Raw genomic sequence first — 42,589 nt, forward strand, 5'->3', positions numbered from 1 at the left:
GGGAGAGGGGCGGGGTGAGGGCACCAGCCCGCACCAGACTTAAGCCAGCTGTTTCCTGCTAATCAACGGCCCGTCAATCTTCTTCATCGAACGGTCCAGCACCTCTTCAATCACCGACGACAGCTCGTTCAGCTCAAACTTCGCCACGTAGCCGTCGGCCTTCACTTTACGAATATGATCTTCGTTGGCGTTGCCCGAAAGCGAAGAGTGGATCACAACAGGAATATCTTTCAGCAGCGGGTCGGTTTTGATTTTGCGCGTCAGCGTGAAACCGTCCATCTCTGGCATTTCGAGGTCGGTCAGCACCAGGGCAATTTTATCGGTGATCGGCACCCCTTCAGCCTGCGCCTGCGCGGCCAGCACGCCAATTTTCTCCCATGCGTCTTTACCGGTGATATGCAGTTGCGCCGGGATCTCCATAGCCTGTAATCCCTTCTCCAGCATGGAGCGCGCGACTTTGGAATCTTCCGCTACAATCGCCACAGCGCCAGGCTTGATGTGGAACTTAGTGGTCTGCAGATTCGTGGCGTGCAGATCGTGGTTGGCCGGCGTGATGTCATACAGGATCTGCTCAACGTCCAGCACCATCGCCAGTTCGTTGGTGTCGGTCTTTTCGTCCAGACAGGCAATACTGGTGATGTAACGTCCGCTGACGGCGGTTTCCGCCGCGTGAACCTGCTTCCAGTCAAGGCGCATGATGTTCTCAACCGATTCCACCGCAAACGCCTGCACGCTGCGGGCATATTCGGTGATCAGCAGGATGTTGAGCCCCGTCGACGGCTTACAGCCCGCCACGGCGGCCAGGTCGATCACCGGGATCACCTGATCGCGGATATTCACCATCCCCATCAGCGGGGACTTCATCCCTGCGGGTTTGGTGAACTCCGGCATCGGCACAATTTCACGCAGCTTAAAGACGTTAATGCCAAACAGTTCGGATTTATTTTCATTCAGAGACGTGCCCAGACGGAACAGCAACAGCTCAAAACGATTCGACAGGGTGAGATTTGCCCTGTCATCAATATCTTTCTGGAAATTATCCATTCTACCCTCAAGTGAAATGCTGCCCTTTTAATCGTTATCGGCATCCTGAGAGAAAAATGAAGGACTAAACGCTGACCTTAGTGAAATCGTTGGCCAGCTCACACGCCGGGAACACGTCGCGGCACTCTGCCAGCAGTTTTTCACAGCCGCGGGCGTCATAGCGCGAGCTGACATGGGTGACAATCAATCTTCCGACGTTCGCTTCACGGGCAAGCGCCGCCGCCTGACGTGTTGAGCTGTGACCCCGGCTGTTGGCTTTCTCTTCCATCGCCGTTTCAAGCGTGGCTTCGTGCACCATCACATCCACCTCTCGCGCCAGTTGCAGGGCCGCAGGGCAGGGCGAGGTATCGCCAAAAATCGCCAGTTTTTTCCCTGGCTGCGGTGGGGCGAGATAGTCCTGGCCATTAATCATGCGGCCGTCCTCAAGCGTGACGGTATCGCCCTGTTTCAGTCGCTGGAAAAGCGGTCCGGGCTTCACACCATCGGCAATCAGCGCAGCGGCGTCGAGCGCGCCGGGCTTATCATGCGCTTCGATGCGGTAGCCATAGCACTCAACCGGATGATTCAGCGGCCGGGCGGTGACGGTATAGTCCCCGTCATCCAAAACCAGCCCCTCGGTTATCTCAATCACCTCCAGCGGATAATCCGTCCATGACCCGCTCAGGCGCAGCGTGGTTTCAACAAACTCACCAGTACCCGCCGGCCCGTAAATCGTCAGCGGGTTGGCATTACCCGCCATCGAACGACTGCACAGCAGGCCCGGCAGGCCAAACAGGTGATCGCCATGCAGATGCGTGATAAAGATCTTATCCAGCTTACCGGGATGATAAGCGGTGTGTAACAGTTGATGCTGCGTTCCTTCGCCACAGTCAAACAGCCACAGTCCGCCACGGGTTGGGTGCTGCAGATCCAGCAGGATCGCGGTCACGTTTCGTGTGCGTGTTGGCACGCCAGCGGACGTACCCAGAAAAATCAGTTCCATAACGCAATCAGCCCTTTGCCGAATGGGGGAGGGTTTAGTATAACGTGATGAACCCAGGAAGGAGACCGACATGATCCAGTGGCAAGATTTACACCATAGTGAACTCACCGTTCAGACACTGTACGCCCTGCTCAAACTGCGCTGCGAAGTGTTTGTTGTGGAACAAACCTGCCCGTATCAGGACATCGATGGCGATGATCTGGTGGGCGAGAACCGTCATATTCTCGGCTGGAGGGATAACGAGCTGGTGGCGTATGCGAGGATTCTGAAAAGCGAGGACGATTTTGAGCCTGTCGTTATTGGTCGCGTCATTATTAGCGGCAAGGCGCGCGGTGAAAAACTGGGCTATCAGCTGATGGAAAAAACGCTGGAGGCATGCCAAAAACAGTGGCCAGACAAGGCGTTATACCTTGGTGCACAGGCGCACCTTCAGTCTTTCTACGGCCACTTTGGCTTTATGCCGGTCACGGACGTGTACGACGAAGACGGCATTCCTCATATCGGTATGGCGCGGGAAGTGAAACAGGCGTAATGGCAGGTCGTTGGCTATAGTTAGCGGACTGGTGTACTAACATGGAGAAAAATATGTCATTTCAATCCTGGGATACCCGTGTCGATGACGACCTGACGTTACTGAGCGAAACGCTGGAAGAGGTGTTACGTTCGTCCGGCGACCCTGCCGATCAGAAATATATCGAACTCAAGGCACGTGCCGAACAGGCGCTACATGATGTCAAAACCCGCGTCAGCCATGCGTCCGACAATTACTACTACCGCGCAAAAAAAGCGGTGTATCGCGCCGATGATTACGTCCATGAAAAACCGTGGCAAGGCATTGGTGTCGGTGCGGCGGTCGGTCTGGTGCTGGGGCTGCTTCTGGCCCGTCGTTAACCCCTGAATCGGACGCTTAACCCCTCCCTATACGTGGGTACTGATATTTCTGATGGTACCCCGTATACTAAGCGTTTTTACAGGGAGAGGTTCGCGTGCATTCGATTTCCAACGCGCTGGAACGTCTGCGTACTCAGCTTGCGCAAGCGTTACCCGCTACACCCGGCTTACGTCACGTTGACGTCTCTTTCCCGCTAAACGACGCTTTCGACCCTCTCGCCTGGCTTGGTGCTCAGTGCCTGTTTCCCCAGTTTTACTGGCAGCAGCGTAACGGTGATGAAGAACTGGCTGCGCTGGGCGCCGTCATCCATTTTCCCTCTCTGGCTCAGGCTTCGCAGTTTTTACAGCAACAGCCTGTAGCGAACGACACGCGGATCTGCGGCCTGAATGCCTTCACCCCGGAGCAGGGCAGTCTCTTTTTACCCCGCCTGCTGTGGCGACGTTCTGCCGGGACCGCCACGTTGCGTCTGCAGCTGTGGAGTGACCGTTCCCTTCAGGAGGATGCCGATGCGGCGCTGGCGTTCTTACAGCAGCTTCGCGATGCCCGCCCAATCCGCCCGCTCTCTGCCCAGGTAGTGCAGGAGAACCATCAGCCGCAAAAACCGGAATGGCTGCGCCTTATCCGTCAGGCGACAGAGACCATTGCGCGCGGCGAAGTCGAAAAGGTGGTGCTCGCCCGGGCAACCGATCTGCAGTTCAGTCAGCCGGTGAATGCCGTGGCGCTGATGGCGGCCAGCCGTGCCCTGAATCTGAACTGCTATCATTTCTGCATGGTTTTCGATGCCAGCAACGCGTTTCTTGGCTCCACACCTGAACGCCTGTGGCGGCGGCGCGGCAACCTGCTGCGTACCGAAGCGCTGGCCGGTACCGTCGCCAGCCATCCCGACGACAAGCAGGCCCGCCTTCTGGGCGACTGGCTGATGAACGATGATAAAAACCAGCGTGAAAACATGCTGGTGGTAGAGGATATCTGCCAGCGGCTGCAGCACCATACCCGGACGCTGGAGGTCCTTCCAGCACAGGTTATGCGGTTGCGCAAAGTACAGCATCTTCGCCGCTGCATCTGGACCGAGCTCAAGCATGCGGATGATGAGCAATGTCTGCATGTGCTGCAGCCGACGGCTGCGGTTGCCGGGTTACCGCGCCAGCCAGCACGCGAATTCATACACCGCGTTGAACCTTTCGACCGGGAGTGGTATGCCGGATCCGCCGGATATCTGTCGCCAGAACAAAGCGAGTTCTGCGTGGCCCTGCGCTCGGCGCGCGTCCATGACGCCACCGTCCGTCTTTACGCCGGGGCGGGGATCGTCAGCGGTTCCGATGCGGAACAGGAGTGGCAGGAGATCGAAAATAAAGCCGCAGGCTTGCGCTCTCTGCTCCTGAAGGATTAGTACTGATTCGCGCAATCCCGATTCATATCAAAATTCTATTTTTTTCTATTATTTATACTGTGTCGCATTCTTGATACCGGACAATCTCATGTCAGTAAGTTCTTTTAACCGACGCTGGGCGACGGTGATCCTTGAAGCCCTGACTCGCCATGGCGTCAGGCATGTGTGTATTGCGCCGGGCTCACGCTCCACACCGCTGACGCTGGCGGCAGCAGAGAACCGGGCATTTATTCACCACACCCATTTTGACGAGCGCGGCCTGGGCCACCTGGCTCTGGGGCTGGCAAAGGTCAGCAAGGAACCGGTGGCGGTGATCGTCACCTCCGGTACTGCCGTGGCAAACCTCTATCCGGCCCTTATTGAAGCCGGGCTGACCGGTGAGAAACTGGTTCTGCTGACGGCCGATCGCCCGCCGGAGCTTATTGACTGCGGAGCGAACCAGGCTATTCGTCAGCCGGGCCTCTTTGCCTCGCATCCTTCGCAGACGGTTTCGTTACCCCGACCCACGCAGGACATTCCCGCAAGCTGGCTGGTCTCGACCGTCGATCATGCCATGGAGACATTGCGCAGCGGGGCGTTACATATTAACTGTCCGTTTGCCGAGCCGTTGTATGGCGAAATGGACGACACCGGTCTTGCCTGGCAGCAGCAGCTTGGCGACTGGTGGGAGAGCGAAAAGCCGTGGCTGCGCGAGCAGACACACCTTGAGAGCGCAAAGCAACGTGACTGGTTCTTCTGGCGACAAAAACGCGGCGTGGTTATTGCCGGGCGCATGAGCGCTGCCGAAGGCAGGCAGGTGGCCGAATGGGCACACACCCTTGGCTGGCCGCTGATTGGCGACGTGCTGTCCCAGACCGGACAGCCGCTGCCGTGTGCCGATCTCTGGCTCGGGAATGCGAAAGCGGTGACTGAGCTGGCGCAGGCGCAGATTGTAGTTCAGCTGGGCGCAAGCCTGACCGGCAAACGGTTACTGCAGTGGCAGGCAACCTGTAGCCCGGAAGAGTACTGGCTGGTGGATCCGCTGGAAGGGCGGCTCGATCCGGCGCACCATCGCGGTCGTCGTCTGGTGAGCGACATTGACACCTGGCTGGCGCTCCACCCAGCGGAAAAGCGCGCCCCGTGGGCCGTTGAGATCCCGGCGCTGTCGCGTCAGGCGTGGGAGTTGACCCGTGCACAATGCGAAGAAATTGGTGAAGCGGAGCTGGCGCACCGTATTTACCAGTATCTGCCGGAGCAGGGGCAACTGTTTGTCGGCAACAGCCTGGTGGTGCGTCTGATTGATGCGTTCTCAAAACTGCCTGCGGGCTATCCGGTCTACAGTAACCGGGGAGCCAGCGGCATTGACGGGCTGATCTCTACGGCGGCGGGTGTGCAGCGAGCCAGCGCGAAATCCACGCTGGCGATCGTGGGCGATCTTTCGGCGCTGTACGATCTCAATGCGCTGGCGCTGCTGCGGCAGGTGTCGGCGCCGTTTGTGCTGATTGTGGTCAACAATAACGGCGGGCAGATCTTCTCCCTGCTGCCGACACCGCAGAGCGAACGCGAGCGCTTCTATCTGATGCCGCAGAACGTGCAGTTTGGACATGCCGCAGCGATGTTTAACCTGAAATACCACCGCCCGGAAAACTGGGAAGCGCTGGATGCAGTCCTGAGCAGCGCCTGGCGACAGCCCGGTGCAACGCTGATTGAACTGGTCGTCAACGAGGCTGACGGTGCGCAGAAGCTGCAAAGTCTGCTGGCGCAGGTGAGCCACCTGTGATCCTCGCAGGCGCGCAACAGGCCGGTAAGCCAGGTTACCCCTGGCTGGTCTTTTTGCATGGATTTTCTGGCGATTGCCGCGAGTGGCAGACGGTCGGCGAGGCGCTCAGCAATTATCCCCGGCTTTATCTCGACCTGCCGGGGCATGGCCGGTCCGCCAGTATGGCCGTCACGGGGTTCAAAGAAATGAGTGACGTGCTTACCCGAACCCTTGTTAGTTACAACATACTTAACTACTGGCTGGTGGGGTACTCCCTTGGCGGCCGCATTGCGATGTTTCATGCCTGCCAGGATCCTGCGGGGCTTTGCGGCATCATCGTGGAAGGTGGGCATCCGGGCCTGAAGGGTGTCGCAGCACGAGAGGCAAGAGCAGCATCCGACCATCTGTGGGCGCAGCGTTTTCGCACGCAGCCCCTCTCAAACGTCTTTGCCGACTGGTATCAACAGCCTGTCTTTGCCTCCCTGACGGACAGCCAGCGCAGGGAGCTCATCGCCCTGCGCTGTCGCAACGCGGGCACAAACCTGGCGATGATGCTCGAGGCAACCTCGCTCGCCGTGCAACCAGACCTGCGTGCCGCACTCAGCGCGCGACATTTCCCTTTTGATTATCTCTATGGCGAACGTGACGAGAAGTTCGCGGCCCTGGCCGCTGAACTGAACGCTGTTCGCCATGTCATTCCAAACGCCGGACACAACGCCCACCGGGAAAATCCCGGGGCGGTTAGCGCGAGTCTGGCTCAGATACTGCGTCGTCGAATAAAGGACACTCTATGATCTATCCTGATGAAAACATGCTCTATGCACCGGTTGAATGGCAAGACTGCTCCGAAGGTTACACCGACATTCGTTACCACAAATCGGCTGACGGTATCGCCAAAATCACCATTAATCGTCCGCAGGTACGTAACGCCTTCCGTCCCCTGACCGTAAAAGAGATGATTCAGGCCCTGGCGGATGCGCGCTATGACGACAACATCGGCGTTATCGTCCTGACCGGGGAAGGCGAAAAAGCGTTCTGCTCCGGTGGCGATCAGAAAGTACGCGGTGACTACGGCGGATACCAGGACGATGCGGGTACCCATCACCTGAACGTGCTTGATTTCCAGCGTCAAATCCGTACCTGCCCAAAACCCGTGGTGGCCATGGTGGCAGGCTACTCCATCGGCGGCGGCCACGTGCTGCACATGATGTGCGATCTGACCATTGCCGCAGAGAACGCCATCTTCGGTCAGACGGGCCCGAAAGTCGGCTCCTTTGACGGCGGCTGGGGAGCTTCTTACATGGCGCGCATTGTCGGTCAGAAAAAAGCCCGCGAAATCTGGTTCCTGTGCCGTCAGTACAACGCCCAGGAAGCGCTGGATATGGGCCTGGTTAACACCGTGGTGCCGATTGCCGATCTCGAAAAAGAGACCGTTCGCTGGTGTCGCGAAATGCTGCAGAACAGCCCAATGGCGCTGCGCTGCCTGAAAGCGGCCCTGAATGCTGACTGTGACGGTCAGGCGGGTCTGCAGGAGCTGGCGGGTAACGCCACCATGCTGTTCTACATGACCGAAGAGGGTCAGGAAGGGCGCAATGCGTTTAACGAAAAACGCCAGCCAGACTTCAGTAAATACAAACGGAACCCGTAATGCGTCGCGCGCAGGTTTACCGCTGGCAGATACCGATGGACGCGGGCGTGGTGCTGCGTGAACGGCGGTTAAAAACCCGTGATGGCTTCTTCGTGCAATTGCAGCAGGGCGAAGGGCAGGGCTGGGGCGAGATTTCGCCTCTGCCGGGCTTTAGCCTGGAGTCGCTGGAGGAGGCGCAGGCTGCGCTGATGGCATGGGTAGAGGAATGGCGCACAGGCCTGAATCCGCCGCTGCCCGATCTCCCTTCCGCCGCGTTTGGCATCAGCTGCGCGCTCGCGGAGCTCGACGGCAGCCTCCCTGATGAGGCCGATTACCGTGCCGCGCCGCTCTGCACGGGCGATCCGGACGAGCTGTTTGCCTTGCTCAGCGCAATGCCCGGCGAGAAAGTGGCGAAAATCAAAGTCGGTCTTTACGAAGCGGTACGCGACGGCATGGTCGCTAACCTCTTGCTGGAGGCGATCCCCGATCTGCGCCTGCGTCTGGATGCCAACCGCGCCTGGACGCCGCTTAAGGCGCAGCAGTTCGCGAAGTACGTCAACCCGGCGTACCGCAGCCGCATCGCTTTTCTGGAAGAGCCGTGCAAAACCCGTGAGGATTCACGCGCTTTTGCCCGAGAAACCGGCATTGCCATCGCCTGGGATGAAAGCCTGCGCGAGGCGGACTTTGCCTTTAGCGCCGAGCCTGGCGTCAGCGCCGTGGTCATAAAACCGACGCTAACGGGCAGTCTGGCGAAGGTGCGCGAACAGGTGGCGGCAGCGCATGAGGCAGGGCTGACGGCGGTGATCAGCTCCTCCATCGAATCCAGCCTTGGGCTGACGCAGCTGGCGCGCATTGCCGCCTGGTTAACGCCCGACACCATCCCGGGGCTGGATACGTTAAACCTGATGCAAACCCAGCTCATTCGCCCGTGGCCGGGGAGCGCGCTGCCGTGCGCGGGCGTTGAGGCGCTGGAGCCGTTGCAATGAGTTTTAGCGACTGGCCGTGGCGGCACTGGCGCGAGCAGCGTGCCGATAAACCGGCTCTGCGTCTCAACGACGAGGTGCTGAGCTGGCAACAGCTCTGCACCCGCATCGACAATCTGGCCGCAGGGTTTCATCAGCAGGGTGTGGAGGCGGGTGACGGCGTGCTGCTGCTCGCCCATAATCACCCGCAGACCCTGCTGGCATGGCTGGCGCTGCTCCAGTGCGGCGCGCGTATTCTTCCCGTTAATCCCCAGCTCCCGCATCCGCTGCTGGAGGTGTTGCTTCCGCAGATGACGCTGCGTTTTGCGCTGGTGCTGGACGGTCACTATGACGGGCTCGCCGCGCTTAGCGTACATGCTCCGTCCGGCGAATACCGCGTGGCATGGCAGCCTGAGCGGCTGGCCTCAATGACGCTCACCTCCGGCTCCACCGGGCTGCCGAAAGCGGCTGTTCATACCTGCGGGGCGCATCTTGCCAGCGCTGAGGGCGTCCTCGCGCTGATGCCCTACGGCGACGATGACGACTGGCTGCTTTCGCTGCCGCTGTTTCATGTCTCCGGGCAGGGGATCTTATGGCGCTGGCTGCAGGCTGGCGCGCGCTTAACCGTACGCGAGAAGCAGCCGCTGGAGCAGGCCTTGCAGGGGTGTACGCATGCCTCGCTGGTGCCAACTCAGCTCTGGCGTCTGCTCAATACCCACCAGCGGATCGCGCTGAAAGCGGTACTGCTGGGCGGGGCCGCCATCCCCGTTGAGTTGACGCAACAGGCGCGCGCGCAGGGTATTTCTACGTTTTGTGGCTATGGCCTGACGGAGTTTGCCTCTACCGTCTGCGCGAAAGAGGCTGACGGTGAGCCGGACGTGGGCAGCGCATTGCCGGGCAGGGAGGTTCAGGTCGTTAACGGTGAAGTGTGGATCAAGGCGCAAAGCATGGCCTCAGGCTACTGGCGCGACGGCGCGTTGCTGCCGCTCACGAATTCAGAGGGCTGGTTTGCCACCCGCGATCGCGGCGAACTGCATGACGGTCGCCTGACGATCCTCGGTCGGATGGACAACCTCTTTTTCAGCGGAGGCGAGGGCATTCAGCCGGAGAGTCTTGAGCGGATTATCGCGACCCATCCGCACATCAGCCAGGTTTTCATTGTTCCGCTGAATGACGCCGAATTTGGTCAGCGTCCGGTAGCGGTGGTGGAGTGTGAACCGGGAACGGATATTACCCGCTTGCCGGAATGGGTACAGGGCAAACTGGCACGATTTGAGCAGCCCGTACACTGGCTGGTACTGCCTGCGGAGTTAAAAAATGGCGGGATTAAGATCTCCCGCCAGGCGTTAAAACAGTGGGTGAATGCCCAGCTGTCTGGTTAATTAGCCGACATCGGGCTGCGGCTTACGCTGACGACGCAGCAGGCGCAGCACCGGCGGCACGACCACCACCACAACAGCCAGCACCAGCAGGATCTTCGCCACATTGCTGTCCCACAGAATGGCGACATCGCCATTGCTGATGGACAGGGCGCGGCGCAGGTTCTGCTCCAGCATCTCACCCAGCACAAAGCCCAGAATCAACGGCGACATCGGGAAGTGCATTTTACGCAAGATGTAGCCGAACACCCCCAGCACCACCATCAGAATCAGGTCGAAGGTGGTGCTGTGTACCGCATACACCCCCACCGCCGAGACGGCTGCGATTGCGGGTACCAGGAACCACAGCGGAATGGTCAGCATACGGGTGAACAGGCCAATCAGCGGAATGTTCATGACCAGCAACATCACGTTGGCAATCAGCAGTGCCGCAATCAGCCCCCAGACGATATCCGGCTGTTCGGTGAACATCGCCGGTCCTGGCGTGATGTTATAGAGCGTCAGCGCCCCCATCATCACCGCCGTGGTACCGGAGCCGGGCACGCCGAGCGTCAGCATGGGAATAAACGAGCCACAGGCCGAGGCATTGTTGGCCGCTTCGGGTGCGGCGACGCCGCGAATATCACCTTTACCAAAGCTGTCGCTGTTGCCGCTGAGTTTTTTCTCCGTCATGTAGGTGATGGCGCTGGCGATGGTCGCCCCGGCGCCCGGCAGAATGCCGACAAAGAAGCCAATGACCGCTGAACGCAGCGTGGTACCGATACACTGCACCCCCTCTTTGGCGTTAAAGAGCATCCGGCCGGTTTTACGCACCAGCGTCTGCCCGCTGCTGGTATGTTCCAGCATCAGTAAGATCTCAGAGACAGAGAACAGACCAATCACGACCACGATAAACTGCACGCCGTCGGACAGGTGAACGCTGTCGAAGGTAAAGCGATAGACCCCGGTGTTGGCATCCACGCCGACGGTGGCTAACCCTAAGCCAATCAGCGCAGACAAAAACGATTTCAGTGGGTTTTGCGCCATCATGCTGCCGAGACAGGCAATGGCGAAGACCATCAGGGCAAAATATTCTGCCGGACCAAACGCCAGCGACCATTGGGCCAGCGCAGGCGCAAACAGAATGATGCCGCCAATGGCAATCAGCGAGCCAAAGAACGAACTGACGGCGGAAATAGACAGCGCCACGCCGCCGCGCCCCTGCCGCGCCATTGGGTAACCATCCAGCGCGGTCATAATGGCCGCCGCATCCCCGGGCACGTTGAGCAGTATTGACGAGATTCGGCCGCCATATTCACAGCCGATGTAGACCGTCGCCAGCAGGATGAGCGCTGATTCCGCAGGCAGATGCAGGGCAAACGCCAGCGGGAGCAAAATAGCGACCCCGTTGATGGGCCCAAGCCCAGGCAACAGACCGACGATCGTCCCGACGAAGCAGCCGATCAGGGCGATCACCAGGTTTTCCGGGGTCATCGCCACAGCGAACCCCTGTGAGAGGTAAATCCAGGTATCCATAGCGTGCTCCGTTAATTAAGCCAGGCGCCAAGCGGCAACGTCACATCCAGCAGGCGGTCAAAGGCGTACCACAGGAAAATGCCCATCACCACGCCTGAGATCCCCGCCGCAGGCAGGCTGGCGTTAAACAGCGTGCCGATGACCATCGTCAGGATGGCGGTCGCTACCGGGAAGCCGAGCCATTCAAAGCCCCAGGCATACATCAGCAGCACAATGACCATCACCAGCAGCCGCTGCAAAATGCGCTTAGGCGGCCACTCTACGGTATCCGGGTGGCGTAACAGCATGGCCACCGAGCAAAGCAGCATCAGGCCGACAATGCCCATTGGAAAGGGGCGGGGCCCCACGGGTTCATAGCTGTATTCGCTGTGGATCTGCCAGGCGACGAACATCCCGCCAATACAGAGCAACAACCAGATCCCGGCAAAAATGCGATCGCTCATAGCGCCTCCGGTTATTTGGCCAGGCCAAACGCTTTTGCTTTCTCGCGGTAGTCATTCACCTGTTTTTTGACATACTCGTCCAGCTGCTTACCGTTCAGGTTGAACTCAAACAGCCCGCGCAGATCGCGTTGCTTTTTAAATTCGTCTGTCTGCTGCAGTTTGTTAAAGGTGTCGACCCACCACTGGTATTCGGCATCGGTCACTTTTGGCCCGACAAAGAAGCCGCGGATAATCGGCCAGACGAGGTCATAACCCTGCTCTTTTGCAGTCGGCACATTTGCCAGCTGTCCCGGCAGACGGTTTTCGGAGAAGACCGCCAGCACGCGGATTTTATCGCCGCTCAGGTAAGGCACCATTTCACTGAGATCACCGGAAACTGCCTGCACGTGGTTGCCCATCAGCGCCGTCACCGGTTCACCGCCGCCCTCAAACGCCACGTAACGCATTTTGTGCGGATCCACTTTCGCCTGCTGCGCCAGCAGGGCGGCTTTCATCCAGTCCTGGCTGCCGATGGAGGCGCCTGCGCCAATCACCACGCTGTTGGGGTCTTTTTCCATGGCGGTGAGCAAATCCTTCAGGGATTTCCACGGGGAATCTGCTCGCACGGCAATCATGCCGTAGTCGGTACCGACGGTGGCCAGCCAGCGCACGTCATCCACGCCGTAGCGGCCAAACTTGCCCTGGGAGAGGTTAAGCAGCGAGCCGCCGGAGAAGGCCACCACTGTGCCGGCTTCCGCCGGACGTTGCGCGACAATCGCGTTATAGGCCACCGCGCCCACGCCGCCTGGCATGTAGGTCACGCGCATCGGTTTTTCAATGGCCTTCGTCTCCAGCAGGCTGACCTGAATCAGCTTGCAGGTGAGATCGAAACCGCCGCCCGGTTTGGCCGGAGCGATACATTCGGTGCGGGACGGGGCGTCCTGCGCCTGGACAACAGAGGCACTCAACATTAATACGCTTGCAGCAATCGTTGAAAGTAATTGTTTTTTCATCGTTTATCCTCACGCCGGCGATCCGGGGGTACGGGTACGGGTTTTTTTCTGATTATGTGAACCACCTTGTAGCGGTTCCGTTGCGTGATTGTTAAAACAATAACCTTTCATTTCCCTTTCAACGCGACACCAACTTTACAGGATGTGATATGCGTCTCTTACTGGCGGAAGATAATCGTGAGCTGGCTCACTGGCTGGAGAAAGCGCTGGTGCAGGAGGGCTTTGCCGTAGACTGCGTTTCTGACGGGCGCGCGGCCGATCATCTGCTGCAGGGGGAAAATTACGCGGTGGCGATACTGGACATCGGTATGCCCGGTTTTGACGGCCTGGAGGTGGTGCACCGTTTACGTAAACGCGGCCAGACCTTGCCGGTGCTGTTTCTCACCGCACGCAGCAACGTGGCGGATCGGGTGAAAGGCCTGAACGCCGGGGCGGATGATTATCTGCCAAAACCGTTTGAGCTGGAGGAGCTGGACGCCAGGCTTCGCGCCCTGCTGCGCAGAAGCGAGGGGAGAACCCAGGAACGCCAGCGCCTTGGGGAGCTGGAGTATGACGACGACGGTTTTTTCCTGCTGCGCGACGAGCCGCTCTCGCTCACCCCGCGCGAACTGTCGCTGCTGAAGGTGCTGATGCATCGTCGCACCCGCCCCGTTTCCCGGCAGCAGTTGTTCGATCAGGTGTTTAGCCTGAACGACGACGTCAGCCCGGAGAGTCTCGATCTTTACATTCATCGCCTGCGCAAAAAGCTGAGCGGCAGCGGCGTGCGGATCACCACCCTGCGCGGACTGGGCTATGTGCTGGAGTGCGGCGATGAAGTGGGTTAAGCCTCAGTCGCTTTATCTGCAACTGCTGCTTTTTCTCGGCCTGCCGCTGCTGTTGCTGTGGGGATTATCGGCTTTTAACAGTTACGTCAGCGCCCTGCAGGCGGCGACCCAGGCGTACGACCGCACGCTGTTATCTTCGGCGCGTACCGTCTCTGAGCGGCTGGAGGTGCACAACGGCAAGCTGCTGGTTGATGTTCCCTGGGTGGTGCTCGACAGCTTTGAGCTGAACATGAACGATCGTCTCTATTACAAGGTGGTTGACCCGGAGGGGCGGGTGATCTCCGGCTATGACGATCTGCCGAACATGCCCCCCTCCACGTCGCGCACCACGCACTATCCCGCGCTGGCCTGGTTTTATCATACCGAGTATCGCGGCCAGGCGATCCGCGTGGCGAAGCTTCTCCAGCCGATTAACGAAGACAATGTTTCCGGTATGGCGGAAATCTACGTCGCCGAAACCTTGCAGTCGCGGCGCTATCTGGCCACTCAGCTTCTGTTTTCTTCGCTTGTTTCGCAGGGGCTGCTGGTGCTGCTGACGTTGGTCTTAACCGCCTGGCTGCTGCGCCGCGTGCTGCGCCCGATGCGTCAGCTCTCCTCGCTGATGGTGCGCCGTGAGCCTGGGCTGCTGGCCCCGCTGCCGGAATTGCTGCCCTGGTCGGAAACGCGGCTACTGATCGTGGCTTTTAACCGTTATATCGACAGATTACGCGGCGTGCTTTCCCGCCAGGAGCGCTTCAACGCCGATGCGTCTCATCAGCTCAAAACGCCGCTGGCGGTGCTCAAAACCCAGGTTTCCGTTGCCCTGACGCGAAACGATCCGGCCCTGTGGCAGGAGAGTTTACGCGCCATGAACGTGACGCTGGATAACACCATCGTCCTCACCGAACGGCTGCTGCAACTCTCCACGGTGAGGCGCAAAGAGCAGGGGGATCGCCAGTTTGCGCCGGTGGACCTGGTTGAGGTGGTGCAGAACTGCTGTTTCTCCAGACTGACGCAGGCGCGCAGCAAGGCGATCGATTTGGGTTATGACGGCATTCAGCAACCCGTCTTGATAGACGGTGATGAGGTGCTGCTGGGGGAGCTGTGCGCCAACCTGCTTGAGAACGCGATCAAGTACACCCCGGCAGGAGGCATCGTCACCGTGTTCCTGCACACCGACGCGGGCGGCGTTGAGCTCAGCGTGGAGGATAGCGGGCCCGGCATCGAAGACAGCCAGATTTATCAGGCAATACTGCCTTTCCATCGGCTCGACAACGTCGGGGACGCCAGCGGATCGGGTATCGGGCTGGCGCTGGCGAGCGATATCGCCCGGCTTCACCGAAGCCACCTGCAGCTTTCCCGCAGTGAGGCACTGGGAGGGCTGAGCGTAAAAATGCGCTTTCTGTTGCTGACGTAAAAAAACCGCGCGTTTCAAATCGTTACAATCTACTTGCCCGCCGCACGCAGAGTGCTTGATCGCCAGGCGTCTCAGGTTAAAATCTCGCGGTTTTTTTGGGACTTTTCTATAAATTGCGCGGGAACACGATAATGAAAAAAGTGGCATTGATGGGCTTAGGCCTGATATTCGTTTCGGCGGCGGCTAACGCCATCAGTTTTAACGGCTCTGCGGGTCAGGATTACACCCACCTGGGCTTTGGCCTGGGTACCGAGACCGCCGGTCTGGCGATGACCGGCGGCTGGACGCATAACGACGACGATGGCGATGCGGCAAGCCTCGGCCTGGGTCTGAATATTCCTCTTGGCCCGTTCCTGGCCACCGTCGGCGGTAAAGGCATCTACACCAACCCGAACGACGGCGACGAAGGGTATGCGGCAGCGGTGGGCGGCGGTCTGCAGTGGAAAATTGGCGACAGCTTCGGCCTGTTTGGTGAGTACTACTACTCTCCGGACTCCCTCTCCAGCGGTATCGACAGCTATGAAGAAGCCAACGCGGGTGCGCGCTGGACCATCATGCGCCCAATTACCATTGAAGCGGGTTATCGTTATCTGAACCTGGCGGGCAAAGACGGCAACCGCGACAACGCGCTGGCTGACGGCCCGTACGTGGGCGTCAGCGCAGGCTTCTAACTCCTCCGGCGCGGCGTTCGTCGCGCCAGTTTCTCTCCTCTCCATGCCGGTGATTGCGCTATAGTGTTTTCACCATATAAGCGGGAGAACACAATGATTAACGTGGAGATGTTATCCACCGGCGACGAAGTGCTGCATGGGCAGATTATTGATACCAATGCTGCCTGGCTTGCCGATCTTTTCTTTGAGCAAGGATTACCGTTAACGCGCCGCAATACCGTAGGCGACAGTCTTGAGTCGCTGGTGACCGTTCTGCGCGAGCGTAGCGAACACTGCGACGTGCTGATTGTGAACGGTGGGCTCGGCCCCACCAGCGACGATCTCAGTGCACTGGCTGCCGCGACCGCCAAAGGCGAAGGGCTGGTGTTGCACGAGGAGTGGCTGGCCCACATGGAGCGTTTCTTCTCCGAACGTGGCCGCGTGATGGCACCCAGCAACCGCAAACAGGCTGAAATCCCGGCCAGCGCCGAACTGGTCGATAACCCGGTGGGTACTGCCTGCGGTTTCGCCGTTCAACTGAACCGCTGCCTGATGTTCTTCACGCCGGGTGTCCCGTCTGAATTTAAGGTGATGGTCGAACAGCAGATCCTGCCGCGCCTTCGCCAACGTTTTACCCTGCCTGAACCGCCAGTCTGCCTGCGCCTGACCACCTTTGTCCGTTCGGAAAGCGATCTGGCGCAGAGCCTCGATCACCTGCCGCTGCCGCCGGGGGTATCCATGGGCTATCGCTCTTCCATGCCGATCATTGAACTCAAGCTCACCGGGCCTGCCACGCAGAAAGCGGCGATGCTGGCGCTCTGGCCGGAAGTGCAGCGCGTGGCGGGCGAAAGTCTGATTTTCGAGGGTACGGAAGGGCTACCGGCGCAGATTGCGAAGCATCTGCAGTCGCGCCAGCTGAGCGTCACCCTCAGCGAGCAGTTCACCGGCGGCCTGCTGACGCTGCAACTGTCGCGCGTTAATGCTCCGCTGCTGGCCAGCGAGGTGGTGCCGTTCCAGCAGGAGACGCTGGCGCAGACGGCGCGCTGGGCGTCAGAACGCCGGGTCAACCATTTTGCCGGGCTGGCGCTGTTTGTCGGGGGTATGGATGAGGAATATCTCAACTTTGCGCTGGCTACGCCGGAAGGGACGCATGCCTTAAGAGTCAAAATGAGTATCACCCGCCACAGCCTGGCGGTGCGTCAGGACGTCTGCGCCATGATGGCGCTGAACATGCTGCGTCGCTGGCTGGCAGGTAAAGAGGTGGCCAGCGAGCACGGCTGGATCAACGTGGTGGAATCGCTGTTCGTTGAGTGACCGGTTTGCCGGGGCGGCGGCCCCGGCGATACCTAACCCAGGGCCTTCGCCAGCAACGTGATCGGATGCTCGCAGCGCTTGCTGGTGGACATCTCTATCTGCCACTTGCAGGTTTCGCAGTCGGTCACCACGATATCCGCGCCGCTCTCCTCAATCTGGCGGAACAGCGGCGCGCCAATTGCCTGTGATGTTTCGTAATTTTCACGCTTAAAGCCGTAGGTCCCCGCAATGCCGCAGCAGCGCGAATCCAGCACCGTCAGCTCCAGCCCCGGAATTAACCGCAACAGTTCCAGCGTGTAAAGCGCCCAGCCCATTTTTTCCATATGGCACGGCGTGTGGTAGACCACTTTCAGGGGTAAATTTTTCAGCGGTAGCGTCTGCCCGCTGTCCAGCTTGCGCCACAGGAAACGGGTTGCCAGCTCGATATGTTCGCGCAGGCCGGTATTGTCCACGTCCAGCAGGTGCGGATACTCATCGCGCAGCGTGAAGGTACAGGTCGAGGAAGTGGCCAGCACCGGAATGCCTTGATCGACGATGGCCTCGCGCAGCGACGAGACGTTGCTTCTGGCCTGTTTGCGCGCTTTATCGGTAAACCCGTTGGCGATCAGCGGCACGCCGCAGCATTTCTCCTTGTTCAGTAACTGCACGCCTGTACCCATGGCGTTCAGCACTTTCAGCAGATCTTTACCCAGTTGCGGATGGTTGTAATTCACGTAGCAGCCATGGAAGAACGCGACCTGGTCGGCATACCGCGCCTGGTCTGCCGCTACGGATTTGTACCAGCGGCGGAAAGTGCCGTGGGAATATTTGGGCAAACTGCGGTGATGGTCGATCTTAAGCGTGGCATCCAGCAGCTGGCGCACCGGTTTCAGCGAGGTCGCGGCGTTCACCAGCGGGGCAAACGGCGTGGAGACGCTGCCCATCAGATCGGTATGGCTAAGAATGGCATCGCGCAGCGACGGTTTTTGCGTGCTATAGCGTGCCCGGGCGCGCTGAATAATGTCGCCGATTTTCACGTCCGACGGACAGGCGACTTCACAACGTTTGCAGTTGATGCAGTATTTCAGCGCGTCATCGTACAGCGCGCCGTCCTTCAGACGCAGGCGCTCGCCGTCCGGCCCGGCCTGTTTCGGCCCAGGATAGCGCGGGTTAACGCCGCTGACCGGGCAGACGGTGGTGCAGACCGTGCATTTGATGCAGCTTTCAAAGCGGGTATCGTTCATTGTTCAGCCTCCGTGCGCTGGCAAATCTGCTCTGCCACATAGAGCGCCGTTATGGCGCAGACGCCGCCGCCGCAGCCCTGGGCGATAGGATCGTATCCGCCCAAAAGCGAGCCGATGGCGTAGAGATTCGGTACTGACTTTCCTGAAAGTTGCGGATGCAGCTGGTTATCCACGATTACGCCGAACTGCTGCCACGGCTGCGGGGTAAAGAAATCGCTCTGATACCAGTCCGCGCGAGAGGCGCTCTGGCGGACGTCCAGCCCCATAATCGCCTCGCGAATGCCGTCCCGGCTGCTCAGCAGACCGTTGCTGAAGAAACTGCCGCTTGCCAGCACCGCGTAACGCGTACGAAGCGGAATATCGTCGTGGTTGCGGGTCCAGATTTCGCTCACCGAGCCGTCAGTCAGGGTGATTTTTTTCACTTCATCACCCGCCATCCACACGCCTCCCTGGGCCACAAACTGGCGCTGAAGCTGGGTATGCAGGCGAATGCCGGGCACCGACGGAGGAAGCGTTGGCAGCAGGCCGAGCGAGCAGGGCAGGCGGTCGGACAGCCAGCGCCACAGCCGGTTGTCCTGCAAGCCAAAGCAGGCGGGCATAAACAGCGCATCGCATCCCTCTGCAAGCGGTTTGAGCGCCTCATACAGCAGCGGCCATTTCTCTTCGTTATCGAGCAAACGGGCAATATTCACGGCGCGGAACTCGCTGGGGTTGTCGCGCAGGACATCCAGCTCAGGAAGGTCAATCTCTGCCGTTTCAGCGTTGACCCCCTGGCGACTGAGCGAGGCCGCTGCCAGATGGGGCTGAAAATCCAGAAAACCGCTAATGCCCACCACCCGCACGCGCGTGGCCTTGAACGGGGCAACGGGCACCTCCTCCGGGCTGAGCCAGGCGGAACGCAGGGTGCCAAGCGGCGTGACGCGCGCGTGATTTTGCCTGGCACTCCCCTGCATACGTGCGCCGCAATCAGCCAGCAGCGCTTCGGTTTCCAGGGCAAAGCGGTCAATGTGCTGCGCGCCAGTCAGGTGATAAGGATGCTCTGCCGGCAGTTTTTCGCGGTACGTTTCGTCCACCAGATCCAGCGAGCCCGACGAGAAGTGCAGGGCGCTCTGGCCCCGGGTGATAATGGCGCAGCGCAGTCCCTGCTTCGTGAGTTTGATGCCACAGAGCAGACCCGCCAGCCCGCCGCCGACGATCACCGTATCAAATTTCATCGCGTTGCTCCTTCTCAAGACCGCAAAGCCCCTGGTACACCCAGCGGGTAAATTCGCTTTCACGCAGGGCATCGCCCCAGGCGACAGGCTGAATGCCTTTCCAGCGCTCGTTCAGAAAATCGCTGAGCTGATCGAGCGACTGGGTGGCGGTGGTGGTATGAAAACGCTGCAGCAGCCCGGCGGCACGGCAGGCACACAGCTCCCCCTGACAGGTGCCCATCCCGACGCGGGTGCGGCGGCGGAGATCGAGCAGGCTATTCACCGTCAGATTCTCCACCGCGTATTGCACTTCCCCGGCGGTAACGGCCTCGCACTCGCATACCAGACTGCGGCTCAGCCGCCCTTCACCCAGCCAGACCGGTGTTCTGTCGCCATGGCGATAGACAGCCGAACCACGCAGGGGGGCAGGCAGGGAGATAATTTTTTGCAGTGTTTTCTCGGTGGACTGGCGCGAGCCGGGCAGGGGCTGTTCTGCGGTCACGCACGGTTCGTTATTGCCCAGTTTGCGGCAGACAGCATCCGTCGCCCATTCGGCCATCAGGCGGTAGGTCATCAATTTACCGCCGGTGATGGTGATGAAGCCGTCCAGCCCGTCGCGCGCGGCATGGTCAAGCAGCACAATGCCGCGGCTGACATTGCGTCCGCTTGGGTCGTTATCGCTGGCAACAAGCGGACGCACACCCGCGTAGGCCCGCAGGATGCGAGTCTGGGCCATCACCGGCGCCAGTTTTTCCCCTTCGCGCAGCAGGATGTCGACCTCTTCTGAGGTGACCCGATTGTAGTCAATCTCGCTGTAGTCAACGTGGGTGGAGGTGGTCCCGATTAACGAAATGGTATCGCCGGGTACAAGGATGTCTGCGTCAGACGGTTTACGGCAGCGGTTGATGACATGGTTATTAATGCGGTGGTCGAGGATCAGCAGCGAGCCTTTGGCCGGGAACATGCGCACAGATAAATCGGCGTATCCTGCGATGTGTTGCCCCCAGATCCCCGCCGCGTTGACCACCACGGCGGCATACAGCTCGCTGTGTTCGTTGTACTGCGTATCCAGGACCCGCACGCCCACGATGCGATGCCCCTCACGGATAAGCCCGGTGACCTGATTGCCGGTCAGGATCCGCGCGCTGTGCTCGCGGGCGTCCAGCATGTTGGCCGCCGTCAGACGAAACGGATCCACGGTACCATCCGGGACTTTTACTGCACCCGTCAGTGCCGGATTAACCGAAGGTTCGATGCGGCGTGCAAGGGCCGGGTCAATGGCTTGTGCCTGAATTCCCGCGGCCTGGCAGGCGGTAATGAAAGTTGACTGAAAGGCGAGATCGTCTTCGGGAAGCGTAATAAACAGGCCGTCGGTCGGTTCAATGCAGTGGCGGGCGATACGTCGCAGGATCTGATTTTCGGCGATACATTCGCGTGCCGATTCGCCGTCGGTAACGGCGTAGCGGGCGCCGCTGTGCAGCAGGCCATGATTGCGTCCGGTAGCGCCGGTCGCAATATCATGGCGCTCCAGGAGCGTGACGCTCAGCCCTCTGAGCGCACAGTCGCGTGCGATGCCAGCGCCGGTCGCGCCCCCGCCAATGATAATCACATCGCTGTAGCGTGGATCGTGAATTGTCATTGTCATCCCTCTGTGTTCGTTTTTTATCATTTAGCCACATGAAAACTGTGGTTTGTTTGATTTCGAACACAAACGAGCGAAATTCGAAAGTGAAACGTGATTCCATGCGCTTTTTTGCGCATGTTGTCATATTTCTGTAACAATCTGTGCGTTGATTCACAGTAACAATCACCGTGATTTCTTAACATCCCCGCCTTGCTGGAGTTTGGGGCAGTTAAACCCCTGTAAATTCAATACATGGCCACGGAGGCTGTCATGCTCAGTATCTTTAAACCTGCGCCGCACCGGGCGCGTCTGCCTGAGGCAGAAATAGATCCGCTTTACCGCCGCCTGCGCTGGCAAATCTTCCTGGGGATCTTCTTCGGGTATGCGGCGTATTACCTTGTGCGTAAAAACTTTGCCCTCGCCATGCCTTATCTGGTTGAGCAGGGCTTTTCGCGTGGCGATCTCGGGTTCGCGCTGTCGGGGATCTCCATCGCCTACGGTTTTTCGAAATTCATCATGGGATCGGTGTCGGATCGCTCGAATCCGCGCGTGTTCCTGCCAGCCGGTCTGATCCTGGCGGCGGCGGTGATGCTGTTTATGGGCTTTGTGCCATGGGCAACGTCCAGCATCGCCATTATGTTTGTGCTGCTGTTCCTGTGCGGCTGGTTCCAGGGGATGGGATGGCCGCCATGCGGGCGTACCATGGTGCACTGGTGGTCGCAAAAGGAGCGTGGCGGCATCGTGTCGGTGTGGAACTGCGCGCATAACGTGGGTGGCGGCATTCCGCCTCTGCTGTTCCTGCTGGGGATGGCCTGGTTCAACGACTGGCACGCTGCGCTCTATATGCCTGCCTTTGGCGCCATTCTGGTAGCGATTATCGCCTTTGCGCTGATGCGTGATACACCGCAGTCCTGCGGCCTGCCGCCGATTGAGGAGTACAAAAACGACTATCCGGATGATTACAGCGAGAAGCACGAAGAAGAGCTGACGGCAAAGCAGATCTTCATGAAGTACGTGTTGCCGAACAAACTGCTGTGGTACATCGCGGTTGCGAACGTGTTTGTTTACCTGCTGCGTTACGGCATCCTCGACTGGTCACCGACCTACCTGAAAGAGGTGAAGCATTTCGCGCTGGATAAATCCTCCTGGGCCTACTTCCTGTACGAATACGCGGGGATCCCGGGGACGCTGATTTGCGGCTGGATGTCGGACAAAGTATTTAAGGGCAACCGTGGCGCAACGGGCGTCTTCTTTATGACGCTCGTGACCATTGCCACCGTCGTCTACTGGCTCAACCCGCCGGGTAACCCGGGCGTGGATATGACCTGTATGATCGTCATCGGCTTCCTGATTTATGGTCCTGTTATGTTGATCGGTCTGCATGCGCTGGAACTGGCACCGAAAAAAGCAGCCGGTACGGCGGCAGGCTTTACCGGTCTGTTCGGCTACCTGGGCGGTTCGGTCGCGGCGAGCGCCATCGTGGGCTATACCGTTGACTTCTTCGGCTGGGACGGCGGCTTTATGGTGATGATCGGCGGCAGCGTGCTGGCGGTACTGCTGCTGATTGTTGTGATGATCGGTGAAAAACGTCACCACGCGGACGTGCTGGCGCGTCGTCAATAAGGAGCATTGCCATGAAATTAACTCAATTAGCGACCGGTCTGCTGCTGGCGGGCCTGATGACCGGCTCCGCACTGGCGGCGGATAAAATCGTTATTGCCCATCGCGGCGCAAGCGGCTATCTGCCGGAGCATACGCTGCCGGCGAAAGCGATGGCCTACGCGCAGGGGGCCGATTATCTTGAGCAGGATCTGGTGATGACAAAGGACGACCAGCTGGTCGTCCTGCATGACCACTATCTTGATCGCGTGACCGATGTGGCGGAGCGTTTCCCGGACCGCGCCCGTAAAGATGGTCGTTTTTACGCCATCGATTTTACTCTGGATGAAATCCGTTCTCTGAAGTTTACCGAAGGCTTCGAGATTGAAAACGGCAAGAAGGTGCAGGTTTATCCGGGACGTTTCCCGATGGGTAAATCTGACTTCCGTATCCATACCTTCCAGGAAGAGATTGAGTTTGTTCAGGGGCTGAACCACTCAACGGGCAAAAATATCGGTATCTATCCGGAAATTAAAGCCCCGTGGTTCCATCACCAGGAAGGGAAGGATATTGCCGCGAAGACGCTGGAGGTGCTGAAGCAGTACGGCTACACCAGCAAGAAGGACAAAGTTTATCTCCAGTGTTTTGACGCCGCGGAACTGAAGCGCATCAAAAGCGAGCTGGAGCCAAAGATGGGGATGGATCTCAATCTGGTCCAGCTGATTGCCTATACCGACTGGAACGAAACCCAGGAGAAGCAGGCAGACGGCAAGTGGGTAAACTACAACTACGACTGGATGTTCAAACCGGGTGCCATGAAGCAGATCGCGCAGTACGCCGACGGGATCGGGCCGGATTACCACATGCTGGTGGCGGAAGGTTCAACCCCGGGCCACGTGAAGCTGACGGCGATGGTAAAAGAGGCACACGCCAGCAAGATGCAGGTGCATCCGTATACGGTGCGCTCAGACCAGTTACCGCCGTACGCCACGGACGTGAATCAGCTTTACGAGGTGTTGTATAAGCAGGCGGACGTAGACGGGTTGTTTACGGATTTCCCGGATAAAGCAGTTTCATTCCTGCATAACAAGTAATACAAGGGGCCGTAAGGCCCTTTTTTATTCGGGCAGTAGGCCGGCCAGCCTTAGCTTTTTTTCCCATTCTGGCTCTGGCCCTAGCTGTTCTGCGACCAGGTTGACCAGCGCCTGGATCACTGGCGAGGCGCGACGCGTCTGGCGATACAGGGCCACAATGTTGCCACCATCCGGTTGCCAGCCGGGTAAAATAATATTCAGTTCTCCGCGCAATATCGCATCAGCACCTAAAAATAACGGCATGACCACAATCCCAAGCCCTACTTTGGCGGCTTCCAGCAGGCTGAAAGCATTATCCGAACGCAGACGATTTCTGACGCGCCAGTTCTGGCGCTGCCCGTTATGCAGTAGCTGCCAGCAACCGCCTGGCGCACGGTGGGTATATAACAGTCCGTCATGCTGCTCCAGCTCAACGGGGTGCATAGGCGTGCCCCGTTGCACCAGATAGTCCGGGCTCGCGCACAGCCAGGTCAGATTGCGCGCCAGCGTGCGGGCGATGAGCGTAGAGTCCGGGACGAGACCGAGGCGGATGGCGATATCAAAGTCGGGCTGATGCATATTAATCTGCCGATCTTCTGTCGAGATATCGAGAGACAGTCCCGGATGAGCGCCAATAAATCCGGCCAGGATCGTCGACAGATGGGTGGTCATAAAGGTATGCGAGGTGGCGATACGCAGCTCGCCATGAAGCTCGCTGCGTGAGGGTGCCACGGCTTCTTCCGCCTGTGTGACTTCGTCAAGGATACGCACGCACTCCTGATAAAAAAGCAGACCCGCTTCCGTCAGGCTAAGGCGGGGCCCACGCTCCAGCAAGCTTGCGCCAAGCCGTTTCTCCAGCATCTTCACGCGCTGGCTGACCACCGATTTTGATGTTCCCAGCTTTGCCGCCGCGCCAACAAAGCTTTGCGACTCAACAACCGAAACAAACGTGCTCATCTCCACGAACTTGTTCACACAGGCGCTCCTTTATGGCTTATTCGGTTTACTATGCGCCGTTCAGGGAGCCGGAAAAACGGCTGGCGAGATATTCTGCCGCCATGATCACATCCGGGTTAGTCGCCTGAGAGGGAACGTCCGGGAACAGCGAGGCATCGACGACAAACAGCCCGTTAATGCCGAAGACGTTGCCGCATGCGTCCACGACTGCTGCCGGATCGCTTTCTTTACCCATCGGTGCTGTCGCGCTGAGGTGTAGATTACTTTTCACCGTCGCACGCTGCTCCTCTGTTATCTGCTGGTCTGTTTTGGCGAGTTTACCGCCTTTAACTGCCGGGACTTCGCCAGTAACCAGTGCCTGCAATGGACCTTCCTGCACCAGTGCCCGGGACAACTTCACCGCTTCGACCATCCGTATGACGTCGCGCTCGTCGCCCAGCAGATTGAGATCGATAGTGGGGGCGAGCAGCGGATTGCGGCTCGTCAGTGTCAGACGCCCACGGGCACAGGGGCGAGCCACGGTGAAAAAGAGCTGGAAACCCGCCCCGTGTGGAAACAGTCCCGGATCGACGAAGTGATTATTGCTGATATACAGATCCAGTTCGTCGGCTGCGGCCAGCGAAGATTGCGTCCAGAGCGTTGCACCTATTGGGGGATAGCTGGCATGTTCTGCAGAGGTCGCCAGCATGATCCCGTTCACGGGTTGTTCCTGCAAATTGCGGCCAACGGGGAGATCCTGTTTTAGCGGGATTTCCAGACGTCGTAAATCGTCAGCAGGACCAATGCCGGAGCGTAACAGAATGGCTGGCGTACCGGCCGCACCGGCACAAAGGAACACGCAGTCGGCAGCGATCCGTGTCCCATCCGCAAGCTGTATGCCGTTAACCCGCGAATTGTCTATCAGCGCTTTATCCACAACCGTCATGCCGACAATTGACAGATTCTTGCGCGCCCGAACCTCCTCCGTCAGGTAGACCATGCCAGTGTTTTGCCGGATGCCGTTGACAACATTCAGTGGATAGATGGCGACGCCGTGTTGTTGTTCGCCGTTAATATCGTCAATGGCGGCAAAGCCGTGAGCGCGACAGGCGTGATAAAACGCCTGACTTGCCGGACTGAGTGTCTCCAGCGCAGGTAATCGCACCGGAACGGGGCCGTGGCGGCCATGCCAGCGATCGTCGCCATAGTCGGCATTTTCAAGCCGTTTGAACCACGGTAAGACCTTATCAAACGACCAGTCGCTCAGGCCGCGCTTTACCCAGCGGTCAAAATCGGATTTAGGGGCGCGAACAAACGCGCCTGCGTTGATCGTGGAGCCGCCACCGAGCACTTTGGCCCGCAGATGACCAGAGGTATGATCGGTTCCCGTTGCCGCGCCGTGTTCCCAGACGTAATCACCGCCGCCAACAGAGTGGCTTTGCGCCAGTTCGTCCGGCCAGCCATCGGGGGCAAAGACGGGGCCGCCCTCCAGCAGCAATACCTGGCAGTCAGGGTTCTCGCTAAGACGTGCGGCGAGAACCGCACCCGCTGAACCACCGCCTGCGACTATGACGTCGTACGATTGTTTCATTATCCGGGCACTGTTTTCCGGCTTGATGGATACCATTTTTCCTCTCCTCATGAATATCGTTACGCAGCGCATCAGCCAGTTTTTCTGCCATCATGATGATGGTCGGATTGAGGTTGATGAGCGGGATTTCGGGCAGGATCGATGCGTCGATGACCCGTAAGTCATGCAGACCATAGAGGCACCCGTTTTCATCCACCACGGCATAGGGGTCATCAGGGGGCCCCATCGGTGCGGTGGAGCAGGGGTGCTGGAGGGTGCTAACCCCCTGCGCCAGAGCCTGGCGAATGTCAGATTCATCATCCCCGACCGAGGCTCCGGGGCTGATTTCGTACTCAATGAGCTGGCGCAGCGGCGGCATATCCGCCAGCAGGCGTGCCAGCCGAAAACACTCGACCATCCGGCGCATGTCATCTTCTGTCGTCAGGTGATTAAGCGCTATTTCCGGTGCATCGTGAGGGTCACGGCTCTTCAGGCGGATGTAGCCTGTGGAGCTGCAATGCATGAGTTCCAGCCCGAGGGAGAAGGCGACGCCGGTTGGGCTGAGGTCTGCAGGTAACAGATGCGAAGGGGAAATGGCAATGTCCATTTCGCGGGCTGATTTGGCAAAGCTTGAATTCGTCCAGATCTGGGCGGCGACAACCGGATGCTCGTGGCCCTTAAGTTCGGCTTTTCCGGCGAAGTTGATCCAGTAGAAGGCGTGATCCCGCAGACGCTCACCCACCGGGGCCTCTTTCACGACGGGGATCGACAGCGATTCCAGATGGTGGCGTGGGCCGATGCCAGAGCGCAGCAATATCGCGGCGGAACCATAGGCGCCGGCGCTGAGGATCGTCTGGCGGGCAAAGCACTGTTCCCCGTCGGCAAGCTGCACGCCTTTGACCCGGTTCTCCTCAACGATCAGCTTGTCCGTGAGCGCCCCATACACGATGGTCAGGTTCGGGCGCTGGCGCACCTTGCGGGTAAGCCATGCCATTCCGGTATTCACCCGAACGCCGTTAATGATATTCATCGGATTGGGCCCGGCGCCGTTGTTGGCTTCTGGGTGGTTAAAGTCTTCAACCCGCGCAAAACCCAGCTGCCACGCCGCTTCCAGGGTGGCCCGCTGAACTGGGGTGATCTCCTCTAACGTCATCTGATGGATCGGAAGTGGACCTTCACGACCGTGATATTTATCCTCACCCAAAGGGTAGGTTTCCATCTTTTTGTAGTAGGGCAGCACATCCTCATATTTCCAGCCCTTAAGCCCTTTTGCCGTGATGCGTTCGAAATCCCAGGGGAGCGCCCGGCAGGCGACGGCAGCGTTAATGGCTGAACTTCCGCCGAGGGTTTTGCCGCGCGGAGTATAGACAGGATCGGGCTGGCTGACCGGGCTGGCGTAATAGCCCCATTCATATCGCTGATCGCCATTCGCCGCGATAATATTGCCGCTGTAAAGCAGTTCCGGATAGCCATCGGGATCAAAAGACGGACCATATTCCAGCAGCAGAACACGTGTCTGCTCATCTTCGCTAAGACGTGCTGCCAGCACTGCCCCGGCAGAGCCCGCGCCAACGATAATAATATCGTAGGGCATCTGCTCAGGGGATGTGGTCATGAACTGTTCTAAGGATAAAACGGACATTGCTGATGGCCTCCTCAGGTGGATATACCGTTAGAGTAAGCGGCATGAGGAGGGGTGAACAGCTGAGGAAAGGCGAATCACGGGTTCGTAAATCACGAACCCGAAAGGAGGGGTTGGCGCTATATTTCTATTTCAATATCACCTTTTGCCCGGCAGCAGCAGGGCAAAATTTCCCCTTCATTGATAAAGGCCAGCGGTTCGGTCAGCCAGTCCACCTGGCCGGTGACCAGGCGGCAGCGGCAGGAGCCGCAATAGCCTTCACGACACTGATACTCTACCGTCACCTGATTCGCCTCAAGGGCTGCCAGCAGGGAAGTGTGCTCTTCCTGGCACAGCACTTCTGTGCCCGAAAGACTCAGCGTTACGCGCGTCATCAGAGCTGGAAATTGCTCAGGTCGTCAGTGTTGACTTCAGAATCAATCTGACCGACCAGGTAAGAACTGACTTCCACTTCTTGTGGCGCCACCTGCACGTTATCGGACACCAGCCAGGTGTTGATCCACGGGATCGGGTTGGAGCGCGTCTGGAATGGCAGATCGAGACCGACCGCCTGCATACGGATGTTGGTGATGTACTCAACGTACTGGCACAGAATGTCTTTGTTCAGGCCAATCATGGAGCCGTCGCGGAACAGGTAGTCTGCCCACTCTTTCTCCTGCTGTGCGGCCAGCACGAACAGGTCGTAGCACTCCTGCTTGCACTCTTCAGCGATTTCCGCCATCTCCGGGTCGTCTGCACCGCTGCGCAACAGGTTCAGCATGTGCTGGGTGCCGGTCAGGTGCAGGGCTTCGTCACGGGCGATCAGACGGATGATTTTGGCGTTACCTTCCATCAGCTTGCGCTCGGCAAACGCAAAGGAGCAGGCAAAGCTCACGTAGAAGCGGATGGCTTCCAGGGCGTTAACGCTCATCAGGCACAGGTACAGCTGCTTTTTCAGCGCGCGCAGATTCACGGTGGCGGTTTTGCCGTTCACGTTGTGGGTCCCTTCGCCCAGCAGGTGCCAGTAGCTGGTCATCTCGATCAGCTCGTCGTAGTAGTGGGCAATCCCTTCCGCGCGTTTCTGAATCTGCTCGTTGGTGACGATATCGTCAAACACCACCGCCGGATCGTTAACGATGTTGCGGATAATGTGGGTGTAAGAGCGGGAGTGGATCGTCTCCGAGAACGCCCAGGTTTCCACCCAGGTTTCCAGTTCCGGAATGGAGATCAGCGGCAGCAGGGCAACGTTCGGGCTGCGGCCCTGAATGGAGTCCAGCAGCGTCTGGTACTTCAGGTTGCTGATGAAAATGTGTTTTTCATGCTCCGGCAACGCCTGGAAATCGATACGATCGCGGGAAACGTCAACTTCCTCCGGACGCCAGAAGAAGGAGAGTTGCTTTTCAATCAGCTTTTCGAAAATGTCATATTTTTGCTGATCGTAGCGTGCCACATTGACCGGCTGGCCGAAGAACATCGGCTCTTTGAGCTGGTCGTTTTTCGTCTGTGAAAAGGTGGTATATGCCATGAGTGTGTCCTGTGGTGTTATTTTCCCCTCATCCCGGCCCTCTCCCACAGGGAGAGGGGGAAAGAGTTCCCTCTCCCTGTGGGAGAGGGTTAGGGTGAGGGGATTTATTAGATCTTACATGCGCCGCTTTCGCAGCCATCATCCTGAATTGACGGTGCCAGATCGTCCTGCGCGTCTTCTGCACCATCACGGGTGTTGTGATAATACAGGGTTTTCACGCCAAATTTGTACGCGGTGAGCAGGTCTTTCAGCAGTTGCTGCATTGGCACTTTACCAGACGGGAAACGCGTCGGGTCGTAGTTGGTATTGGCAGAGATCGACTGATCGATGAATTTCTGCATGATACCCACCAGCTGCAGATAGCCGTCATTGTTTGGCATTTCCCACAGCAGCTCGTAGTTGTCTTTCAGCAGTTCGTAATCCGGCACCACCTGGCGCAGGATACCGTCTTTCGACGCTTTAATGCTGACGTGACCGCGCGGCGGCTCGATACCGTTGGTGGCGTTAGAGATCTGCGAAGAGGTCTCAGACGGCATCAGGGCAGAGAGCGTGGAGTTGCGCAGGCCGTGAGTCTTAATGGACTCGCGCAGTGCTTCCCAGTCCAGATGCAGCGGCGCGTTTGCAATCGCATCCAGGTCTTTCTTGTAGGTGTCGATTGGCAGAATGCCTTTCGCATAGGTGGTTTCGTTAAACCACGGGCATGCGCCTTGCTCTTTCGCCAGCTCGTTAGACGCTTTCAGCAGGTAATACTGGATCGCTTCGAACGTTTCGTGGGTCAGGTTGTTCGCACTGCCGTCTGAGTAACGCTTACCGTGTTTCGCCAGCCAGTAGGCGAAGTTGATGACGCCGATACCCAGCGTACGACGGCCCATAGCGCCGCGTTTCGCCGCCGGGATTGGATAATCCTGGTAGTCCAGCAGGGCGTCGAGCGCACGGACGGCCAGCACTGCCAGCTCTTCCAGCTCGTCCAGGCTCTTAATCGCGCCCAGGTTGAACGCAGACAGCGTACACAGCGCAATTTCGCCGTTTTCGTCGTTCACGTCTTCCAGCGGTTTGGTCGGCAGGGCGATCTCCAGGCACAGGTTAGACTGGCGCACTGGCGCAACAACCGGATCAAACGGGCTGTGGGTGTTGCAGTGGTCAACGTTCTGGATGTAGATACGGCCGGTAGAGGCACGTTCCTGCATCATCAGAGAGAACAGATCGACCGCCTTCACGCGCTGTTTACGGATGCTGTCGTCTTGTTCGTATTTGGTGTACAGACGTTCGAATTCGTCCTGATCGGCGAAGAACGCGTCATACAGGCCCGGGACATCGGACGGGCTGAACAGGGTAATGTCTTCACCTTTCAGCAGACGGGTGTACATCAGTTTGTTGATCTGGACGCCGTAGTCCATGTGACGCACGCGGTTACCTTCAACACCACGGTTGTTTTTCAGTACCAGCAGGCTTTCGACTTCCAGGTGCCACATTGGATAGAACAGGGTTGCCGCACCACCGCGCACGCCGCCCTGAGAGCAAGATTTTACTGCGGTCTGGAAGTGCTTGTAGAACGGGATACAACCGGTATGGAACGCTTCACCGCCGCGAATTGGGCTGCCCAGGGCACGAATGCGACCGGCGTTGATACCGATACCGGCACGCTGGGAGACGTATTTGACAATCGCGCTGGAGGTCGCGTTGATGGAATCCAGGCTGTCACCGCACTCGATCAGTACGCAGGAGCTGAACTGACGGGTTGGGGTACGCACGCCAGACATAATCGGCGTCGGCAGAGAAATCTTGAACGTAGAGACCGCATCATAGAAACGCTTAACGTATTCCAGACGGGTATCACGCGGGTAGTTTGAGAACAGGCAGGCGGCTACCAGAATATAGAGGAACTGGGCGCTCTCGTAGATTTCGCCCGTGACACGGTTCTGGACCAGGTATTTGCCTTCGAGCTGTTTCACCGCTGCGTAGGAGAAGTTCATATCACGCCAGTGATCGATAAACCCGTTCATCTGCTCGAACTCTTCTTCCGTATAGTCTTCCAGCAGATGCGTGTCGTATTTACCCAGCTCAACCATTTTCACCACGTGGTCGTAAAGCGCAGGCGGCTCGAACTGGCCGTAGGCTTTTTTACGCAGATGGAAAATCGCCAGACGTGCAGCGAGGTACTGATAATCCGGCGCTTCGCGGGAGATCAGATCCGCCGCCGCTTTGATGATGGTTTCGTGGATATCAGACGTTTTGATGCCGTCGTAGAACTGAATATGGGAACGCAGTTCAACCTGGGAGATAGATACGTTGTTCAGGCCTTCTGCTGCCCAGTCGAGAACTCGATGGATTTTGTCCAGATTGATACGCTCGGTAGTACCGTCGCGCTTTGTCACCAGCAGACTCTGATTCATGTGGGTTTTACCTGTCCGTGAAATAAAAAAATATCCCCCGTTTATCCACAGATCCGCCTTGTGACTAACTCTGTGGATAAATACTACATATAGGGGGTTTGCGATAAGAGAAACGCTATATGGTGAGTATTCTAGTAAGGATTCTTTTCAGTACAAGGGTTGATTTTGACGTTAAATTGAGGTTGTGAAAGGGTAAAAAAGGCTAAGTCCTCATGCTGTAAGGCCTGGAAGAGATGTCAATAATTAAGAAAAAAAATTCAAAATTTGATCGAGTGCTGATTTCTTCAACGGGAGGTCAGAATTGCGCAACATGATGTCGCGCAATCTTTATAAGAATAATGGATGACGTTAGTCGCTTTTGGCGGTGGTGTGCAACATATAGTTAACATCTACGCCCGGGGCGAGTTTGAATTTATCGGTCAGCGGATTGTAGTGCAGACCGGTGATGTGCTGCTCCTTGAGCCACGTCTGGTCAACCCAGCCCAGTAACTCGGCAGGCTTGATGAATTTCTTCACGTCGTGTGTACCTTTGGGCACCATGCGCAGTACATACTCTGCGCCGACGACGGCCATCAGCCAGGCTTTGCCGTTACGGTTGATGGTCGAGAAGAAGACCTGGCCGCCCGGTTTCACCAGTTTTGCGCAGGCGTTGACGACGGACTGCGGGTCGGGAACGTGCTCCAGCATCTCCATGCAGGTGACCACGTCGTACTGGTGCGCATGTTTTGCCGCGTGTTCCTCAACGGTTTCCTGTACGTACTCCACCTGAATCCCGGACTCCAGGGCATGCAGACGGGCAACCTGCAACGGTTCAAAACCCATATCCAGGCCGGTGACGGTGGCCCCTTCGCGCGCCATGCTCTCTGCCAGGATGCCGCCGCCGCAGCCGACATCGAGCACTTTTTTACCGAACAGACCGCCGGAACGCTCCGCGATATAGCCCAGACGCAGCGGGTTGATGCGATGCAGAGGTTTGAACTCACCTTCGAGATCCCACCAGCGGGACGCCACCGCTTCAAATTTGGCAATCTCTTCGTGGTCTACGTTGTGAGCCACCGGGGATTTTTCGGCATTCATGGGCGCTTTTACTCCTTATTTAGCAAGACGAATGAGTATATCAGGCAATCCCTGTGAATAAAGCGTATAGGTTTACCTGTATCACCGCGGCTGTGTTATAATTTGCGACCTTTGAATCCGGGATACAGTAGAGGGATAGCGGTTAGATGAGCGACCTTGCGAGAGAAATTACACCGGTTAACATCGAGGAAGAGCTGAAGAGCTCCTATCTGGACTATGCGATGTCGGTCATTGTTGGCCGTGCGCTGCCGGACGTCCGCGATGGCCTGAAGCCGGTACACCGTCGCGTACTATACGCCATGAACGTATTGGGCAATGACTGGAATAAAGCCTACAAAAAATCTGCCCGTGTCGTTGGTGACGTAATCGGTAAATACCATCCCCATGGTGATTCCGCGGTGTACGACACCATCGTTCGTATGGCGCAGCCTTTCTCGCTGCGTTACATGCTGGTAGATGGTCAGGGTAACTTTGGTTCTATCGACGGCGACTCCGCCGCGGCAATGCGTTATACGGAAATCCGTCTGGCGAAAATTGCCCATGAGCTGATGGCCGACCTGGAAAAAGAGACGGTTGATTTCGTTGATAACTACGATGGCACGGAAAAAATTCCTGACGTCATGCCAACGAAGATCCCTAACCTGCTGGTGAACGGTTCGTCCGGTATCGCCGTAGGGATGGCGACCAACATTCCGCCGCACAACATCACCGAAGTGATCAACGGCTGCCTGGCCTATATCGACGATGAAGACATCAGCATTGAAGGGCTGATGGAACACATCCCGGGCCCGGACTTCCCGACGGCGGCCATCATCAACGGTCGTCGTGGTATTGAAGAAGCGTACCGCACCGGTCGCGGCAAGATTTACATCCGTGCCCGCGCCGAAGTGGAAGCAGATGCCAAAACCGGCCGTGAAACCATCATTGTTCACGAGATCCCGTATCAGGTGAACAAAGCGCGACTGATTGAAAAAATCGCCGAGCTGGTAAAAGAAAAACGTGTTGAAGGCATCAGCGCGCTGCGCGACGAGTCTGATAAAGACGGTATGCGCATAGTGATTGAAATCAAACGTGACGCGGTGGGCGAGGTTGTGCTGAACAACCTGTACTCCCAGACTCAGCTGCAGGTCTCCTTCGGTATCAACATGGTTGCACTGCACCATGGTCAGCCGAAGATCATGAACCTGAAAGAGATCCTGAGCGCGTTTGTCCGTCACCGCCGCGAAGTGGTGACCCGTCGTACCATTTTCGAACTGCGTAAAGCGCGTGACCGTGCCCACATCCTTGAGGCACTGGCTGTGGCGCTGGCCAACATCGACCCGATCATCGAGCTGATCCGTCGCGCGCCAACCCCGGCGGAAGCGAAAACCGCGCTGATTTCCCGTCCGTGGGATCTGGGCAACGTTGCGGCAATGCTGGAGCGTGCCGGTGATGACGCCGCGCGTCCTGAGTGGCTGGAACCTGAATTCGGCGTGCGTGATGGTCAGTACTACCTGACTGAACAGCAGGCCCAGGCGATTCTGGATCTGCGTCTGCAGAAACTGACCGGCCTTGAGCATGAAAAACTGCTCGACGAATATAAAGAGCTGCTGGAGCAGATCGCTGAACTGCTGCACATTCTGGGCAGCGCAGAGCGCCTGATGGAAGTGATCCGCGAAGAGCTGGAGCTGATCCGCGATCAGTTCGGCGATGAGCGTCGCACCGAAATCACCGCCAACTCCGCAGATATCAACATCGAAGACCTGATCAACCAGGAAGACGTTGTTGTGACCCTGTCTCACCAGGGCTACGTGAAGTATCAGCCGTTAACTGACTACGAAGCACAGCGTCGTGGTGGTAAAGGCAAATCTGCGGCACGTATTAAAGAAGAAGACTTTATCGACCGTCTGCTGGTGGCGAACACCCATGACACCATCCTCTGCTTCTCCAGCCGGGGTCGTCTGTACTGGATGAAGGTCTACCAGTTGCCGGAAGCGAGCCGTGGTGCACGTGGTCGTCCGATCGTTAACCTGCTGCCCCTGGAAGCGAACGAACGTATCACTGCCATTCTGCCGGTACGCGAGTACGAAGAGGGCGTGAACGTCTTTATGGCGACCGCCAGCGGTACCGTGAAGAAAACCGCGCTGACCGAGTTCAGCCGTCCACGTTCTGCCGGTATCATCGCGGTGAACCTGAACGAAGGCGATGAGCTGATTGGCGTCGATCTGACTTCAGGCAAAGATGAAGTCATGCTCTTCTCCGCAGCCGGTAAAGTGGTGCGCTTCAAAGAAGACGCCGTCCGCGCAATGGGTCGTACCGCAACGGGCGTTCGCGGTATCAAACTGGCGGGCGAAGACAGCGTCGTTTCTCTGATTATTCCGCGCGGGGAAGGGGCTATCCTGACCGTGACGCAGAATGGTTACGGTAAACGTACCGCGGAAGGGGAATACCCAACCAAGTCGCGTGGCACGCAGGGCGTTATCTCTATCAAGGTGACCGAGCGCAACGGTTCCGTTGTGGGCGCGGTGCAGGTAGACGATGCCGACCAGATCATGATGATCACCGATGCCGGTACGCTGGTGCGTACCCGCGTGTCGGAGATTAGCGTGGTGGGTCGTAATACCCAGGGCGTTATCCTCATCCGTACGGCGGAAGATGAAAACGTGGTGGGTCTGCAACGTGTTGCTGAGCCAGTGGACGACGAAGAGCTCGACTCCATCGACGGTAGCGTCGCGGAAGGTGATGATGATATCGCACCGGAAGTGGACACCGACGATGATGCAGCGGATGATGCTGACGAGTAATGTCTCCTGACGCATAAAGGGCCGGATTCCGGCCCTTTTCTTTTGCAGATGCAGACAAGTCAACGTTGCGACAAGCCGCGTTTACCGCTACCTTAACCACATTCTTTTTGACCCCGACGGCGGAGCCTCGCCCCTTTGAAATACCTCGTCTCCTTTCGAACCACGCTGAAAGTCTCTCGCTATCTGTTTCGGGCGCTGGCGCTCTTGCTTTGGTTACTGGTGGCCTTGTCCTCGGTGTTTTACATCGTCAACGCGCTGCACCAGAAAGAAGCGGAGATCCGTCAGGAATTTAACCTAAGTTCCGATCAGGCCCAGCGCTATATTCAGCGCACCTCCGACGTGATGAAGGAGCTGAAGTACATTGCCGAAAATCGCCTGACGGCGGAAAACGGTATTCTTGCCATCCGCGGGCGTAATGACAAAACCGAAGTACCGGATTTCGAGCCGCTGTTCCCGGATTCCGACTGCTCCGCCATGAGCAACACCTGGCGCGGTTCCCTGGAATCGCTCTCCTGGTTTATGCGCTACTGGCGCGACAACTTCTCCGCCGCCTATGACCTGAACCGCGTGTTCCTGATTGGCAGCGAAAACCTCTGCATGGCCGACTTTGGCCTGCGCGATGTGCCCGTCGAACGTGATGATGCGCTGAAAAGCCTGCATGAACGCATTTTGAAATACCGCAATGCGCCGCAGGACGAGCGCGGGAATAACATCTTCTGGATAAGCCAGGGGCCGCGCATGGGCGTGGGCTATTTCTATGCGCTGACGCCAGTTTATCTGGGCAATCGCCTGCAGGCGCTACTGGGCATTGAACAGACCATCCGCATGGAAAACTTCTTCACGCCGGGCAGCCTGCCGATGGGAGTGACCATTCTGGATGAGAACGGCCATCCCCTGATTTCACTCACCGGGCCGGATAATCGCCTGAACGTCGATCCGCACTGGATGCAGGAGCGTTCGTGGTTTGGCTATACCTCAGGATTCCGTGAGCTGGTGCTGAAGAAAAGCTTACCGCCATCGTCGCTGAGTATTGTCTATTCCCTGCCGGTGGATATGGTGCTTGAGCGGATCCGTATTCTTATCATGAATGCCATCCTGCTGAACGTGCTGGCCGGTGGCGCGCTGTTTACCCTGGCGCGGATGTATGAGCGGAAGATTTTTATCCCCGCTGAAAGCGATGCCCAGCGTCTGGAGGAACACGAGCAGTTTAACCGTAAGATTGTTGCCTCCGCACCGGTGGGGATCTGTATCCTGCGCACCCAGGACGGCACCAATATCCTCAGTAATGAACTGGCGCATAACTACCTGAACATGCTGACGCACGAGGACCGGCAAAGGCTGACGCAAATTATCTGTGGTCAGCAGGTGAATTTTGTCGACGTGCTGACCAGCACCCACACCAACTTACAAATTAGCTTCGTGCATTCGCGCTATCGCAATGAAAACGTGGCGATTTGCGTGCTGGTGGATGTCTCAGCACGTGTGAAGATGGAAGAGTCTTTGCAGGAGATGGCCCAGGCGGCAGAGCAGGCCAGCCAGTCGAAATCCATGTTCCTTGCCACCGTCAGTCACGAACTGCGTACGCCGCTGTACGGGATTATCGGCAACCTCGATCTGCTGCAAACCAAAGAGCTGCCGAAAGGCGTTGATCGCCTGGTGACGGCGATGAACAACTCTTCAAGCCTGCTGCTGAAAATCATCAGCGACATTCTCGACTTCTCGAAAATTGAGTCCGAGCAGCTGAAAATTGAACCGCGCGAGTTCTCTCCGCGCGAGGTGATGAACCACATCAGCGCCAACTATCTGCCGCTGGTGGTACGTAAACAGCTGGGTCTCTATTGCTTTATTGAGCCAGACGTACCGCTGACGCTGCATGGCGATCCTATGCGTCTGCAGCAGGTCATTTCGAACCTGCTCAGTAACGCCATCAAGTTCACCGACATCGGCTGTATCGTGTTGCATGTGTGCCGGGCAGGGGACTACCTGAGCATTCGTGTGCGAGATACTGGCGTTGGGATCCCGGCGAAGGAAGTGGTTCGTCTGTTTGACCCGTTCTTCCAGGTTGGTACCGGCGTGCAGCGTAACTTCCAGGGGACCGGACTGGGGCTGGCAATTTGTGAGAAGCTCGTCAGCATGATGGACGGCGATATCTCGGTGGATACCGAACCCGGTATGGGTAGCCAGTTCACCATTCGTATTCCGCTCTATTCTGCGCAGTATCCGGCGAAAACGACGGTTGACGGCCTGAGCGATAAGCGCTGCTGGCTGGCGGTGCACAACGCCTCGCTGAATGATTATCTGACGGCACTGCTGAACCACAGCGGCGTGCGGGTTTCCCGTTATGAAGGCCAGACGCCGGACGTGGACGATGTATTGATCACCGATGACACGCTGGCGCAACCGTGGCAGGGAAGGGGCGTGGTGATGTTCTGTCGTCGTCACATCGGTATTCCGGTTGAGCGTGCGCCGGGCGAGTGGGTTCACAGTGTGGCGACGCCACATGAGCTGTTGGGGCTGCTGGCGCGCATCTACAGCGTGCAGCTCGAAGAGAACGATGGCGCGGCGACCCTGCCGTCACCGGAATCGCTGGCGTCGGTGAACGACGATATGATGATTCTGGTCGTGGATGACCATCCGATTAACCGTCGCCTGCTGGCTGACCAGCTGGGCTCGCTGGGTTATCAATGTAAAACCGCTAATGACGGCGTGGATGCGCTGAATGTGCTCAGTAAAAACCATATTGATATCGTTCTCAGCGACGTGAATATGCCCAATATGGACGGCTATCGTCTGACGCAGCGTATCCGCCAGCTTGGTCTGACGTTGCCGGTGGTTGGCGTCACGGCGAATGCGCTGGCGGAAGAGAAACAGCGCTGCCTGGAGTCAGGAATGGACAGCTGTCTGTCGAAACCGGTTACGCTGGACGTACTGAAGCAGACATTGTCGATTTACGCGGATCGGGTGAGAAAAACGCGGACATAAAAAAGGCCCGTAAGGGCCTTTTGCTTTTCACCCTCTCCCCGTGGGAGAGGGACGGGGTGAGGGCATCAGGACGCACACCCGTCCTGGATCAATCCTTATCCGTCGCGCTCAGCGTCACGGAGGAGAGATAGTTCAGCAGCGCGATATCGTTGTCCACGCCCAGTTTCATCATGGCTGATTTCTTCTGGCTACTGATGGTTTTAATACTGCGGTTCAGCTTCTTGGCAATCTCGGTCACGAGGAAACCTTCAGCGAAAAGACGCAGAACTTCGCTCTCTTTTGGCGACAGGGGTTTGTCACCGTAGCCACCTGCACTGATTTTTTCCAGCAGACGAGAGACGCTCTCAGGGGTGAACTTTTTGCCTTTCTGCAGCGCAGCCAGCGCTTTAGGCAGGTCAGTTGGTGCGCCCTGTTTCAGTACAATCCCTTCGATATCCAGATCCAGCACGGCGCTCAGAATCGCCGGGTTGTTATTCATGGTCAGAACAATGATCGAGATGTCCGGGAAGTGACGTTTAATATATTTGATGAGCGTGATCCCATCACCGTATTTGTCTCCAGGCATGGAGAGATCGGTAATGAGCACGTGTGCATCAAGTTTTGGGAGGTTATTGATCAGTGCTGTAGAGTCTTCAAATTCACCGACTACATTCACCCACTCGATCTGTTCAAGTGATTTGCGAATACCGAACAGTACAATCGGATGGTCATCGGCAATAATTACGTTCATATTGTTCATGTATTAGGCTACCTTGCTACAGCAAGCTTTTGACGTAGGCGTCAATGTCGCTGATGTATTTTTCAATGCCAGAGGCATCTTTCTCACGAATTAGATGTTCCAGCGTTTCACATAACTGCTTGCCGGGAACCAGATTAAGCATGGCAAACACCCCTTTAAGCCGGTGTGCTGTCTGCGCCAGCGCTGCAAAATCATTCGCAGCGGACTCAGTATACAACCGCTTAACATCATCTGGTACTGTATCAACAAAGAGTGAATAATATCCGCTGGCGTGAAGCTCGGCATTTTCATTGCCGCCTAACGGGGATTCCGCTGTCTCTTCCTGCGCCAGTTGCTCTTCTATTAGTTGTAGTACAGCTTCCTGCATCGCATTGCTTATATTAAAGTTGACGCGCAGCTGGCCTGGGCCGATTTTTCGCACGCCTGGCTCATCATCGCTTAAAAGCAAGCCGGAGGCAGTAAGATTAGACGGATTATCAGTTAAAAACAGATCAAATTCTTGACTTGAGAGTCTTTCATCCGGCGTGATGCAGGCCGCACCCCAGTTTTCCAGCAGGCGTACCACGATATTGCGGATCTCGTTCGAAGTCACATCCACCATCACAACCACATCGTCCAGCAGGCGTTCTTCATCTTCTTCCTGAGGATTGGCGGCCATTTTTACGTGCAGCGAATAACGGGTGCCAAGTGATTCACGGGCTTTAATGTTCAGATGGCCGCCAAGCTTGCGCGCCAGCTGATCGCACAGCCAGAAGGTCAGGGCATTGGCCTTACCGTAGCGATCGCTTTGGGTATCGTTCAGGAACGGGAAGTGCAGATTATCAATCTCACTGGTTGTAACGCCTTCACCGGTATCGAGGATACGGAACGTCAGACGATCCTCCGCGGACTCGTCGGTATTGACCTCAAGCGTGATTTTGCCAATTTGCGTGGTGGTGACGGCGTACTGAATAATCATCAGCAGAATTCGACGCAGCGCCTCACGATCGCCGTGACGTTCGTCGTTGGCCGGCAGATGGTTGTTGATCAGCAGCTGCAGACCTTTGCGCTTAATCACCGGCAGAACTTCCGGCACCACTTCGTCAATCAGATCCTGAATCGAGAAGAGGGTCGGCGTGCCTTTCCAGAAGTCGTTCTCAAGCATGTTCGCAAGCTGGATCTCATCCACCATCCGCACCAGCGAATCCGCCTGGCTTGCCAGCTGTTGGCTTTCAGGCGTGCTCAACGCCGCCGCCTGCGTCGCCAGCGTTCTTAATGGCTGTTTGAAGGCATCACCAATATTTTGCATAAACGCGGCGCGACCCTGCTGATTTTTCTCATACAGTCTTTGCGCCTGCTTCAGTTTTTTGTTCACCAGTACTTCGCGATCCTGATCGCGAATAATGAAGATCTGCGTGCGGGAGGCGACCTGGCTGCGGAACTGACGGATCTCGTACAGTTCATTATTGATGGTGGCCTGAATCACCCCCTGATGCTGATCCGCCATGGTGGTGATGTTCTGCAGGTTAAGATGCGGCAGCAGATGGTCGGCAATTTTATTGCTCATCACCGTGCGGTTGGCTTCCTGGTCGTGAACCAGCACACCCAGCGGCAGTACTGAGATGATTTCTTCATTCAGGGCACGTAATACGCGCAATTCATTACTGGTTCCGGCCGGGACCGTTGAGGCATCGCTCTGACGCCCGGGCTGGAAACGGAACGTACTGTAGCCAAACAGCGCCAGCGCCAGCAGCCCAATATTCAGCAGCAGCGGTAACAGGATATTTTGCAGGGTGTCGAGCAGCAGCGTGCCAAACGGCACCTGCCATACCAGGCGCATACCGGTTGAGTTCAGCGAAGAGGCAATTTCAATCTTCGAGCCGTTAAAGGAGATAGAAACGCTTTCTGCGGCCTCTTTGTCCGAGGCGGCACGCATTTTCTGGGTACTGCTGTCCGGTTCCAGACGGAAGCTGTCGAGCGGCATATCCGGCGGGATCAGATCGTTAATCGGCAGATCGAACGCCACAACCGTCGCCAGATGTCCTGGCTGGTTAAAGGTGGTGCGCAGGGTAAAGTAATGGCCATTTTGCCAGGCCAGACGGCGCAGGGAAGAGAAACTCTCTCGTTCATCAAGGGCGTTCGCCTGCTGCAGCATTTCTGCCCGGCGGGAATCGACTATGCTGCCCACGGTCGTCTCTTTAAAACCCGAGGAGAGATCTTTAAGCGGCAGGGTCGAAATCAGGATCATGCTGTTATCCTGACCGTTCAGATAGTACATCGACCATGGCACCGTCTCGGCACCCCAGAGGGTATCGAGATAGGTCGAAATACGCTGCGTCATCTCAAGCGTCGCGCTGTCGTGCGAGCCGAAAATAAGCGCTTCCGTTTTGCGCTGCGGCTTTTCCAGGTAGTAAACGTCCTGTTTCAGGCGCGTTTCCTGCAGCCCTTCGCCTGACGATGTCGCCGGGGCGGCCGCGATATTGTCGTAAATCTGCCAGGTGGCGTAGCGCCAGGTGTCAATGCGCTTGTGCACGGCATGCGTGATATCAACGACCTGATAGCTCTTATCCTTCAGCCAGGCGTTCACCGCGCTCTGAACCATAACCCCCATCGTGACCAACAGCACAACGATCAAAAGAAGAAAGAAACGGGTGATGCTCCCGGGGAGAAGGGAGAATTTGCTCGGGGCGGTAGTTTCAGTCTGACTCATTGATATGTTTAACCCGTAATGGCCGTGCTTTATGGCGATAGGGCAGTATAAAGGGTAATAACTGAATTTCCAGCCTCATAGCCTTTGAACACGCGACTTTTTCCTCTGTGAGTACTACTGAATGGTCTGTATTAAATGTGTACATACCCGAGGTGAATGTACAGATTACGCTCGATATCAGACAGAGAATAGCACGAATAAACAAGGAATTATGTTTTGTTGCGTTGCGTTTTATGCGGAAGGGGTTTCAGGCGAATTTAGTTAATAGTCGTTATGATTTCTGTGCGGTAGCACAAAAAAAGAATAATTACGTAAAGAAAGGTAAAAAAAACCGAATGCGAAGCATTCGGTTGAATTAGGGAAGGTGCGAACAAGTTCCTGATATGAGATCATCATATTCATCCGGAGCGCATC

At 57.4% G+C, this 42,589-nt stretch carries 33 protein-coding genes; 16 read left to right on the forward strand and 17 right to left on the reverse strand.

Features of this window, described 5'->3' with window-relative positions:
- Window positions 1-39: 39 nt before the first annotated feature.
- Both HX884_RS07075 and rbn read right to left on the reverse strand, forming a co-directional pair.
- The gene (locus tag HX884_RS07075) at window positions 40-1,044 is read right to left on the reverse strand and encodes a chemotaxis protein (RefSeq protein WP_038983955.1); all 1,005 of its coding nucleotides are present in this window, start codon (window positions 1,042-1,044) and stop codon (window positions 40-42) included.
- Between the two features lie 64 nt (window positions 1,045-1,108).
- Window positions 1,109-2,026 (reverse strand): ribonuclease BN, encoded by a 918-nt coding sequence (gene rbn, locus HX884_RS07080; RefSeq protein WP_178327907.1) that lies wholly within the window; start codon window positions 2,024-2,026, stop codon window positions 1,109-1,111.
- Window positions 2,027-2,096: 70 nt separating this feature from the next.
- Between rbn and HX884_RS07085 the strand changes: the two genes are divergently transcribed.
- The 8 genes from HX884_RS07085 to menE all read left to right on the forward strand — a co-directional run bounded on the left by HX884_RS07085 (window position 2,097) and on the right by menE (window position 10,017).
- Window positions 2,097-2,558, forward strand: coding sequence for a GNAT family N-acetyltransferase (locus tag HX884_RS07085; protein WP_038983959.1), 462 nt, complete (start codon window positions 2,097-2,099; stop codon window positions 2,556-2,558).
- Window positions 2,559-2,611: 53 nt separating this feature from the next.
- Window positions 2,612-2,917: a stress response protein ElaB gene (elaB, locus tag HX884_RS07090; protein ID WP_028028061.1), complete on the forward strand. Its 306-nt coding sequence runs from the start codon at window positions 2,612-2,614 to the stop codon at window positions 2,915-2,917.
- A gap of 95 nt (window positions 2,918-3,012) precedes the next feature.
- On the forward strand, window positions 3,013-4,308 hold the full coding sequence (gene menF, locus HX884_RS07095) for an isochorismate synthase MenF (RefSeq protein ID WP_178327908.1): 1,296 nt from the start codon (window positions 3,013-3,015) through the stop codon (window positions 4,306-4,308).
- An 88-nt stretch (window positions 4,309-4,396) separates the two neighbouring features.
- Window positions 4,397-6,067 (forward strand): 2-succinyl-5-enolpyruvyl-6-hydroxy-3-cyclohexene-1-carboxylic-acid synthase, encoded by a 1,671-nt coding sequence (menD, locus tag HX884_RS07100; RefSeq protein WP_178327909.1) that lies wholly within the window; start codon window positions 4,397-4,399, stop codon window positions 6,065-6,067.
- Window positions 6,064-6,840: a 2-succinyl-6-hydroxy-2,4-cyclohexadiene-1-carboxylate synthase gene (menH, locus tag HX884_RS07105; RefSeq protein ID WP_178327910.1), complete on the forward strand. Its 777-nt coding sequence runs from the start codon at window positions 6,064-6,066 to the stop codon at window positions 6,838-6,840. The genes menD and menH overlap by 4 nt, the downstream gene beginning before the upstream one ends.
- Window positions 6,837-7,694: a 1,4-dihydroxy-2-naphthoyl-CoA synthase gene (gene menB / locus HX884_RS07110; protein ID WP_013098093.1), complete on the forward strand. Its 858-nt coding sequence runs from the start codon at window positions 6,837-6,839 to the stop codon at window positions 7,692-7,694. The genes menH and menB overlap by 4 nt, the downstream gene beginning before the upstream one ends.
- Window positions 7,694-8,659, forward strand: a complete 966-nt coding sequence (menC, locus tag HX884_RS07115) for an o-succinylbenzoate synthase (RefSeq protein WP_038983967.1) — start codon at window positions 7,694-7,696, stop codon at window positions 8,657-8,659. The genes menB and menC overlap by 1 nt, the downstream gene beginning before the upstream one ends.
- On the forward strand, window positions 8,656-10,017 hold the full coding sequence (menE, locus tag HX884_RS07120; protein ID WP_094916554.1) for an o-succinylbenzoate--CoA ligase: 1,362 nt from the start codon (window positions 8,656-8,658) through the stop codon (window positions 10,015-10,017). Before menC ends, menE begins: the two co-directional genes overlap by 4 nt.
- Here the strand turns inward: menE and HX884_RS07125 are convergent, their stop codons facing one another.
- Genes HX884_RS07125 through HX884_RS07135 form a run of 3 tightly spaced genes read right to left on the reverse strand, consistent with a single transcriptional unit; the run spans window position 10,018 to window position 12,964 of the window.
- On the reverse strand, window positions 10,018-11,529 hold the full coding sequence (locus tag HX884_RS07125; protein ID WP_057071685.1) for a tripartite tricarboxylate transporter permease: 1,512 nt from the start codon (window positions 11,527-11,529) through the stop codon (window positions 10,018-10,020). It abuts the gene before it with no gap.
- 11 nt (window positions 11,530-11,540) lie between these two features.
- A complete protein-coding gene (locus HX884_RS07130) occupies window positions 11,541-11,972 on the reverse strand; it encodes a tripartite tricarboxylate transporter TctB family protein (RefSeq protein ID WP_013098089.1) in 432 nt (143 codons plus the stop codon).
- Window positions 11,973-11,983: 11 nt separating this feature from the next.
- Complete coding sequence (locus tag HX884_RS07135; RefSeq protein ID WP_013098088.1) at window positions 11,984-12,964, reverse strand: tripartite tricarboxylate transporter substrate binding protein; 981 nt, start codon at window positions 12,962-12,964, stop codon at window positions 11,984-11,986.
- A 149-nt stretch (window positions 12,965-13,113) separates the two neighbouring features.
- Here HX884_RS07135 and tctD point away from each other — a divergent pair, with 149 nt between their 5' ends.
- The 4 genes from tctD (at window position 13,114) to HX884_RS07155 (ending at window position 17,148) form a co-directional block, all read left to right on the forward strand.
- Window positions 13,114-13,788 carry a transcriptional regulator TctD gene (gene tctD / locus HX884_RS07140; protein ID WP_013098025.1) on the forward strand — a complete coding sequence of 225 codons (675 nt, stop codon included), beginning with the start codon at window positions 13,114-13,116 and terminating at the stop codon, window positions 13,786-13,788.
- Window positions 13,775-15,184 (forward strand): sensor histidine kinase, encoded by a 1,410-nt coding sequence (locus HX884_RS07145; RefSeq protein WP_178327911.1) that lies wholly within the window; start codon window positions 13,775-13,777, stop codon window positions 15,182-15,184. The genes tctD and HX884_RS07145 overlap by 14 nt, the downstream gene beginning before the upstream one ends.
- A gap of 131 nt (window positions 15,185-15,315) precedes the next feature.
- The gene (locus HX884_RS07150; RefSeq protein WP_013098023.1) at window positions 15,316-15,855 is read left to right on the forward strand and encodes a YfaZ family outer membrane protein; all 540 of its coding nucleotides are present in this window, start codon (window positions 15,316-15,318) and stop codon (window positions 15,853-15,855) included.
- Window positions 15,856-15,948: 93 nt separating this feature from the next.
- A complete protein-coding gene (locus HX884_RS07155; protein WP_178327912.1) occupies window positions 15,949-17,148 on the forward strand; it encodes a nicotinamide mononucleotide deamidase-related protein YfaY in 1,200 nt (399 codons plus the stop codon).
- Between the two features lie 32 nt (window positions 17,149-17,180).
- Here HX884_RS07155 and glpC read toward each other — a convergent pair whose 3' ends face one another.
- The 3 genes from glpC to glpA are packed head-to-tail and all read right to left on the reverse strand — an operon-like array spanning window position 17,181 to window position 21,203.
- Window positions 17,181-18,371, reverse strand: a complete 1,191-nt coding sequence (gene glpC, locus HX884_RS07160) for an anaerobic glycerol-3-phosphate dehydrogenase subunit GlpC (RefSeq protein WP_045903380.1) — start codon at window positions 18,369-18,371, stop codon at window positions 17,181-17,183.
- On the reverse strand, window positions 18,368-19,585 hold the full coding sequence (gene glpB, locus HX884_RS07165) for a glycerol-3-phosphate dehydrogenase subunit GlpB (protein WP_178327913.1): 1,218 nt from the start codon (window positions 19,583-19,585) through the stop codon (window positions 18,368-18,370). The genes glpC and glpB overlap by 4 nt, the downstream gene beginning before the upstream one ends.
- Complete coding sequence (gene glpA, locus HX884_RS07170) at window positions 19,575-21,203, reverse strand: anaerobic glycerol-3-phosphate dehydrogenase subunit A (RefSeq protein WP_178327914.1); 1,629 nt, start codon at window positions 21,201-21,203, stop codon at window positions 19,575-19,577. The genes glpB and glpA overlap by 11 nt, the downstream gene beginning before the upstream one ends.
- Window positions 21,204-21,458: 255 nt before the next feature.
- Here glpA and glpT point away from each other — a divergent pair, with 255 nt between their 5' ends.
- Both glpT and glpQ read left to right on the forward strand, forming a co-directional pair.
- A complete protein-coding gene (gene glpT / locus HX884_RS07175) occupies window positions 21,459-22,811 on the forward strand; it encodes a glycerol-3-phosphate transporter (RefSeq protein ID WP_013098018.1) in 1,353 nt (450 codons plus the stop codon).
- An 11-nt stretch (window positions 22,812-22,822) separates the two neighbouring features.
- Window positions 22,823-23,881, forward strand: coding sequence for a glycerophosphodiester phosphodiesterase (gene glpQ, locus HX884_RS07180; RefSeq protein ID WP_045292151.1), 1,059 nt, complete (start codon window positions 22,823-22,825; stop codon window positions 23,879-23,881).
- Between the two features lie 24 nt (window positions 23,882-23,905).
- On the opposite strand, the gene HX884_RS07185 is transcribed toward glpQ, so the two are convergent.
- The 7 genes from HX884_RS07185 to ubiG all read right to left on the reverse strand — a co-directional run bounded on the left by HX884_RS07185 (window position 23,906) and on the right by ubiG (window position 32,982).
- On the reverse strand, window positions 23,906-24,835 hold the full coding sequence (locus tag HX884_RS07185) for a LysR family transcriptional regulator (RefSeq protein WP_178327915.1): 930 nt from the start codon (window positions 24,833-24,835) through the stop codon (window positions 23,906-23,908).
- Between the two features lie 31 nt (window positions 24,836-24,866).
- Window positions 24,867-26,387 (reverse strand): GMC family oxidoreductase, encoded by a 1,521-nt coding sequence (locus HX884_RS07190; protein ID WP_249166271.1) that lies wholly within the window; start codon window positions 26,385-26,387, stop codon window positions 24,867-24,869.
- Window positions 26,317-28,008: a GMC family oxidoreductase gene (locus HX884_RS07195; protein WP_178327917.1), complete on the reverse strand. Its 1,692-nt coding sequence runs from the start codon at window positions 28,006-28,008 to the stop codon at window positions 26,317-26,319. Before HX884_RS07195 ends, HX884_RS07190 begins: the two co-directional genes overlap by 71 nt.
- A gap of 119 nt (window positions 28,009-28,127) precedes the next feature.
- Window positions 28,128-28,382, reverse strand: coding sequence for a class I ribonucleotide reductase maintenance protein YfaE (gene yfaE, locus HX884_RS07200; protein WP_178327918.1), 255 nt, complete (start codon window positions 28,380-28,382; stop codon window positions 28,128-28,130).
- The gene (gene nrdB / locus HX884_RS07205) at window positions 28,382-29,512 is read right to left on the reverse strand and encodes a class Ia ribonucleoside-diphosphate reductase subunit beta (RefSeq protein ID WP_178327919.1); all 1,131 of its coding nucleotides are present in this window, start codon (window positions 29,510-29,512) and stop codon (window positions 28,382-28,384) included. Before nrdB ends, yfaE begins: the two co-directional genes overlap by 1 nt.
- Before the next feature lie 107 nt (window positions 29,513-29,619).
- Entirely contained in the window at window positions 29,620-31,905 is a 2,286-nt protein-coding gene (gene nrdA, locus HX884_RS07210) for a class 1a ribonucleoside-diphosphate reductase subunit alpha (RefSeq protein WP_178327920.1), read from the reverse strand.
- Between the two features lie 348 nt (window positions 31,906-32,253).
- Window positions 32,254-32,982 carry a bifunctional 2-polyprenyl-6-hydroxyphenol methylase/3-demethylubiquinol 3-O-methyltransferase UbiG gene (gene ubiG, locus HX884_RS07215; protein WP_038983991.1) on the reverse strand — a complete coding sequence of 243 codons (729 nt, stop codon included), beginning with the start codon at window positions 32,980-32,982 and terminating at the stop codon, window positions 32,254-32,256.
- A 146-nt stretch (window positions 32,983-33,128) separates the two neighbouring features.
- Between ubiG and gyrA the strand changes: the two genes are divergently transcribed.
- Both gyrA and rcsC read left to right on the forward strand, forming a co-directional pair.
- On the forward strand, window positions 33,129-35,765 hold the full coding sequence (gene gyrA / locus HX884_RS07220; protein ID WP_013098009.1) for a DNA topoisomerase (ATP-hydrolyzing) subunit A: 2,637 nt from the start codon (window positions 33,129-33,131) through the stop codon (window positions 35,763-35,765).
- Between the two features lie 135 nt (window positions 35,766-35,900).
- A complete protein-coding gene (gene rcsC / locus HX884_RS07225) occupies window positions 35,901-38,747 on the forward strand; it encodes a two-component system sensor histidine kinase RcsC (RefSeq protein WP_020690666.1) in 2,847 nt (948 codons plus the stop codon).
- A gap of 88 nt (window positions 38,748-38,835) precedes the next feature.
- Here rcsC and rcsB read toward each other — a convergent pair whose 3' ends face one another.
- Together rcsB and rcsD are read right to left on the reverse strand one after the other, a co-directional pair.
- Window positions 38,836-39,486, reverse strand: coding sequence for a response regulator transcription factor RcsB (gene rcsB, locus HX884_RS07230; RefSeq protein ID WP_178327921.1), 651 nt, complete (start codon window positions 39,484-39,486; stop codon window positions 38,836-38,838).
- 16 nt (window positions 39,487-39,502) lie between these two features.
- Window positions 39,503-42,175, reverse strand: coding sequence for a phosphotransferase RcsD (gene rcsD, locus HX884_RS07235; protein ID WP_178327922.1), 2,673 nt, complete (start codon window positions 42,173-42,175; stop codon window positions 39,503-39,505).
- Window positions 42,176-42,589: the final 414 nt, after the last annotated feature.

It is taken from the genome of Enterobacter sp. SECR19-1250, assembly GCF_013391025.1.
Taxonomy (GTDB): domain Bacteria; phylum Pseudomonadota; class Gammaproteobacteria; order Enterobacterales; family Enterobacteriaceae; genus Enterobacter; species Enterobacter cloacae.

Coding starts and splice junctions, on each gene's coding strand:
- menD (WP_178327909.1), top strand. CDS start 4,397: ATGTCAGTAAGTTCTTTTAACCGACGCTGGGCGACGGTGATCCTTGAA.
- menC (WP_038983967.1), top strand. CDS start 7,694: ATGCGTCGCGCGCAGGTTTACCGCTGGCAGATACCGATGGACGCGGGC.
- glpT (WP_013098018.1), top strand. CDS start 21,459: ATGCTCAGTATCTTTAAACCTGCGCCGCACCGGGCGCGTCTGCCTGAG.
- elaB (WP_028028061.1), top strand. CDS start 2,612: ATGTCATTTCAATCCTGGGATACCCGTGTCGATGACGACCTGACGTTA.
- HX884_RS07125 (WP_057071685.1), bottom strand. CDS start 11,529: ATGGATACCTGGATTTACCTCTCACAGGGGTTCGCTGTGGCGATGACC.
- HX884_RS07085 (WP_038983959.1), top strand. CDS start 2,097: ATGATCCAGTGGCAAGATTTACACCATAGTGAACTCACCGTTCAGACA.
- nrdA (WP_178327920.1), bottom strand. CDS start 31,905: ATGAATCAGAGTCTGCTGGTGACAAAGCGCGACGGTACTACCGAGCGT.
- HX884_RS07075 (WP_038983955.1), bottom strand. CDS start 1,044: ATGGATAATTTCCAGAAAGATATTGATGACAGGGCAAATCTCACCCTG.
- glpA (WP_178327914.1), bottom strand. CDS start 21,203: ATGACAATTCACGATCCACGCTACAGCGATGTGATTATCATTGGCGGG.
- glpB (WP_178327913.1), bottom strand. CDS start 19,585: ATGAAATTTGATACGGTGATCGTCGGCGGCGGGCTGGCGGGTCTGCTC.
- HX884_RS07195 (WP_178327917.1), bottom strand. CDS start 28,008: ATGTCCGTTTTATCCTTAGAACAGTTCATGACCACATCCCCTGAGCAG.
- rcsD (WP_178327922.1), bottom strand. CDS start 42,175: ATGAGTCAGACTGAAACTACCGCCCCGAGCAAATTCTCCCTTCTCCCC.
- HX884_RS07155 (WP_178327912.1), top strand. CDS start 15,949: ATGATTAACGTGGAGATGTTATCCACCGGCGACGAAGTGCTGCATGGG.
- menE (WP_094916554.1), top strand. CDS start 8,656: ATGAGTTTTAGCGACTGGCCGTGGCGGCACTGGCGCGAGCAGCGTGCC.
- yfaE (WP_178327918.1), bottom strand. CDS start 28,382: ATGACGCGCGTAACGCTGAGTCTTTCGGGCACAGAAGTGCTGTGCCAG.
- nrdB (WP_178327919.1), bottom strand. CDS start 29,512: ATGGCATATACCACCTTTTCACAGACGAAAAACGACCAGCTCAAAGAG.
- ubiG (WP_038983991.1), bottom strand. CDS start 32,982: ATGAATGCCGAAAAATCCCCGGTGGCTCACAACGTAGACCACGAAGAG.
- HX884_RS07135 (WP_013098088.1), bottom strand. CDS start 12,964: ATGAAAAAACAATTACTTTCAACGATTGCTGCAAGCGTATTAATGTTG.
- glpQ (WP_045292151.1), top strand. CDS start 22,823: ATGAAATTAACTCAATTAGCGACCGGTCTGCTGCTGGCGGGCCTGATG.
- HX884_RS07150 (WP_013098023.1), top strand. CDS start 15,316: ATGAAAAAAGTGGCATTGATGGGCTTAGGCCTGATATTCGTTTCGGCG.
- menB (WP_013098093.1), top strand. CDS start 6,837: ATGATCTATCCTGATGAAAACATGCTCTATGCACCGGTTGAATGGCAA.
- gyrA (WP_013098009.1), top strand. CDS start 33,129: ATGAGCGACCTTGCGAGAGAAATTACACCGGTTAACATCGAGGAAGAG.
- glpC (WP_045903380.1), bottom strand. CDS start 18,371: ATGAACGATACCCGCTTTGAAAGCTGCATCAAATGCACGGTCTGCACC.
- HX884_RS07130 (WP_013098089.1), bottom strand. CDS start 11,972: ATGAGCGATCGCATTTTTGCCGGGATCTGGTTGTTGCTCTGTATTGGC.
- HX884_RS07190 (WP_249166271.1), bottom strand. CDS start 26,387: ATGAAACAATCGTACGACGTCATAGTCGCAGGCGGTGGTTCAGCGGGT.
- HX884_RS07145 (WP_178327911.1), top strand. CDS start 13,775: ATGAAGTGGGTTAAGCCTCAGTCGCTTTATCTGCAACTGCTGCTTTTT.
- rbn (WP_178327907.1), bottom strand. CDS start 2,026: ATGGAACTGATTTTTCTGGGTACGTCCGCTGGCGTGCCAACACGCACA.
- rcsB (WP_178327921.1), bottom strand. CDS start 39,486: ATGAACAATATGAACGTAATTATTGCCGATGACCATCCGATTGTACTG.
- tctD (WP_013098025.1), top strand. CDS start 13,114: ATGCGTCTCTTACTGGCGGAAGATAATCGTGAGCTGGCTCACTGGCTG.